49 protein-coding genes, 1 tRNA gene and 2 pseudogenes (1 of these 52 cut by a window edge) are annotated in these 57,241 nt (G+C 70.9%); 33 read left to right on the top strand and 19 right to left on the bottom strand.

The genetic code is table 11. The features are described 5' to 3' along the window. A protein-coding gene (locus AC5WS8_RS34165; protein WP_496107403.1) for a helix-turn-helix transcriptional regulator crosses the window boundary here: on the bottom strand, positions 1-484 show its 5' portion. The gene continues 479 nt to the left of window position 1, outside the view; only the first 484 of its 963 coding nucleotides appear in the window; the start codon lies at positions 482-484; its stop codon lies off the left edge, out of view. Between the two features lie 62 nt (positions 485-546). Between AC5WS8_RS34165 and AC5WS8_RS34160 the strand changes: the two genes are divergently transcribed. The 4 genes from AC5WS8_RS34160 to AC5WS8_RS34145 all read left to right on the top strand — a co-directional run bounded on the left by AC5WS8_RS34160 (position 547) and on the right by AC5WS8_RS34145 (position 6,219). Further along, positions 547-2,112, top strand: coding sequence for an MFS transporter (locus tag AC5WS8_RS34160; protein ID WP_496107402.1), 1,566 nt, complete (start codon positions 547-549; stop codon positions 2,110-2,112). A gap of 138 nt (positions 2,113-2,250) precedes the next feature. After that, positions 2,251-3,012 (top strand): DeoR/GlpR family DNA-binding transcription regulator, encoded by a 762-nt coding sequence (locus AC5WS8_RS34155; RefSeq protein ID WP_496107401.1) that lies wholly within the window; start codon positions 2,251-2,253, stop codon positions 3,010-3,012. Next, the gene (gene pfkB, locus AC5WS8_RS34150) at positions 3,009-3,962 is read left to right on the top strand and encodes a 1-phosphofructokinase (RefSeq protein ID WP_496107400.1); all 954 of its coding nucleotides are present in this window, start codon (positions 3,009-3,011) and stop codon (positions 3,960-3,962) included. The genes AC5WS8_RS34155 and pfkB overlap by 4 nt, the downstream gene beginning before the upstream one ends. A gap of 178 nt (positions 3,963-4,140) precedes the next feature. Further along, positions 4,141-6,219, top strand: a complete 2,079-nt coding sequence (locus tag AC5WS8_RS34145; RefSeq protein WP_496107399.1) for a PTS fructose transporter subunit IIABC — start codon at positions 4,141-4,143, stop codon at positions 6,217-6,219. A gap of 85 nt (positions 6,220-6,304) precedes the next feature. Here the strand turns inward: AC5WS8_RS34145 and AC5WS8_RS34140 are convergent. After that, a pseudogene (locus AC5WS8_RS34140) lies at positions 6,305-6,961 on the bottom strand (transposase); the annotation flags it as partial. A 154-nt stretch (positions 6,962-7,115) separates the two neighbouring features. After that, entirely contained in the window at positions 7,116-7,643 is a 528-nt protein-coding gene (locus tag AC5WS8_RS34135) for a PadR family transcriptional regulator (RefSeq protein WP_496107398.1), read from the bottom strand. A 111-nt stretch (positions 7,644-7,754) separates the two neighbouring features. On the opposite strand from AC5WS8_RS34135, the gene AC5WS8_RS34130 reads away from it, so the two are divergent. The 3 genes from AC5WS8_RS34130 to AC5WS8_RS34120 all read left to right on the top strand — a co-directional run bounded on the left by AC5WS8_RS34130 (position 7,755) and on the right by AC5WS8_RS34120 (position 9,834). Next, positions 7,755-8,306 carry a DUF3159 domain-containing protein gene (locus AC5WS8_RS34130; RefSeq protein WP_496107397.1) on the top strand — a complete coding sequence of 184 codons (552 nt, stop codon included), beginning with the start codon at positions 7,755-7,757 and terminating at the stop codon, positions 8,304-8,306. Next, positions 8,303-8,932 carry a TMEM175 family protein gene (locus AC5WS8_RS34125; RefSeq protein ID WP_496107396.1) on the top strand — a complete coding sequence of 210 codons (630 nt, stop codon included), beginning with the start codon at positions 8,303-8,305 and terminating at the stop codon, positions 8,930-8,932. Before AC5WS8_RS34130 ends, AC5WS8_RS34125 begins: the two co-directional genes overlap by 4 nt. A gap of 620 nt (positions 8,933-9,552) precedes the next feature. Next, entirely contained in the window at positions 9,553-9,834 is a 282-nt protein-coding gene (locus tag AC5WS8_RS34120) for a hypothetical protein (protein ID WP_496107395.1), read from the top strand. On the opposite strand, the gene AC5WS8_RS34115 is transcribed toward AC5WS8_RS34120, so the two are convergent. From AC5WS8_RS34115 to AC5WS8_RS34105, 3 genes are all read right to left on the bottom strand, one after another. Next, on the bottom strand, positions 9,831-10,598 hold the full coding sequence (locus AC5WS8_RS34115; RefSeq protein ID WP_496107394.1) for a DUF6227 family protein: 768 nt from the start codon (positions 10,596-10,598) through the stop codon (positions 9,831-9,833). The genes AC5WS8_RS34120 and AC5WS8_RS34115 overlap by 4 nt on opposite strands. 203 nt (positions 10,599-10,801) lie before the next feature. After that, complete coding sequence (locus tag AC5WS8_RS34110; protein ID WP_496107393.1) at positions 10,802-12,025, bottom strand: L,D-transpeptidase; 1,224 nt, start codon at positions 12,023-12,025, stop codon at positions 10,802-10,804. Between the two features lie 174 nt (positions 12,026-12,199). Then, a complete protein-coding gene (locus AC5WS8_RS34105) occupies positions 12,200-13,237 on the bottom strand; it encodes a P1 family peptidase (RefSeq protein ID WP_496107392.1) in 1,038 nt (345 codons plus the stop codon). A 139-nt stretch (positions 13,238-13,376) separates the two neighbouring features. On the opposite strand from AC5WS8_RS34105, the gene AC5WS8_RS34100 reads away from it, so the two are divergent. After that, positions 13,377-13,583, top strand: a complete 207-nt coding sequence (locus AC5WS8_RS34100) for a hypothetical protein (protein WP_496107391.1) — start codon at positions 13,377-13,379, stop codon at positions 13,581-13,583. 84 nt (positions 13,584-13,667) lie between these two features. Here AC5WS8_RS34100 and mscL read toward each other — a convergent pair whose 3' ends face one another. The 6 genes from mscL to AC5WS8_RS34070 form a co-directional block, all read right to left on the bottom strand. After that, positions 13,668-14,138, bottom strand: a complete 471-nt coding sequence (gene mscL / locus AC5WS8_RS34095; protein ID WP_496107390.1) for a large conductance mechanosensitive channel protein MscL — start codon at positions 14,136-14,138, stop codon at positions 13,668-13,670. Between the two features lie 111 nt (positions 14,139-14,249). Then, entirely contained in the window at positions 14,250-14,774 is a 525-nt protein-coding gene (locus tag AC5WS8_RS34090) for a hypothetical protein (protein WP_496107432.1), read from the bottom strand. 393 nt (positions 14,775-15,167) lie between these two features. Continuing rightward, a complete protein-coding gene (locus tag AC5WS8_RS34085; protein WP_496107389.1) occupies positions 15,168-16,001 on the bottom strand; it encodes an S-methyl-5'-thioadenosine phosphorylase in 834 nt (277 codons plus the stop codon). Positions 16,002-16,130: 129 nt separating this feature from the next. Further along, on the bottom strand, positions 16,131-16,451 hold the full coding sequence (locus AC5WS8_RS34080; RefSeq protein WP_496107388.1) for an FmdB family zinc ribbon protein: 321 nt from the start codon (positions 16,449-16,451) through the stop codon (positions 16,131-16,133). Positions 16,452-16,519: 68 nt separating this feature from the next. Continuing rightward, the gene (locus AC5WS8_RS34075; RefSeq protein WP_496107387.1) at positions 16,520-17,791 is read right to left on the bottom strand and encodes an MFS transporter; all 1,272 of its coding nucleotides are present in this window, start codon (positions 17,789-17,791) and stop codon (positions 16,520-16,522) included. A gap of 276 nt (positions 17,792-18,067) precedes the next feature. After that, positions 18,068-19,594, bottom strand: coding sequence for a potassium/proton antiporter (locus AC5WS8_RS34070; protein ID WP_496107386.1), 1,527 nt, complete (start codon positions 19,592-19,594; stop codon positions 18,068-18,070). A 256-nt stretch (positions 19,595-19,850) separates the two neighbouring features. Here AC5WS8_RS34070 and AC5WS8_RS34065 point away from each other — a divergent pair, with 256 nt between their 5' ends. Beyond that, complete coding sequence (locus AC5WS8_RS34065) at positions 19,851-22,664, top strand: penicillin acylase family protein (protein ID WP_496107385.1); 2,814 nt, start codon at positions 19,851-19,853, stop codon at positions 22,662-22,664. Between the two features lie 156 nt (positions 22,665-22,820). Here AC5WS8_RS34065 and AC5WS8_RS34060 read toward each other — a convergent pair whose 3' ends face one another. Continuing rightward, positions 22,821-23,405, bottom strand: coding sequence for a 5-formyltetrahydrofolate cyclo-ligase (locus tag AC5WS8_RS34060; RefSeq protein ID WP_496107384.1), 585 nt, complete (start codon positions 23,403-23,405; stop codon positions 22,821-22,823). 134 nt (positions 23,406-23,539) lie between these two features. Here AC5WS8_RS34060 and galU point away from each other — a divergent pair, with 134 nt between their 5' ends. From galU to AC5WS8_RS34025, 7 genes are all read left to right on the top strand, one after another. Continuing rightward, on the top strand, positions 23,540-24,442 hold the full coding sequence (gene galU / locus AC5WS8_RS34055) for a UTP--glucose-1-phosphate uridylyltransferase GalU (protein ID WP_496107383.1): 903 nt from the start codon (positions 23,540-23,542) through the stop codon (positions 24,440-24,442). A gap of 4 nt (positions 24,443-24,446) precedes the next feature. Further along, positions 24,447-25,769, top strand: a complete 1,323-nt coding sequence (glp, locus tag AC5WS8_RS34050; RefSeq protein WP_496107382.1) for a molybdotransferase-like divisome protein Glp — start codon at positions 24,447-24,449, stop codon at positions 25,767-25,769. A gap of 112 nt (positions 25,770-25,881) precedes the next feature. Then, complete coding sequence (moaC, locus tag AC5WS8_RS34045) at positions 25,882-26,361, top strand: cyclic pyranopterin monophosphate synthase MoaC (protein WP_496107381.1); 480 nt, start codon at positions 25,882-25,884, stop codon at positions 26,359-26,361. After that, positions 26,358-26,939, top strand: a complete 582-nt coding sequence (locus AC5WS8_RS34040; RefSeq protein ID WP_496107380.1) for a MogA/MoaB family molybdenum cofactor biosynthesis protein — start codon at positions 26,358-26,360, stop codon at positions 26,937-26,939. The genes moaC and AC5WS8_RS34040 overlap by 4 nt, the downstream gene beginning before the upstream one ends. A 26-nt stretch (positions 26,940-26,965) precedes the next feature. Further along, entirely contained in the window at positions 26,966-27,568 is a 603-nt protein-coding gene (locus AC5WS8_RS34035; protein ID WP_496107379.1) for a GNAT family N-acetyltransferase, read from the top strand. 184 nt (positions 27,569-27,752) lie between these two features. After that, positions 27,753-28,937 carry a divisome protein SepX/GlpR gene (gene sepX, locus AC5WS8_RS34030; RefSeq protein WP_496107378.1) on the top strand — a complete coding sequence of 395 codons (1,185 nt, stop codon included), beginning with the start codon at positions 27,753-27,755 and terminating at the stop codon, positions 28,935-28,937. A 297-nt stretch (positions 28,938-29,234) separates the two neighbouring features. Next, positions 29,235-29,308: transfer RNA gene (locus AC5WS8_RS34025), tRNA-Ala, on the top strand. 88 nt (positions 29,309-29,396) lie between these two features. Here AC5WS8_RS34025 and AC5WS8_RS34020 read toward each other — a convergent pair. Together AC5WS8_RS34020 and AC5WS8_RS34015 are read right to left on the bottom strand one after the other, a co-directional pair. Beyond that, entirely contained in the window at positions 29,397-30,326 is a 930-nt protein-coding gene (locus tag AC5WS8_RS34020) for an NAD-dependent epimerase/dehydratase family protein (RefSeq protein WP_496107377.1), read from the bottom strand. A gap of 37 nt (positions 30,327-30,363) precedes the next feature. Beyond that, the gene (locus AC5WS8_RS34015; RefSeq protein ID WP_496107376.1) at positions 30,364-31,326 is read right to left on the bottom strand and encodes a ScbA/BarX family gamma-butyrolactone biosynthesis protein; all 963 of its coding nucleotides are present in this window, start codon (positions 31,324-31,326) and stop codon (positions 30,364-30,366) included. Positions 31,327-31,727: 401 nt separating this feature from the next. On the opposite strand from AC5WS8_RS34015, the gene AC5WS8_RS34010 reads away from it, so the two are divergent. Together AC5WS8_RS34010 and AC5WS8_RS34005 are read left to right on the top strand one after the other, a co-directional pair. Then, entirely contained in the window at positions 31,728-32,522 is a 795-nt protein-coding gene (locus AC5WS8_RS34010) for a response regulator transcription factor (RefSeq protein ID WP_496107375.1), read from the top strand. 94 nt (positions 32,523-32,616) lie between these two features. Then, positions 32,617-33,264 (top strand): ScbR family autoregulator-binding transcription factor, encoded by a 648-nt coding sequence (locus tag AC5WS8_RS34005; RefSeq protein WP_496107374.1) that lies wholly within the window; start codon positions 32,617-32,619, stop codon positions 33,262-33,264. 214 nt (positions 33,265-33,478) lie between these two features. Here the strand turns inward: AC5WS8_RS34005 and AC5WS8_RS34000 are convergent, their stop codons facing one another. Then, positions 33,479-33,853 (bottom strand): ArsR/SmtB family transcription factor, encoded by a 375-nt coding sequence (locus AC5WS8_RS34000; RefSeq protein WP_496107373.1) that lies wholly within the window; start codon positions 33,851-33,853, stop codon positions 33,479-33,481. A 205-nt stretch (positions 33,854-34,058) separates the two neighbouring features. On the opposite strand from AC5WS8_RS34000, the gene AC5WS8_RS33995 reads away from it, so the two are divergent. The 3 genes from AC5WS8_RS33995 (at position 34,059) to AC5WS8_RS33985 (ending at position 41,000) form a co-directional block, all read left to right on the top strand. After that, positions 34,059-35,264 carry an MFS transporter gene (locus tag AC5WS8_RS33995; protein WP_496107372.1) on the top strand — a complete coding sequence of 402 codons (1,206 nt, stop codon included), beginning with the start codon at positions 34,059-34,061 and terminating at the stop codon, positions 35,262-35,264. Between the two features lie 480 nt (positions 35,265-35,744). After that, the gene (locus tag AC5WS8_RS33990; RefSeq protein WP_496107371.1) at positions 35,745-39,434 is read left to right on the top strand and encodes an ACP S-malonyltransferase; all 3,690 of its coding nucleotides are present in this window, start codon (positions 35,745-35,747) and stop codon (positions 39,432-39,434) included. A gap of 63 nt (positions 39,435-39,497) precedes the next feature. Beyond that, positions 39,498-41,000: a hypothetical protein gene (locus tag AC5WS8_RS33985; RefSeq protein ID WP_496107370.1), complete on the top strand. Its 1,503-nt coding sequence runs from the start codon at positions 39,498-39,500 to the stop codon at positions 40,998-41,000. Positions 41,001-41,015: 15 nt separating this feature from the next. Here AC5WS8_RS33985 and AC5WS8_RS33980 read toward each other — a convergent pair whose 3' ends face one another. Continuing rightward, on the bottom strand, positions 41,016-41,492 hold the full coding sequence (locus AC5WS8_RS33980; protein ID WP_496107369.1) for a GNAT family N-acetyltransferase: 477 nt from the start codon (positions 41,490-41,492) through the stop codon (positions 41,016-41,018). 68 nt (positions 41,493-41,560) lie between these two features. Here AC5WS8_RS33980 and AC5WS8_RS33975 point away from each other — a divergent pair, with 68 nt between their 5' ends. Further along, a complete protein-coding gene (locus tag AC5WS8_RS33975) occupies positions 41,561-42,364 on the top strand; it encodes an exodeoxyribonuclease III (protein ID WP_496107368.1) in 804 nt (267 codons plus the stop codon). Here AC5WS8_RS33975 and AC5WS8_RS33970 read toward each other — a convergent pair. Next, positions 42,352-42,981: a MerR family transcriptional regulator gene (locus AC5WS8_RS33970; RefSeq protein ID WP_496107431.1), complete on the bottom strand. Its 630-nt coding sequence runs from the start codon at positions 42,979-42,981 to the stop codon at positions 42,352-42,354. The genes AC5WS8_RS33975 and AC5WS8_RS33970 overlap by 13 nt on opposite strands. A 164-nt stretch (positions 42,982-43,145) precedes the next feature. Between AC5WS8_RS33970 and AC5WS8_RS33965 the strand changes: the two genes are divergently transcribed. The 4 genes from AC5WS8_RS33965 (at position 43,146) to AC5WS8_RS33950 (ending at position 46,747) form a co-directional block, all read left to right on the top strand. Next, complete coding sequence (locus tag AC5WS8_RS33965) at positions 43,146-44,663, top strand: flavin-containing monooxygenase (RefSeq protein ID WP_496107367.1); 1,518 nt, start codon at positions 43,146-43,148, stop codon at positions 44,661-44,663. Beyond that, positions 44,660-45,595, top strand: coding sequence for an alpha/beta fold hydrolase (locus AC5WS8_RS33960; protein ID WP_496107366.1), 936 nt, complete (start codon positions 44,660-44,662; stop codon positions 45,593-45,595). Before AC5WS8_RS33965 ends, AC5WS8_RS33960 begins: the two co-directional genes overlap by 4 nt. Continuing rightward, positions 45,592-46,476, top strand: a complete 885-nt coding sequence (locus AC5WS8_RS33955) for an SDR family oxidoreductase (RefSeq protein ID WP_496107365.1) — start codon at positions 45,592-45,594, stop codon at positions 46,474-46,476. The genes AC5WS8_RS33960 and AC5WS8_RS33955 overlap by 4 nt, the downstream gene beginning before the upstream one ends. Before the next feature lie 76 nt (positions 46,477-46,552). Further along, complete coding sequence (locus AC5WS8_RS33950) at positions 46,553-46,747, top strand: hypothetical protein (protein WP_496107364.1); 195 nt, start codon at positions 46,553-46,555, stop codon at positions 46,745-46,747. A gap of 76 nt (positions 46,748-46,823) precedes the next feature. Here AC5WS8_RS33950 and AC5WS8_RS33945 read toward each other — a convergent pair whose 3' ends face one another. Beyond that, entirely contained in the window at positions 46,824-50,309 is a 3,486-nt protein-coding gene (locus AC5WS8_RS33945) for a S41 family peptidase (RefSeq protein WP_496107430.1), read from the bottom strand. Between the two features lie 239 nt (positions 50,310-50,548). Here AC5WS8_RS33945 and AC5WS8_RS33940 point away from each other — a divergent pair, with 239 nt between their 5' ends. The 7 genes and pseudogenes from AC5WS8_RS33940 (at position 50,549) to AC5WS8_RS33910 (ending at position 57,224) form a co-directional block, all read left to right on the top strand. Next, entirely contained in the window at positions 50,549-51,148 is a 600-nt protein-coding gene (locus AC5WS8_RS33940) for a TetR/AcrR family transcriptional regulator (protein WP_496107363.1), read from the top strand. 99 nt (positions 51,149-51,247) lie between these two features. Continuing rightward, positions 51,248-53,524, top strand: a complete 2,277-nt coding sequence (locus AC5WS8_RS33935) for an MMPL family transporter (RefSeq protein WP_496107362.1) — start codon at positions 51,248-51,250, stop codon at positions 53,522-53,524. A 305-nt stretch (positions 53,525-53,829) separates the two neighbouring features. Then, positions 53,830-54,345, top strand: coding sequence for a YbaK/EbsC family protein (locus AC5WS8_RS33930; RefSeq protein ID WP_496107361.1), 516 nt, complete (start codon positions 53,830-53,832; stop codon positions 54,343-54,345). After that, positions 54,342-55,187, top strand: coding sequence for an EamA family transporter (locus AC5WS8_RS33925; RefSeq protein WP_496107360.1), 846 nt, complete (start codon positions 54,342-54,344; stop codon positions 55,185-55,187). Before AC5WS8_RS33930 ends, AC5WS8_RS33925 begins: the two co-directional genes overlap by 4 nt. A gap of 116 nt (positions 55,188-55,303) precedes the next feature. Next, on the top strand, positions 55,304-55,807 hold the full coding sequence (locus AC5WS8_RS33920; RefSeq protein WP_496107359.1) for a hypothetical protein: 504 nt from the start codon (positions 55,304-55,306) through the stop codon (positions 55,805-55,807). A gap of 261 nt (positions 55,808-56,068) precedes the next feature. After that, a pseudogene (locus AC5WS8_RS33915) lies at positions 56,069-56,790 on the top strand (transposase); the annotation flags it as partial. 128 nt (positions 56,791-56,918) lie between these two features. After that, on the top strand, positions 56,919-57,224 hold the full coding sequence (locus AC5WS8_RS33910; RefSeq protein ID WP_496107358.1) for a hypothetical protein: 306 nt from the start codon (positions 56,919-56,921) through the stop codon (positions 57,222-57,224). Positions 57,225-57,241 lie beyond the last annotated feature (17 nt).

Raw genomic sequence — 57,241 nt, 5'->3', positions numbered from 1 at the left:
GGTACACGAACCGCAGCCGCTCCCGGCCCGCGATCGCCGAGGCGATGACGGTCAGTGTCTCCGGCGCGATGCTCGCCCCGTCCCCGCTGGTCAGAGGTGTGGTGGCGGCCTGCAGCGTGGCGACGCGGTGGCGCAGCCGACTCGGCAGCACCTGTTCGAGCTTGGCCAGCGCCCGTACGGACGCCTCCTCCACGCCCTCGACCGCGTGCCCGGCGCCCGCGCGCAGCCCGACGGCGATGGCCACGGCCTCCTCGTCATCGAGGACCAGCGGCGGCATGGCCGTCCCGGCGACCAGCCGGTACCCGCCGTCGGCCCCCTTGGTCGCCTGTACCGGGTAGCCCAGCTCGCGCAGCCGGTCGATGTCCCGCCGGACGGTGCGCCGCGACACCCCGAGCCGGTCGGCCAGCTCGCCGCCGGGCCACTCGCGCGGGGTCTGGAGCAGGGAGAGCAACTGCAGGATCCGGGCCGGAGCGTCCGTCGTCATGGGATCGAGGATGCCGCGGAAATAGGACGGGATCCGGCCTAATGGCCCCCTAGCCTCGGGGCATGACCTCCCCGGAGAACACCCTCGGCTCTGCCACGCCGGTCGCGGGCGTGAGCGGCGACCGCCGTCGCTGGTTCGCGCTCGCGATCGTGATGACCGCGGCCTTCATGGACCTCGTCGACGTCACGATCGTCAACATCGCCATCCCCTCCATCCAGCGGGACGCGGGCGCTTCCTTCAGCCAGATCCAGTGGATCACCGCCGGATACGCGCTCGCCTTCGCCGCCGGACTCATCACCGGCGGCCGCCTGGGCGACATCCACGGCCGCAAACGGCTCTTCCTGATCGGCATCGGCGGCTTCACGCTCGCCTCGGCGCTGTGCGGCTTCGCCGCGAACCCGGAGATGCTCGTCGCCTCCCGCATCCTGCAGGGCGCGATGGCCGCGATGATGGTGCCGCAGGTGCTGTCGATCGTGCACGCCACCTTCCCGGCGCACGAGCGGGGCAAGGTCTTCGGCCTGTTCGGCGCGATCGTGGGGCTGGGTGCCGTCTCCGGGCCGCTGCTCGGAGCGCTGCTGACCGAGTGGAACCTGTTCGGGCTTCAGTGGCGGCCCATCTTCCTGATCAACCTGCCGGTCGGCGTCGCCGCGTACCTCCTGGGCCGGCGTTTCATCACCGAGTCCAGGGCTCCGCGGGCCCTGCGCCTCGACCTCGTCGGCGTCGCCCTCGTCACGCTGGGCCTGCTGATGCTGCTCTACCCGCTCACCCGCGGCCGGGAGCTGGGCTGGCCGCTGTGGGGGTATGCGTCGATGGCGGGCGCCCTCGTCGTCTTCGGGGCGCTGGTGGCGTACGAGAGGCGGAAGGCCGCGCGCGACGGTTCCCCGCTGGTCGAGCTGTCCCTGTTCCGGGTGAAGAGCTTCGCGGCGGGTATCGCGGTGCAGACGGTGCTCGGGGTCGGGCTCGGCATCTTCTTCCTGGTCTGGACGCTGTACATGCAGGTCGGTCTCGGCTGGAGCGCGCTGCGGGCGGGACTGACGGGCGTGCCGTTCTCGGTCGCGGTCTCCATGGCGGCCGGGATGTCGGTGCAGAAGCTGGTCCCGCGCTTCGGCCGCAGGGTGCTGCAGGCGGGCGCGCTGGTGCTGGCGGTGGGCGTGCTCCTCTACGTGGCGGAGGCCCACCGGTACGGCCAGTCGATCGCCTCCTGGCAGATGGCGCTGCCGCTGGTGGTCATGGGGGCGGGTATGGGGCTGGTCGTCGCCCCGCTGACGGACGCCATCCTGTCCGAGGTGCCCCGCGAGCACGCCGGTTCGGCGTCCGGCCTGATCAACACCGTCCAGCAGATGGGCAACGCGCTGGGACTCGGGCTCGTGTCGGTGGTCTTCTTCGGCGAGATCGACGACCGGCTGTCCCCTGCCCAGGTGGGCCCGGCCTTCGTCCACGCCTTCCAGCACGCCCTCGGCTGGGTGGCGGCGGTGATGCTGGTGATCTTCCTGCTGATGTTCGCCCTGCCCAAGCGGCCGGCACAGCACGTGGAGGGTGCGGAGCTCCCCGGGAGCGGCACCGGGAACGGCGCGGGCGATCAGCTGCTTTCCGCGGACGAGGTACGACCGGCCGGGGCGACCCGGTAGCCGAACCGGGGCGCCGCTCAGCCTCACCGATGCCCGGTCGTGTCCGTTCCGTAGCTCCAAGCTGTTTACTTTCCGGACATTCGGACGTAGTCTGCGACTGAAACCACACGTTCGGGCATGAGGCGGGGGTAATCGGGCATGTACGCTCCGGAGCGGCAGCAGGAGATCCTGCGGCTCGCCCGTGACGGCGGCCGGGTCGATGTCGTCTCGCTGGCCGAGGAGTTCCAGGTCACGGCCGAGACGATCCGCCGCGACCTCAAGGCCCTCGACCGCGCGGGCCTGCTACGCCGGGTGCACGGCGGCGCCATCCCCGCCGGGCGCCTGGACTTCGAGCCGGATCTCGCCGAGCGGGAGTCCACGGCGGCCGACGAGAAGGACCGGATCGCCAAGGCGGCCCTCGCGGAGCTGCCGAGCGAGGGCACGATGATCCTCGACGCCGGTTCGACGGTCGCCCGGCTGGCGGGGGCGATCCCGCTGGACGCGCGGCTCACCGTCGTCACCCACAGCCTGCCCACCGCCGCGCGCCTCGCGGACCACCCCGGCATCCAGCTCCATCTGGTCGGCGGGCGCGTCCGGCACCGTACGCGTGCCGCCGTGGACGCCTGGGCGCTGCGCGCCTACGCGGAGATACGCGCCGACGTCCTGTTCGTCGCCGCCAACGGCTTCTCCGCCGACCACGGACTGACCACGCCCGACCTCGCCGAGGCCGCCGTCAAGCGGGCGGCGATCCGCGCCGCGCGCCGGGTGGTGCTGCTCGCCGACTCCTCCAAGCACGGCCAGGAGCACTTCGCCCGGTTCGGCGACCTCGGCGATGTGGACCTGCTGATCACCGACAGCGGGTTGAGCCCCGAGGACGCCACCGCCATCGAGCGCGGCGGCACGGAAGTAGTACGCGCATGATTCTCACGGTCACCCCGAACCCTTCCCTCGACCGCACCTACGAGGTCCGCTCCCTGGATCGCGGCGAGGTCATCCGGGCCACCGGCGAACAGGTGGATCCGGGCGGCAAGGGCGTGAACGTCTCACGCGCGGCCGCGGCGGCCGGACAGCGCACGGTGGCCGTCCTGCCGCTCGGCGGTGCGCCGGGCGCACTCGTCGCCGACCTGCTGCACACCCAGGGCATCGACGTCGCACCGGTCCCGATCGCCGGAGCCACCCGCTCCAACATCGCGGTGGCCGAACCCGACGGCACCCTCACCAAGATCAACGCACCAGGGCCGGAGCTGTCCCCCGCCGAGGCCGAACTCCTCCTGGAGACGGTCCGCGCGCAGTACCGGGCGAACGACACCACCTGGATCACCTGCTGCGGCAGCCTCCCGCGCGGCCTGGCCCCGTCCTGGTACGCCGACCTGGTCGCCCGTGCCCACGCCGCGGGCGCCCGGATCGCGCTCGACACCTCCGGCCCCGCGCTGCTCGCGGCCCTCCGCGAGCACCCGGACGTGGTGAAGCCGAACGCCGAGGAACTCGCGGAGGCCGTCGGGCGCCCCCTCGCCACCGTGGGCGACGCGGCCAAGGCGGCCGAGGAACTGCGTGCGATGGGCGCGGGTGCCGTGCTGGCGAGCCTCGGCGCGGCCGGTCAGCTGCTCGTGGACGCCGCCGGCACATGGTTCGGCAGCGCCCGCGTCGATGCCGTACGCTCCGACGTCGGAGCCGGTGACTCCTCCCTCGCCGGATTCCTGATCGCGGGCGGCAGCGGCCCGGAGGCCCTGGCCTCGGCCGTCGCCCATGGCGCCGCGGCGGTGCAGCTGCCCGGCAGTGTGATGCCGACCCCCGCCGACCTCGACCTCTCCGCTGTGACCGTCATGTCGGAGGTACCCGTGGACCGCGCGCTGACGGAGCCCGGCTCATGAGCGCACACCCGAACCGGCAGAAGGCGACCGATTCCGCCGCGGCCGCCGGGAAGCGGGGTTTCCCCGGCCCAGAAGCCGCTCAAGCCGCTCCCTGTCTGCCTGGAGCACCTCACCTCACCCCCGTCCCCACCCGCGCCCACGACAACCCCCGGGCGATATGCGCGCGAAGGAGCCCGCGATGAGCGAGATGATCACCGCGGACCTGGTCGACCTCGACCTGTCCGCCGACACCAAGGAAGCGGCGGCCCGTGCCCTCGCCCGGCGAATGGTGGCCCAGGGCCGGGTGACGGACCTGGAGGGCTACCTGGCCGACGTGGCGGCCCGCGAGGCACAGATGCCGACCGGCCTCGACGGCGGCATCGGCATCCCGCACTGTCGCAGCGAGCACGTCACCGAGCCGACCCTCGCCTTCGGGCGCAGCGCCCGGGGCATCGACTTCGGTGCCGCGGACGGCCCTGCCGACCTGGTCTTCCTGATCGCCGCCCCGGCGGGCGCGGACGACGCGCACCTGACCATCCTGTCCTCGCTGGCCCGTCAGCTGATGAACACCGAGTTCACGTCCGCGCTGCGGTCCGTGAAGGACGCGGCGGCCGCGGCCGCCCTCATCCGCGGCGACGAGGCCCCGGCGGCGGACCGGGCCGCGGCGGCGGACCGGGCCCCGGCGGCGGACGAGGCCCCGGCGGCGGACGAGGCCCCCGCGGCGGCCGGGGAGCCCGCTTCCGGGGCCTCTGCCGAGGCGGCCGACGAGGCGGCGGCCGAGCGCCCGTTCCGTGTCGTCGCCGTCACCTCCTGCCCGACCGGTATCGCACACACGTACATGGCCGCCGAGTCGCTGGAGACCGCGGGCCGCGAGGCGGGGGTCGAACTCGTCGTCGAGACGCAGGGCTCGGCCGGCTTCACCCGGCTCGACCCGGCCGTCATCGCGGCGGCGGACGCCGTGATCTTCGCCCATGACGTGCCCGTGCGCGAGAAGGACCGCTTCGCCGGCAAGCCGACCGTCGATGTCGGCGTGAAGGCGGGCATCAACCGGCCCGCCGAGCTGATCGCCGAGGTGCGCGCGAAGGCGGCACGCGGTGAGGTGACGTCCGGTTCCGCGCCGACTCCGGTGGAGCGGACCGGTGACTCGAGTGAGGGGTACGGCACCAAGCTCCGCAAGTGGCTGATGTCCGGCGTGAGCTACATGGTCCCGTTCGTCGCCGCGGGCGGTCTGCTGATCGCCCTCGGCTTCGCGATCGGCGGCTACAAGATAAACAAGGCGCCGTCGGTCATGGACCACTTCGTGTGGACCCAGGGTGACAGCTGGGCCGCGCTGCTCTTCCAGATCGGTGCCGTGTCCTTCGGCTTCCTCGTCCCGGTCCTGGCCGGCTACATCGCCTACGGCATGGCGGACCGCCCCGGTCTGGTGCCCGGCTTCGTCGGCGGCTCGATCGCCCTCACCATCAACGCCGGCTTCCTCGGCGGCCTGGTGGCCGGTCTCCTCGCCGGCGGCGTGGTGATGGCGATCCAGAGGATCGACATCCCTCAGGCGCTGCGCGGCATCATGCCGGTGGTGGTGATACCGCTCATCTCCTCGGCGATCGTCGGATTCCTGATGTTCGTCGTCATCGGCAAGCCCATCGCCGCCGCGCAGAAGGGCCTCACCGGCTGGCTGAACGGCCTGTCCGGCACCAACGCCATCGTGCTCGGCGCGCTGCTCGGCCTGATGATGTGCTTCGACCTCGGCGGTCCGGTCAACAAGGTCGCGTACACCTTCGCCACCGCCGGTATCGCGGTCTCCAACCCGAGCGACTCCGCGATGAAGATCATGGCCGCGGTGATGGCCGCCGGTATGGTCCCGCCCCTGGCGATGGCGCTGGCCACTACTCTGCGGGGCAAGCTCTTCACGCAGGCCGAGCGCGAGAACGGCAAGGCCGCCTGGGTGCTCGGCGCCTCCTTCATCTCCGAGGGCGCCATCCCGTTCGCGGCGGCCGACCCGCTGCGCGTCATCCCCTCCTCCATGATCGGCGGTGCGATCACCGGCGGTCTGTCGATGGGCTTCGGCGCCACGCTGCGCGCCCCGCACGGCGGCATCTTCGTGGTCCCGCTGATCGGCAACCCGTTCCTCTACCTGATCGCCCTCGTGGCCGGTGTCTGTGTCTCCACGGCCCTGGTGGTGATCCTGAAGGGCATGCGCAAGCAGAGCTCCGAGGGCTCCGCCAAGGAGGCCGCGGGAGCGTCGGCACCGGCCCGTGACTCCAAGCAGCCCGTCGCCGCCTGAGCTTAAGCTCAGAGGTCGTTTTCTCTCGATGTTTCATCCCGGAATGAGTGTTTGATCCCCCAGATGTTGGGTCGCGCGAGGAGAGGGTGGCTTCACCGGTGACGCGGTGGGCCATCAGATCGGTCATGACGAGGGGGATCATGGTTTCGGAGCGGGCTGGGAGGGTCTCGTAGGCGCGGGCCAGGCGGCGGTGGAACATCAGCCACCCGTAGGTGCGCTCCACGGTCCAGCGCTTGGGCAGCGGGGTGAACCCCCCTGGCCCCGGGGTGCGTTGGACGATTTCCATGTCGATGCCGAGGGCGGCGGCGTGCTCGACGAGGTGCCGGCGGTGGCCGCCGTCCACTTTGCGGATCGAGGGATGGGCGGCAGCAACCTGGTCGATTCTTCACGCTCTGCGCTCGATCACGCACGCGGACGGCTCCGCGTGCTTGCCCTCCTGCTGCCGTGACAGCCTGCGCAGCACGCCGGTGAGCTGGGCGAAGACACCGTCCTTCTGCCACTTGGCGAAGCAGCCGTACACCGTCTCCCAGGGCGGAAAATCGTGCGGCAGGTAGCGCCACTGCACCCCGGTGCGGTCCACGTGCAAGATCGCATTCATGACTTCGCGCAGGTCGTGCTCGGGCGGGCAGCCGATGTTCAGCGCATACCTGCGCCGCTCGGCCTGCCAGGCACTCCGGACCGGCTCGACCAACTCCCAGCGGGCATCTGACAGATCACTCGGATACGCACGACGTTCGCCCATGGCCTGGACGTACCGCGGGGAACGGCTGAGGCTGGGAGCCCGGCCCGGGGCGGAATTCTGTGATCGCCGCTCTCGACGCGGCAGCCAGCGACCCCGGCCACGTCGGCGCCCTGTCCTACAACCCGCTCCGGTGTGGAGCCATGCGGGGTGCGTGTCAGGCTTTCAGGTGCTCGGTGAGCTGTTCGGCGGCCCAGTGGGCCCACTGCTCGGCGGTCTCGGAACCCCGTAGGCCGTATTCGAGCATGAGCCAGCCGCAGATTTGAACGGGGTCCCCCACCCACTCCGCGTTGTCGCGGATGGCCTCCAGCGCCGCGAGTCGCTCACGGTTGTGGCCGGCGAACTTCTCCAGGTACGCGGTGCCTTCGCTGCGGGTGAGGGTCCACAGGAAGAAGACGCGAAGCAGCGCGGCGCTGCGGAAGGCGAGGTCGATGTCGGGCTCGGTGAGCCAGCGTCGCAGTTCCGCGCGCCCGGCGTCGGTGATGCCGTACTCGCGGCGTTGGCGGGCGCCGGTCCCGGTGATCTCGATCAGACCGTTCTTGTTGAGCTTGGCCAGCTCGCCGTAGACCTGGCTCTTCTGTGCGGGCCACACGATCGACAGCCCCGCTTCGAACCGCTTGAGCAGGTCGTATCCGCTGGCGGGCTGTTCGGAGAGGAGCCCGAGGAGGGCGTGGGGCAGGCTCATGGCCTCACCCTACCGTTCCGGAATTCACCCGTCACAGCTAGACAGTTCAAGATTGACTGGTCATACTTCGACCGTCCAATATTGGACTCTCGATTCACGGAGGAGACACCGGTGAACTACATCCGCGGTTTCGCGCCCTGGCTGTGTTACGCGGCCCTGAGCCCGGTCGGCTGGCGACTGGGTACGGGCGCCGCCGCACTGGCCGCGCTGTGTCTTCTCGCCGGGCAGCTCCGCGCTCGTAGTGTCGACCTGCTGGGCGCTGCCACCTGCGCCTTCTTCGTGGCCATGGCTATGGTCGCACTGGCGGACCCGGCCTCGGGGCTGCGGCACTGGATCTGCGCGCTGGCCAACGGCACCCTGGCGGCCACGGCCCTGGCCTCCATCGCCGTACGCCGCCCGTTCACCCTGACCTTCGCCCGCGCCGAGGTGCCCCCAGAGTTCTGGAACGCGCCCAGGTTCATCAGGGTCAACATGGTCCTGACGACCATCTGGGCAACCGCGTTCACCCTAGGCGCGCTCGCCTGTGCCTTCGTGATCCAGTACGAGCACGCCGCGACCGTGCCGCTGGTCACGGTCCAGATCCTGGCGTTCGTCGTCCCGTTCGTCCTCTCCGGCCGCTACGCCGACCGAGCCAAGGCTGCTGCCGGACGGGCCATGGCATGACCACTCACACGGAGACGCACGAGCAGGCCGACCAGACCGAGCCGGCGAGTCCTGAGCGGCTGACTTATTTCTCGGACGCGGTGGTGGCCATCGCCATCACACTGCTGGCCCTGGAACTGCCGGTCCCGGGCGCAGACGTCCACGGCAATACGGGCGTTCTGCACTTCCTGCGCGAGCACCTGACGGAGTACTTCGCGTTCCTCGTCAGCTTCAGCACCATCGCCGTGCAGTGGATGCTCCATCAGCGCCTCTTCCGGTACGCGACCGGACTGTCGGGCGGCGCCATCCGCTGGAACCTGCTGTGGCTGCTGATGATCGTCATCATGCCGTTCACGACGAAACTGCTGACCAGTGAGGCCGACGCCTTCCAGGTCCAGTTCATCATGTACGCGACCAACCAGGCCCTCACCGGCCTGCTCTTCAGACTGGCCTTCGCGGACCTGCGCAGGTCCGGGATGCTGCACCCCGACGCACCGCGCGGGGTTGTCGCGGACACCCTGACATGGGTAGACGCGATGATCCTGACGTTCGTGGTCTCGATCCCTGTCGCACTGATCACGCACTGGGCATCCCTGTGCTGGGCGCTACTGCCGGTGACGCGCAGGGCTCTGCGTCTCGTCAAATGACAAGGAGGGGCCGCCCGGCAACCCCAGTGATCAGAGCACGATCGTCGACACCTGGTACTGGGAACGGGCACTGAGCAGGGCCGGGGGACTGGCGCGGTGGCTGACGCTCCGTTTCCAGTCCCCGACCCTACTGAGCTTGAGCATGGTGGCAGGCCCCGCCGCCGATACCGATGACGATCTAGACCTTCCGGTCTGCGGTCTTCTCGATCAGGCGGCGGCAGGGAGCGGATCCGCTCCGACAGGCCTTGCTGGTCCAGTTCCGCGCGACGTACTGAGGCTGATGCCAGGGCACTGAGCAGCGCCGCAAGCGCAGACGGCCTCCCTCGGGGAGCGCGGTGAACGACCGGAGGTCGAGCACGGCCACACCACGACACCACGGCCCAAGTCACTGCATCGGGGAGGGATCAAAAACACGCACTGATCCGGCGGCGGTACCGACGCGGTTGGGCCGCGCCCCTCAACGGGGGTGCGGCCCAACCGCGTTGGTGGTGCCCTTACCTCGTCCTTTGCCCGTCTTTTCCGCGACTCGTCGTACTCGTCGTACTCATCACAGTGGTCGCACCTGCGACATCGGTCACGGTCCGCGGCCTGAAGCCCGGTTGGTGGTGTCTACTGGAGGCATGCCCGCGCACGAGTCGATCCTCCTGTTGGTCACCGTGGCCGTCGCAGCCCTGGCGACCGGCCTGTGGGTGATCGGCCTGCTGCAGATCCTGCGCCGCCACCGAGGGGACAACGCGAACCGGCGTCACCGCGGAACGCTTCGGGGCCTGCCCCGGCAGGGCCGGGCCGCTCCCCACTGGGACTCCGTCGAACTCACCGCGGCCGAACGGGACGCCTTCGCCGGTCTGGTACGGCGTTTCCGTGACGGGCACCCCAAGGGCCGGGGACTCTCCGGGAACTAGACGCTGTCCGCCGGCTGTCCCAGCGCCGCCGCGCGGCGCTCCATCGCCTCCCGGGCCGCCTCCTCGGACGGGTACACCTCGCACATGTGCCGGCCGTCCGGGGTCGCCGTGTGCTCGACCTCCCACAGGGACAGCTCCCGGCCGTCCCGCAGCAGGAACGCGTGCTCGTACAGGGAGAAGCACAGCCCTGCCCGTCCGGCCCGGCACGGCTGTCCGAACGCCTGGGTGATCTCGTGGGCGCAGGCCGATCCCAGCAGTAACGTCGCCAGGTCCGAGTCCGGTCGGTCCGGGTTCTCCGCCCGGCGCAGCAGCCGGCGCGCGTGGTCCGCCGAGTCGTCCGGCAGATACGCGTGACGGGGCTCGGGAACCGGGGACGACTGCGGCAGGGCCGGCAGTTCGAAGTCGGGCGTGTCCGGCGGTAGCGGGAGCCGGGCCGTGGCGGTGCGCAGCTCCTCGTCGTCCACGTACACCTCGTGCTCCAGACGGCCGCCGGGCGCCGTGTTGTGAACGAGCTCCCACAGGGTGACCGCCGAGCCGTCCGGAAGCAGCCAGGTGTGCCGGTACGTCTCGCGGTGCAGCCCCGCGCTGTGGTGCGCGGAGTGCAGCGAACTGTCGTGCGCCAGCGCGCAGTCCAGGCGCCCGATCGCCGCGTCGGGCAGCTCGAAGGAGTTCAGGGCACGGCCGAGGAGTCGCGCGAGGTGCTCCTCAGGGGACTCCGGCGACCCGGCCGGCTCGTACGCTGCCGTCTGGTACGGAACGCTCAAGGTTTCTCCCGGCATTGCTGCATGTCACCTTGTGGATGCATACCGTAGCCCCTTGCTCGGACATCGTGTCCGAGAACCCGGAAATTTGCGGTGGGAAATCGGACGGGCCGCGCGGCAGGTTCCCGCGCGGCCCGATCCGCTGTCGTACGCCCCCCGGTGGTACGGCAGCTCGCCGGCTGGTCATGCGGCCGTCACGGGGCCGGTCACGCGGTGCTTCCGGCGGTCCACTCGCTCCACGGCATGTTCCAGCCGTTGAGACCGTTGTCCGGCGCGACCGCCGTGTCGGGGGAGTTCCTGACGATCACCACGTCACCGATCAGCGAGTTGTCGTAGAACCACTTGGCGGTCGTGTCGCCCCGCGCGCCCTGTGTGTCCTCCATGCCTACGCAGCCGTGGCTGGTGCCCTCACGGCCGAAGGGCGGATTGCCCTGGTTGTACCAGTAGTTGCCGTGGATGAAGGTCCCGGAGGTCGTCAGCCGCATCGCGTGCGGCACGTCCGGGATGTCGTACTCGCCGCCGAGGCCGACCGTCTGGCTGTTCATGCGCGTCTGCGTGAACTTCTCGGAGATCACCATCTGCCCGTTGTACGTGGTGTGCTGCGGACTGCCGGTCGACACCGGAACCGTCCTGAGGGTCCGGCCGTCCCGCACGACCGTCATGGTCTGGGACCTCACGTCGACCGTGGAGACCTGGGAGCGGCCGATGGTGAACGTGACGGTCTTCCTCTGCACGCCGCGGACCCCGTTCGCGCCCGCCACACCGTCCAGGTCGATCTTCATCGTGACCTTGGAGCCCGCCTTCCAGTAGTCCCGGGGCCGGAAGTCCAGGCGCTGCGCGCCGAACCAGTGCCCCACCACCTGCTGGCCGCTGCTGGACGTCACCGTGATGTGCGACTGCACGGTCCTTCTGTCGGTGATCGCCTTGTCGAACGTGAAGGACACCGGCATGCCGACACCGACCGTCGCCCCGTCGTCGGGCGTGTACGTGCCGATGAAGCTGCCCGCCTGGGTGACCGTGGTGAAAATGGAGTTGGCGGCGGCGACCCGGTCGTCGGCGTCCTTCGCGGTGGCCGAGATCTGGTACTTCGTCCCGCGCTCCAGCCGCTCCTTCGGCTTCCAGGCCGTCCCGTCCGAAAAGACCTCCCCCGGCACCGCCGCGCCGGTCCCCGCGACCGTCATCTTGACCTCGGTCAGCTTCCCGCCGCTGACCCTCACTCCGGTGGTGTTGATCGACGCCGCGGTCGAACCGTCCTTGGCGGAGATGGTGATCCTGGCGGTGGACACCTTGCCGGACTCCTTGGAGTCCTTACCGCCCTTGTCGTTGTCGGCGTTGGCGCTGCCGACACACGCGGTGAGGGTCAGGGCGCCGACCACCAGGGCGGCACAGGCCCCCAGTGCGCGCCGCGCTCGCATGTCCGGCGTTGTCACAGGCTTCTCCAGGTCGTCGGGGGTGCGTTCGGTTGCGTGATCCGCTCGAGTACGTGGAGAGAGAGCGAACGCCGCGCTGAAGGGTTCCCGCCCGCCACGCCGCACGCCCTTACGTGACAGAACCGGGACAATCACCCGTCCCCCCGGGGTCTTTCGGCCTCTCGTGCCCTCCCGTCATATCGCCGCCGCCGCGCCGTACAACTCCTCGTACGACGGCCAGGCTCCGCCCGGCCCCTCCACCGGCTGCGCGGCACGCACCGCCCGTACGATCGCGCGCGTCACGAGGTCCGCGCCCGCCGCAAGCACCGCATTCAGCGCGAGGGGGCCGGTGGCGGCGAGCGGACGGGCGCCGGTCGCCAGCGCGAACACCGTGTCCCCGTCGTGCAGCAGATGCGCCGGCCGCACGGCGCGCGCCAGACCGTCGTGCGCGACGCCGGCGAACTTCTGCGCCTGCGCCTTGGTGAGGTCGGCGTCGGTCGCGACCACGGCGAGGGTCGTGTTCAGCGGCGGGCGCGGCAGCCGCGCGGCGGTCTCGGCGAGCCGTCGCCGCGCGGCCTCGTGCACCTCCCGCGCCGGACGGTCGACCCGTCCCTGGAGCAACTCGCCGTACAGCGCGCCCGTCTCCGGGTCCATCGCCGAGCCCACCGCGTTGCACACCACCAGGGCACCCACCGTGATCCCCGAGTCCAGCACCGTGCTCGCCGTGCCGACGCCGCCCTTGAGCGGTCCGGCCGTCGCGCCGGTGCCCGCCCCCACGCAGCCCTCCGCCACGGGCGCGCCCGGCTCGCTCGCGGCGGCCGCCTCGACCGCGGCCCGGCCCATGGCCGCGTCCGGGCGGGCCTTGAAGTCGCCGCCGCGTCCCAGGTCGAAGACGCAGGCGGCGGGCACCACCGGCACCACGTGCAACGGATCGGGACCCACCCGCACCCCGCGGCCGTGCTCCTCCAGCCAGGCCATGACGCCCGACGCCGCGTCGAGTCCGTAGGCGCTCCCCCCGGTCAGGACGACCGCCTCGACCTTCTGCACCAGGTTGCGTGGATCGAGCGCGTCGGTCTCCTTGGTGCCGGGCCCGCCCCCACGCACGTCCACCGCCGCGACCGCGCCGCTCTCCGGGGCGAGGACGACCGTGGTCCCGGTGAGCCAGCCGTCCCCGATCCGGGTGGCGTGACCCACACGCAGACCGGCGACATCTGTCAGAGCGTCACATCTCATGCACCCATGATCCGTCGCCCTGCGCCGGTCATGACGCCATACCGCGCAATCCGCGCCGTCGGTGTCACCGCCGGGGCGAGCGGCCCTCCCGCTGAGGCCGCGCCGCCTCGTCCCGGTGCCGCGCACGTACGCTGGAGGTATGAGCGCCACCTCGACGTCCACCCCCGGCCGCGAACCGCGGGATGCGAAGCCCGAGCCCAGGGACGCCCTGGTCTTCGACGACCCGCTGAGCGCGCAGTCGTCGGACGACACGGACCTGGGCTGGGGCGAGCGGCCCCGCTGGAGCGGCGACAGCGCCGCCGATCTGGCACGCTTCCTGGACGAGAAGCCGCCCCACCACCTGTGAGAGAAGCCCCCCGCCACCTGTGAGGGCCGTCACAGGGTCGGTTGTGGGCCCTGTTCCGCGTCCTGCGATGCGTCCCGGCGCATGTCAGACCTCGGTCCGGTTCGAGCCGCGCTGCGCGAGGAGGGCGTCGCGGATCTCCTCGAGCACCTCCAGTTCGGTCACCTCGGGCACCTCCCTGTTGCCGTGCTTCGCCTTGCGGCGGGCCTCCTGCCGGGCCAGGAACTTGGACATGGGCAGGACCATGAGGAAGTAGACGACGGCAGCGGTGATCAAGAAGTTGAGCGTCGCGCCGAGGACCGAACCCCAGAGTATGCGGACGCCCGTCGCGCCCGCTCCGGTCCCTGTGCACGGTGCCTTCAGGCAGGAGCTGTAGCTGTCCAGGCTCTTGGTGCCGAGCGCACCGACGACCGGGCTGATGATCCCCTTCACCACGGAGTTCACGATGCCGGTGAAGGCGGCGCCGATGACCACCGCGACCGCCAGGTCGACGACGTTCCCCCGCATCAGGAAGGCCTTGAAGCCCTGCAGGACACCCGGCATCTTCATCTCGCTCACCACTGGGACCCTTCTCGACTGCGCACGCTTTCGAACGAACAGCTCCGCAACCTACGGCAGGGCGTACCAGGGCTGTCCACCCGCATGCCGTCAGGAGCCGGACCGCCGGGCTCAGCACAGCGTCACCGCCAGCCGTGAGGCGGCTCCGGCGCCGGCGAGGCGTGCGGCCGTGGGGCGTGGTACGGAGAGCAGCAGCAGCGCGCCGTTCTCCGTCGGGTCGGAATCGGGCACCTGTATCACCCGGGCCCTGGCCGCGACGACCCTGGCCTGGCCGCCGCCGTCGGCCGCGATCACGTCGACCCGGTCGCCGGGCCGCAGCAGCCGGACGGTCGCCGCGTCCGCGATCCGTACCGGCGCCGTCACCGTCTCCACCGGTTGCGGCTCCCGTACGGCCGCGGTGGCGGGGCGGGCGCCGGCGTCCGGACGCCCGTGCGCGCCTTCCGAGTCACCGGGGCCCGCCGCCACGAGCGCGGCGGCGGTGACGGCCAGTCCCGCGGCCACGGCCCGCCTCCGGCACCGCAGCATCCGCCGTAGCCGCTGCCGCCCTCCCCGCACGCGTAGGGGAGCGAAGTGGGGCACGGCACACGTGGGAGGCGTGTCGGAACGGGGGGAGGGGCCGGCGGCGGGCGGGCACATGGGCGCGGGAACCGCCGTGCAGGGCGGAGGGGCGGAGGGGGAGATGCGGGGCATGCTGGTCACCACCTGCGTCGTGGGTGAGATCGGGTCGCGATCCACGATGACGCTTCGCGGTGGAGGCCGCCGACGGCTGTGGGCCAGCTCGCGGTTGTGGACAACTCGCTCACCCGAACGGGGCGTTCCGCACGGCCGCCCCCGCCCGCCCCCTTCGCGGCCGGTGGTGGCCCGGTTCGGACCCGTCCCTTCGCGGCCGGTGGTGGCCCGGTTCGGACCCGTCCCGTCGCGGCCGGTGGTGGCCCGGTTCGGACCCGTCCCGTCACGGCCGGTAGTTACCCGGTTCCGCCCCCCCCGTCACGGCTGACGCCACACCCCGTCAAGGCAGCCCCAGTCCGGTCACGGCAGCTCGAACCCGGGGTCCATCCCGCCGAGTGCGTTCACGCACAGGCACTCCCGCTCCCCGGTGGCCGGCAGTGCGGCCACCGCGTCGAACAGCACGCCCCGCAACCGGTCCACGTTCGCCGCGAACACCTCCAGCACCTCGTCGTGCGAGACGCCCTCCCCCGTCTCCGCCCCCGCGTCCAGATCCGTGACCAGGGTCAAGGACGTGTAGCACAGCTGGAGTTCACGGGCGAGTGCGGCCTCGGGATGGCCGGTCATGCCCACCACGGACCAGCCCTGCGCCCGGTGCCACAACGATTCGGCGCGAGTGGAGAACCGCGGCCCCTCGACCACGACCAGCGTGCCGCCGTCCACCGGCTCCCAGTCCCGCCCGCGCGCGGCCTTCAGCGCGGCGGCCCGCCCGACCGGGCAGTAGGGGTCGGCGAGGGAGACGTGCACCACGTTCGGAACGGTGCCGTCCGGCAGCGGCAGCCCGTCGAAGTACGTCTGCACCCGGGTCTTCGTACGGTCCACCAGCTGGTCGGGTATCAGCAGCGTGCCCGGCCCGTACTCGGGGCGCAGTCCGCCCACCGCGCACGGGCCGAGGACCTGACGCACGCCGACGGAGCGCAGCGCCCACAGGTTGGCGCGGTAGTTGATCCGGTGCGGCGGCAGATGGTGGCCGCGGCCGTGGCGGGGGAGGAACGCGACCCGCCGGCCGGCGACCTCGCCGAGGAAGAGGGAGTCGCTGGGAGCCCCGTACGGGGTGTCGACCCGGACCTCGGTCACCTCGTCGAGGAAGGAGTAGAAGCCAGAGCCGCCGATGACACCGATCTCCGCGTTCGTCATGGCGAGCACACTAGCTTCCCCGGCCGGGCGTGCGAGTCGGCGGGAGAGAACTCCGCAGCCGTCGCCCGCGGCGGCCCGGAAGCCCGAGGACCCCGCCGTCGCACGACGGCGGGGTCCCGCGGCACGGACCTATGCGGCGGAGGAGGTGGTGCTCGACGACGAGGACGACGAGCCGGAGTCGGACGACGAACCGGAGCCGGACGACGAGCCGGAGTCGGAGGACGAGGTGGAACTCGACGACTTCGACGACGCCGGGCTGCTGCTCGACGACGAGCCGCGGCTGTCGTTGCGGTAGAAGCCGGAGCCCTTGAAGACGATGCCGACCGCGGAGAACACCTTCTTCAGGCGGCCACCGCAGTTGGGGCACTCGGTCAGGGCGTCGTCGGTGAACTTCTGCACCGCCTCGAGGCCCTCGCCGCACTCGGTGCACTGGTACTGGTAGGTCGGCACTTGTCTTCCTCCTGGCACTCTCACTCAATGAGTGCTAACGACCATCCATAGTGACCTATTCCGCGGGATCAGTCCACCGTCACCGGCGCGCGGTGACCGACGCCACGTGCCACGGTGCGACCGGACGGCCGCGTGACCAGTCGCGACCGCAGGGACAGCAGAGTCAGCAGAGCCAGCACCGTACCGGCCATCGGGACGAGGAAGCCGGCGCCGGTCCACAGCCGGTCCTCCAGCTGCCCGGCGACCGTGACCGCCGCCGCCTGGCCGAGCGCGACGGCGCCGGTCAGCCAGGTGAAGGCCTCGGTGCGGGCGCCGTCCGGGACCAGGGCCTCGACGAGGGTGTAGCCGGTGATCAGGGACGGCGCGATGCACATGCCGACCAGGAGACCGAGTGCGGCCAGCGCGGGGACGGAGTGCGCGGTCCACAGGGCGCAGGCGGCCAGCGCGAGGGCCGTGTAGCCGATCACGAGGCGGCGCTGCGGGGCGGCCTTCCAGGCGACGGCGCCGCACACGACGCCGGACAGCATGTTGCCGGCGGCGAAGACGCCGTACAGGACGCCGTTCAGGCCCGGCTCGCCGATCGACTGGCTGAAGGCGGAGAGCGAGACCTGCATGCCGCCGAAGACGGACCCGATGCCCAGGAAGGTCATGATCAGAACCCGCACCCCGGGGACGCGCAGGGCGGACGCGTGCTCCACGCGCGCGTGCGTCACGGCGGCGACGGCCGGCTGCGTACGCTTCTGCGCCGCGAACAGCACACCGCCCACCAGTGTCAGCGCCGCCTCCGTGAGCAGACCCGCCGCAGGGGCCACGACGGTGCACAGGGCCGTCGCCAGCAGTGGACCGAGCACGAAGGTCAGCTCGTCGGTGACCGACTCGAAGGCCGCCGCCGTCGACATCAGGGGCGAGTCCTCCAGCTTCACACCCCAGCGGGCGCGGACCATGGGGCCGATCTGCGGCACCGAGGCGCCGGTCGGGACTGCCGCCGCGAACAGGGCCCACAGCGGGGCGTGGGCGAGTGCGAGCGCGGTCAGCGAGGCGCCTGCCAGGGCGTGCGCCAGCACGCCGGGCAGCAGCACCGCCCGCTGTCCGTGGCGGTCGGCGAGACGGCCGCTGTACGGCGCGAAAAGGGCCATGGACACACCGGTGGCCGCCGCGACGGCGCCCGCGGCCCCGTAGGAGCCGGTGGTGTGCCGTACGAGCAGAACGATGGAGAGGGTGAGCATCGCGAACGGCTGACGCGCCGCGAAGCCGGGGAGCAGAAACGTCCAGGCGCCAGGGGTGCGCAGCAGCTGCCCGTAGCCGGGGCGGGACGCCTTGGAGGTGACCGTGGATGCCACGGCCCGTGCCTTTCCGCTGCCTGGTAGCGCGGATGCGCGCCGAGAGCTGTCCTCTTGCGCGGACTGCGGTAGATGCCGGCCCCTGCGATGAGGAAGGGCGCCCGGCCGCCATACGGTCGCGCCAGCTCTGCGTCAGGCAGAGTTGGTTCGATCAGGGTGCGCCTGGATTGTACAGGGACAGTGCGCTGAGCGCCTGTGAAATGGAGCACCGTCGGGCCCTGGGCCTGGGATTCCCGGCGGTGTGAACGGTACGAAACGCGCCGTTCACCAAGGAGCTCAACGCCCCGGCGTCCCGTTCCCGGTCGTTCCCAGCCAGCCCGCCAGCTTGCCGCCCTGCCCGACCGCCCGCAGTCGCCTCTCCGCCGCGTCGCGGACCTGGTCCGTGGCGACCACGAGCAGTTCGTCCCCGCGCCGCAGCACCGTCGTCGGCAGCGGAACGAACGATTTTCCTTCCCGGACGACGAGGGTGACCGCGGCCCCGGCCGGCAACCGCAGCTCGTTGATCTCGACGCCGTGCATCCGCGACCCGTCGGGGATCGTGACGGACAGCAGATGGCCGCGCAGCCGCTCCAGGGGTGCCGATTCGATGCCGAGGTCCGCGGCCTCGGGGCCCTGACCGAGGCGCAGTGTGCGGGCCAGCCAGGGCAGGGTCGGCCCCTGGACGAGGGTGTAGACGACGACCAGGACGAAGACGATGTTGAAGATGCGGCGGCTGCCGGTGACGCCGTTCACCATGGGGATCGTCGCCAGGATGATGGGCACCGCACCGCGCAGCCCGGCCCACGACAGCAGCGTCTGCTCCTGCCACGGCAGCCGGAACGGCACAAGGCTCGTCACGACGCTCAGCGGACGCGCCACCATGGTCAGCACCATGCCGATGACCAGGGCGGGCAGCACGTCGTCGGCCAGTTCGTGCGGGGTCACCAGCAGACCGAGCAGGACGAACATGCCGATCTGGGCGATCCAGCCGAGCCCTTCGGCGAAGCCCCGGGTCGCGGGCCAGTGCGGCAGCTTGGCGTTGCCGAGCATCATCGAGGCGAGGTACACCGCGAGGAAGCCGCTGCCGTGGGCCAGTGAGCCGGCCGCGTACGCCATCACCGCGATGGCCATGACCGCGATCGGGTAGAGGCCGGAGGCGGGGAGGGCCACGTGCTTCAGGCCCCAGGAGCCGACCCAGCCCACCGCGAGGCCGATGGCCGCGCCGATGGCCAGCTCCAGAAGTATCGTGCCCAGCAGCGTGTACCAGTGCTCGACCGGTCCGGCCGCGCAGAACGCGACGACGAGGATGACGACGGGGGCGTCGTTGAAGCCGGACTCGGCTTCCAGTACGCCCGTCACGCGCGCGGGGAGAGGCACTTTCCGCAGGACCGAGAAGACCGCCGCCGCGTCGGTCGACGACACCACCGCCCCGATGATGAGCGCCTGCCGCCACTGCAGACCGCTGAGGTAGTGCGCGCCCGCGGCGGTCACGCCGACGCTCACCGCGACGCCGACCAGCGCCAGCGCGGAGGCCGCCGGGAGGGCCGGCTTGATCTGCTTCCACTTCGTGCCGAGACCGCCCTCGGCCAGGATCACGACCAGGGCCGCGTATCCCATGACCTGGGTGAGCTCGGCGTTGTTGAAGCGGATGCCGAACCCGTCCTGGCCCATGGCGATACCGATGCCCAGGTAGATGAGCAGGCTGGGCAGGCCGCTGCGCGACGAGATCCGAACCGCTGCCACCGCGACGAGCAGGACGAGCGAGCAGAGGAGCAGGAGCTGGTTGAGGTGGTGGACAGTCAGCGGCCGTTCCCTTCTCGCCAATCCGCGGGCCGCGATGCGACGCCACGATCCGAGGACGCGAAGCCCGGTACTGGGGGGACTTCACTCCGACTAGTTCATTAGCTTACCTAACTCTTGACGCTTTCTTGACGCTTCGGGTCGCGTGATCGAACTCCGGTCCGGGCTGGTTCCCGACTCCGCGTCAAGGCGATCCAGGCCCTGCGCCTATGGTTGCTCCAGCGCTCAGTAGAAAGCACAGCCCGCCCTGCCGCTCGTGTTTAGGACAGCAAGGACAGCGATGCCCTCCAACACCACCGCCTCTTCCGGCCAGAAGCCCGGCAAGTCCGGCAGGAAGAAGGGACGCAGAGCCCGACTGCTCTTGATTGTCCTGGTTGTGGCCCTTGTGGGAGGTTTCGGATTCGGCGGTTACTGGTCCGTCAGCACCGTACGCGCCTCCTTCCCGCAGACCACGGGGACGATCACCCTCCAAGGCCTGTCGGGCCCCGTCGACGTCAAGCGGGACGGCTACGGGATCCCGCAGATCTACGCGTCGTCCGACGAGGACCTGTTCATGGCGCAGGGGTACGTCCAGGCCCAGGACCGGTTCTACGAGATGGACGTGCGCCGCCACATGACGTCCGGACGCCTGTCCGAGATGTTCGGCAAGAGCCAGGTCGCGAACGACGCGTTCCTGCGGACCCTGGGCTGGGACCGGGTGGCGCGGAAGGAGTACGACACCAAGCTGTCGGCCGCCACGAAGAGGTACCTCCAGGCGTACGCCAAGGGAGTCAACGCCTACCTCAAGGGCAAGGACGGCAAGGAGATCTCCCTGGAGTACGCGGCCCTGGGCCTGACCAACGACTACAGGCCCGAGCCGTGGACCCCCGTCGACTCGGTCTCCTGGCTCAAGGCGATGGCCTGGGACCTGCGCGACAACATGCAGGACGAGATCGACCGCTCTCTGATGACCACCCGCCTGGGCCCCAAGCAGATCGCGGACCTCTACCCGGAGTACCCGTACAGCCGCAACAAGCCGATCGTCCAGGAGGGCGAGTACAACGCCCTCACGAAGGCGTTCGAGCAGGGCGGCTCGACGGGGGCCGCGGGAACCACGGGAACGGCGGGCTCGACGGGCACCACGGGCACGACCCGTACGGCAGGCACGGGGTCGACGACCGGACGGCCGGCCTCCACCTCGGCCGCCTCCTCTTCGTCCCTGCGCGGCCAGCTGGCGCGCCTCACGAACGTCCTGGCCGACGTCCCGACCGCCGTGGGCGTGAACGGCCACGGCATCGGCTCCAACTCCTGGGTCGTCGCCGGCAGCCACACCATCACCGGCAAGCCGCTGCTGGCCAACGACCCGCACCTGTCGGCCTCACTGCCGTCGGTCTGGTACCAGATGGGGCTGCACTGCACGACCGTCTCCAGCAAGTGCGGGTACGACGTCACCGGCTACACCTTCGCAGGCATGCCCGGCGTGGTCATCGGCCACAACCAGAACATCGCCTGGGGGATGACCAACTCGGGCGTGGACGTGACCGACCTGTACCTGGAGAAGCTCTCCGGCAACGGCTACCTGAGGGACGGCAAGACCGTGCCGTTCACCAGCCGCACCGAGACGATCAAGGTGGCGGGCGGCGACTCGAAGAAGATCGTCGTCCGTGAGACGAACAACGGCCCGCTGCTGTCCGACCGCGACGACGAACTCGTCAAGGTCGGCAAGAAGGCCACCGTCGACACCGCGGCCCCCGACCGCGCCGACGGCTACGGTGTCGCCCTGCGCTGGACCGCGCTGGACCCCGGCACCACCATGGACGCCGTCTTCGCGATCGACAAGGCGTCGAACTGGACCGAGTTCCGCCAGGCGGCCCGCTCCTTCGACGTGCCCTCGCAGAACCTGATCTACGCCGACACCCGGGGGAACATCGGCTACCAGCTGCCGGGCAGGATCCCCACGCGCACCCAGGGCGACGACGGTTCGATCCCGGCGCCCGGCTGGAACTCGAAGTACGACTGGACCGGCTACATCCCGCAGTCCGCGCTGCCCTACGAGTTCAATCCCAGGCGCGGGTACATCGTCACCGCCAACCAGGCCGTGATCGACAAGGACAGGTACCCCTACACGCTCATCACGGACTGGGGCTACGGCTCACGCAGCCAGCGGATCACCGACCTGATCGAGTCGAAGATCAAGGGCGGCGGCAAGATCTCGACCGACGACATGCGGCAGATGCAGCTCGACAACAGCAGCGAGATCGCCAAGCTGCTGGTGCCCAAGCTGCTCAAGATCGACGTCTCGGACAAGCACGTCCGCGCGGCGCAGAAGCTGCTGGAGGGCTGGGACTACACCCAGGACTCCGACTCGGCGGCGACCGCGTACTTCAACGCCGTGTGGCGCAACATCCTCAAGCTGGCCTTCGGCAACAAGCTTCCCAAGGAGCTGAGGGTCAAGGGCCAGTGCCTGTGGGTGGAGCCCGCCGACTCCACCGGGCCGGCCGACGAGGACCGCAAGGTGCGCGAGTGCGGCCAGCGCGAGGCCGACCAGGCGCAGCCGGACGGCGGGGACCGCTGGTTCGAGGTGGTGCGCAACATCGTCGACGACGAGAAGAACGACTGGTGGCAGACGCCCGCGACGCGCACCGACCCGGCCGCGACGACGCGTGACGAGCTGTTCGGGCGCGCCATGAAGGACGCGACCTGGGAACTGGTCGCCAAGCTCGGCAAGGACATGGACACCTGGAGCTGGGGCCGGCTGCACCGCCTGTTCCTGAAGAACCAGACCCTGGGCACCGACGGCCCGCGCATACTGCAGTACATGCTCAACCGCGGCCCCTGGAAGCTGGACGGCGGCGAGGCCACCGTGAACGCCACCGGCTGGAACGCGGCGGGCGGCTACAACGCCCTGTGGGTGCCGTCGATGCGGATGGTGGTCAACCTGGACGACCTCGACAAGTCCAGGTGGATCAACCTCAGCGGTGCCTCGGGCCACGCCTACAGCGCCCACTACACCGACCAGACGGAGAAGTGGGTGGAGGGCGAGCTGCTGCCGTGGGACTTCTCGAAGAACGCGGTGGACAAGAGCACGACCGACACGTTGGAGCTCAAGCCCTGACGGGCCCGCACGCTCCGTGAAAACGGTCCTCCACGCGCGTGTGGAGGACCGTTTTTCTCTCGAGGGCGCATTTCCCCTCGGTGGCGTCGAACGTCGTCGGGGGCCGCCTTTCTCGTCGAGGGTCGCTTTCACACGAATACGGCTCTCATACGGCTCTCACGACCGGCGGCGGAACCGGCGTACTCCCGAGGGGGTCACCACGGCGTGCACCGGCCGGTCGTGCGCCTCCTCGGGGACGCGCTCGACGACCTCCGCGTCGTACAGGAGCACCACCAGGGCGGGGTCGGCGCCCGCGCGTTCCAGACGGGCCAGCACCCGGTCGTAGGAGCCGCCGCCACGCCCGAGGCGCATACCGCGGGCGTCCACGGCCAGCCCCGGCAGCAGCATGGCGTCGGCCTCCCGGACGGCCTCGGGGCCCAGGCGTTCGCCCGCGGGTTCCAGCAGGGCCATCCGACCGCCGTGCCGCACGCTCACCAGGGAACCCGGCCCGGCATACGTCCCCCAGTCGAGGTCGTTGTCCGGCAGGAGCACCGGGAGCAGTACGCGCACGCCACGGGCGTGAAGTGCGTCCAGGAGCGCGAGCGTGCCGGGTTCGCTCCCCACGGAGACGTACGCCGCCACCGTGCGCGCGTCCGCCAGCTCGGGCAGCTCCAGGGCCCGCTCGGCCAGAGCCGTCGCCGACTCCCGCACGTCATCGGCGGTCAATCCGCTCCTCACAGAGAGGAAGCCTCGCCGCAACATTCGCTTGCCAGAATCCGTCCGGCGTTCCATGGGACCCACGGGTCGGTGGCCTCCTCATTCATAATGCGCTCATAGGAGAGCGGACTGACCGGAGCCACAGTTTCCGCACATATCCACCGGATATCGTTGCGGACATGACTCAGTCGCACCCCAGGATCACCAAGGCTGTCATTCCCGCTGCCGGCCTCGGTACCCGGTTCCTGCCGGCCACCAAGGCCACGCCCAAGGAAATGCTGCCGGTCGTCGACAAGCCCGCGATCCAGTACGTGGTCGAGGAAGCCGTGTCCGCGGGGCTCGACGACGTCCTGATGGTCACCGGACGCAACAAGCGCCCTCTGGAGGACCACTTCGACCGCAACTACGAGCTCGAGTCGGCCCTGGAGAAGAAGGGCGACGCCGAGCGGCTCGCGAAGGTCCGGGAGTCCAGTGACCTCGCCACCATGCACTACGTCCGCCAGGGCGACCCCAAGGGCCTCGGCCACGCCGTCCTGTGCGCCGCCCCGCACGTCGGCCGGGAGCCCTTCGCGGTCCTCCTCGGCGACGACCTGATCGATCCGCGCGACCCGCTGCTCAAGCGGATGATCGAGGTCCAGGAGCAGTACGGCGGCAGCGTGATCGCGCTCATGGAGGTCTCGCCCGAGCAGATCCACCTCTACGGCTGCGCGGCCGTGGACACCACCGAGGACAGCGACGTCGTCCAGGTGACCGGCCTGGTGGAGAAGCCGGACCCGGCGGACGCCCCGTCGAACTACGCCGTCATCGGCCGCTACGTCCTCGACCCGCACATCTTCGACATCCTGCGCAAGACCGAACCGGGCCGCAGCAACGAGATCCAGCTGACCGACGCCCTCCAGCAGCTCGCCGCGGACGAGAAGGTCGGCGGCCCGGTGCACGGCGTGGTCTTCAAGGGCCGCCGCTATGACACCGGCGACCGTGGCGACTATCTGCGTGCCATTGTCAGACTCGCATGCGAACGTGAGGACCTGGGCCGGGACTTCCGGACCTGGCTTCGCAGCTTCGTAGCCGAGGAGATGTAGCGACTTGAGCGCCGCCGCGACCCGCACCACCGGCCAGGACCGCCTGTGGTCGGTGGACGAACACCTGGAGGACGTCCTCGCCACCGTCCGCCCCCTGGAGCCGATCGAGCTGAACCTGCTCGACGCCCAGGACTGCGTCCTGGTCGACGACGTCACGGTGCCCCTGTCCCTGCCGCCGTTCGACAACAGCTCCATGGACGGGTACGCGGTGCGGGTCGCGGACGTCGCGGGGGCGAGCGAGGAGTTCCCGGCCGTCCTCACGGTGATCGGCGACGTCGCGGCGGGCGCGGCCGACCTGCTGCACGTCGGGCCCGGCCAGGCCGCGCGCATCATGACCGGCGCCCCGCTGCCGCCCGGCGCCGAGGCCGTCGTCCCCGTGGAGTGGACCGACGGCGGGCTGGGCGGGGGCCCCGTCTCCGGGATGTCTGCCCGCAGCCTCGCGCCCGACGGGGCCACCGGACAGGTGCGGGTCCACCGTCCGGCCGAGGCACGGGCGCACGTGCGCGCCGAGGGCAGCGACGTCCGGGCCGGTGACCTCGCCCTGGCGGCCGGCACCGTCCTCGGGCCACCGCAGATCGCCTTGCTCGCCGCGATCGGCCGCGGCACGGTACGTGTGCGCCCGCGCCCGCGCGTGGTCGTCCTGTCCACCGGAAGCGAACTCGTGCAGCCCGGCGAGGAACTGGCGGCCGGCCAGATCTACGACTCCAACAGCTTCGCCCTCACCGCCGCCGCCCGGGACGCGGGCGCCATCGCCTACCGGGTCGGCGCGGTCGCCGACGACGCGGACACGCTGCGCTCCACCATCGAGGACCAGCTCGTCAGGGCCGACCTCATGGTCACCACCGGTGGGGTGAGCGTGGGCGCGTACGACGTCGTCAAGGAGGCGCTGTCCGCCGCGGGCGACGCGGACGAGGCGGGCGGCGGCGTCGAGTTCCGCAGGCTCGCCATGCAACCCGGCAAGCCCCAGGGCTTCGGCTCCATCGGCCCCGACCACACGCCGCTGCTGGCGCTGCCGGGCAACCCGGTGTCGTCGTACGTCTCCTTCGAGCTGTTCGTACGCCCGGCGATCCGCGCCCTGATGGGCCTGCCGGACGTGCACCGCCCCCGGACCAGAGCCGTTCTCCAGGCGGACAAGGCCCTGACATCGCCCGCGGGCCGCCGGCAGTTCCTGCGCGGCACGTATGCCGACGGCACGGTGACCCCGGTGGGCGGCGCCGGCTCCCATCTGATCGCGGCCCTCGCCCAGGCGGACGCCCTGATCGTGGTCCCGGAGGACGACACATCCGTCGAGCCGGGCACGGAGGTCGAGGTGGTCCTGCTCGGCTGACCGCGGAACCTGTCCGGACCCCGGACCTCGGCCGGATACCCGGGCGACTTGGCGGTACGGTGTCGCGCACAGCAGCCCGCGTGCCGGGCCCGGACCGGGAGTGCCGCAGCACATGAGTTCGCAGGACAGACTGACCCATATCGACGACGCGGGCGCGGCCCGCATGGTCGACGTCTCCGGGAAGGACGTCACCGAGCGCACCGCCCGCGCCAGCGGCCGTGTGCTGGTCTCGCCGCGCGTAATCGACCTGCTGCGCGGTGAGGGGGTGCCCAAGGGCGACGCGCTGGCCACCGCGCGCATCGCGGGCATCATGGGCGCCAAGCGCACCCCCGACCTCATCCCTCTGTGTCACCCGCTCGCGGTCTCCGGTGTGAAGCTGGATCTGTCGGTCGCGGACGACGCCGTGGAGATCACGGCCACCGTGAAGACCACCGACCGCACGGGTGTCGAGATGGAGGCGCTCACCGCGGTCAGTGTCGCGGCGCTCACCGTGATCGACATGGTCAAGGCGGTCGACAAGGCGGCGGTGATCACGGACGTGCGCGTGGAGGAGAAGACGGGCGGGAAGTCGGGCGACTGGAGCCGGGCATGAAGGCACCGGCCGAGCCGCCGGTCGGCGGTGCCCTCCCGGCGCCGTACGCGGCCCTGGTGGTGACCGCCTCGAACCGCGCGGCCGCGGGCGTGTACGAGGACAAGGGCGGACCGCTGATCGCCGAGGCGCTCGTCCGCTTCGGCTTCGCGGTCGACGGCCCCTGGGTCGTCCCGGACGGTGACCCGGTTCGGGACGCCCTGCGGACGGGCTCGCGCGCCGGCTACGACGTGATCGTGACCACCGGGGGCACCGGCATGTCCCCGACCGACCGCACCCCGGAGGCGACCCGCGCGGTGATCGACTACGAGGTGCCGGGCATTCCCGAGGCCATCAGAGCGTTCGGAAGGGAGAAGGTGCCCACGGCGGCGCTCTCCCGGGGACTGGCCGGAGTCGCCGACGGGACGCTGATCGTCAATCTGCCGGGGTCCACCGGCGGGGTGAGGGACGGACTGGCCGTCCTGGAGCCCCTTTTGATCCATGCCGTCGACCAGATCCGCGGCGGGGACCACCCCCGGGCCGACGCCGGCGGGTCCGCGGTCCGCGAGGACCGCCCCAGACCGAGTGGGGGTGCGAGCTGAACGGCCCATCCTGGCCCGTCGAGCTGGTGGACGGCGATGTCGTCCTCCGGCCGATACGGCTGCGCGACCAGCGGGCCTGGCGCGAGGTCAACCGGCGCAACCGGGAGTGGCTGCGGCCGTGGGAGGCGACCATTCCGCCGCCCGGGCCCGGCGGCCCGACAGCGCACCGGCCGACCTACCGGCAGATGGTCCGGCATCTGCGCGCCGAGGCCAGGGCCGGCCGGATGCTGCCCTTCGTCATCGAGTACCAGGGGCGCATGGTGGGGCAGTTGACGGTGGCCGGGATCACCTGGGGCTCGATGTGCTCGGGGCACGTCGGCTACTGGGTGGACGAGGCGGTCGCGGGCCGTGGGGTGATGCCGACGGCCGTGGCGCTCGTCGTCGACCACTGCTTCCGCACCGTGGGACTGCATCGCATCGAGGTCTGCATTCGCCCCGAGAACCGTCCGAGCCGCCGGGTCGTGGAGAAACTCGGATTCCGCGAGGAAGGGCTCCGGCCGCGTTATCTGCACATCGACGGGGCCTGGCGGGACCATCTGGTCTTCGCGCTCACCGCGGAAGAGGTGCCCGAGGGACTGCTGGCGCGCTGGCGCCGGGCACGCTCTCAGCAGACCCACCCCGGGAAATAAAAACTGTGTTCGAATTTGATCGAGTGGCGATCGTCTCGCGTCCGTCTCGGGGCAATGAATTAGCGGCCTCGGCGGTCCGCTGATCGCATCGGTCCCAAAAAAAGTTCGAAATATCAGCCAGATCGTGCGACACACCGGCCCAATTGGCAGATGGCCTCACGCAAACCCCTCTACCGTGTGAGGCGTGAGCAGCAGCGGCCTCATCTACGCAGTCATTGTCGGGGCCTGGGCCGCCTACTTGGTGCCGATGTGGCTCCGTAGGCAGGACGAGTTGAACGAGTCTCGTCCGACGGAACGCTTCAGCACCGCCATCCGGTTGCTGTCCGGACGGGCGGGCATGGAGCGCCGATACGCCAAGGACCTGCGGGCGCGCTCCGCCGACGAGGGGGAGCCCGGCGCGCGGCCGGACGGTGTCACCGGATCGGTGGACGTCCGGGCCTTCGCCATGCCCCCGACCGAGCGGCAGCCCCGGGCGCGAGTGGAGGCGGAGCCGGAGCCGGAGGACCGGTCCCGGCAGCAGCAGGAGCGGGCGGAGCCGAGGGAGCCGCGAGCGGCCGAGCCGGGCGCCCCCGGACGTGTGCCCCGGGCGCGGAAGGCCACCTCGGCGGAGGCCATGGCGCGCGCTCGGCGCTCGAAGGTGCTCGCGCGCCGGCGGCGTACGACGGTGTTCCTCTTCCTGGCGTTCACGCTCGGCGCGATCGTGGCCGCGGTCGGAGGCCTCGCGTTCCTGTGGGCGCCGGGTGTGCCGGCTGTGCTGCTGAGCGGGTACATCGCGTATCTGCGGGCGCAGGAGCGCAAGCGGTTCACGTACACGATGGACCGGCGGCGGGCCGAGGCGGCGGCGCAGCGGTTGCGGGAGCGGCAGCCGAGGCGGCGGCCGCCGGGCGGCTCCGATGCCGACGAGGTGGAGGACGGCCCCGAGCCGGAGTACGACCCCGGGCCGTCCGCACTGGCCGCCGACCGGCGCGCACTCGTGGAGCAGACGGACCACGCGGAGTGGGTGGACCAGCAGCGGGAGCGGCAGCGCAGGCCCGGGCACGGGGAGAGCTGGGACCCGGTGCCGGTGCCGCTGCCGACGTATGTGACCGCGCCGGTCGCCCCGCGGGCGACGCCGAGCGTCGATCTCGGGGCGCCGGACGCGTGGAGCTCGGCGCGGTCGAGTGCGGCGGAGGCGGCGCCCTCGGCGGGCGGCGCTGAACCGGGGGCCGGGGCGGAGCCGGGGGAGCGGGCGGAGGCTGCCGACGCGGATGCCTCCGACCGGAGCGATGCCCGACGTGCGGCGTCGGCTCGGCGGTCGCGGGAGCGGGGGCGGACGCCGCTGTTCGACCAGTACGAGGAGGGGAACCGGCCTCGGGCCGCCAACGAGTAGGGGACGGCCCCGGGTGCGGCCCCGGGTGCGGGTGCCCGGTGTCCGTGCGATGCCCGGCAGCTGCGGTCACCCGGGGGGACCGCGGCAGCCGGCGCTCACGGGGCGCCTCTCCGGAGCGGGCGCCCCGGCGCCCGCCCGTGCCGCCCATGGGGGGTCCCCGGGCCGTCAGGGCACCGGAGGCGGCACGATCGCCCGCAGCGGGGGCGGCTTCGGCGGCACGATCGCCCGCAGGTGGGGAGGCCGGGGAACGGATTTCCTGACCAGGCGAGGGGGATGCTAGAGTTTCACTCGTTGCAAGGGCCTGTGGCGCAGTCCGGTAGCGCACCTCGTTCGCATCGAGGGGGCCAGGGGTTCAAATCCCCTCAGGTCCACGCAGCATGGAGGCCCGTCCCCTCGGGGGCGGGCCTCTTGCCGTGTGTCCGGCGCGCGGCGGTGAGGCGGGTCAACTCCTCGTACGCGTCAGGCGGGAAGCAGCGTGCGGCGGTACCACCGCGCCGACTCGGGGAAGTCGGCGGCGAATTCCGGGCCCGGGACCAGACGCAGATCGCGCCACAGCGGCACGCCGTCGAACCAGTGGTCGGTCCTCAGCATGTCGAGCGCACGCGACGACTGACTGTCCGCCGCGAGAAGCTCCCGGGCCTGTGGCACCGAGAGCCGCCGCTGCGGCCAGGTGAGCGAGGCGCACCCGGCCGCAGCGCGGAGCAGGGTTTCCGCGGTGACCCGCACCGGGTGGGTCGCGTGGTACGTGAGCGACGTCAGGTCGGCAGCGGGCGCGAGACCGGAACCGACCACGAGGCGGGCCAGGTCCCGTACGGAGATGACGGACATCCGGGCGGTCCAGCCCTCGACGGTACCGGGCAGGGCACGCAGAAGACGGACCAGGCCAGGTACCACCCAGGTGTCCCCTGGGCCGTAGACGAGATGCGGACGCAGGACCACCCCGCCCGCCTCGAGGACGGCGTCCTCGGCCGCGGCGCGGGACAGCGAGGTGGGCGATCCCGGATTCCGTACCAGCTGTGCGGGGTCGGCGCCCCGAAAGGTGCCGCGCCCGTAGACGGAGGCCGTGCTCACGTACACGATGCGGGACACGCCGGCGCGGTGGGCCTCGGCAAGGAGGTTCCGTGTTCCCTGGGCGTTGACGGACTCGTTGGCCTCCGGCGTGGTGCCGACGTACGAGGCGCAGTGCAGCAGAACGTCCACGCCCTCGCACATACCGTGCAGTGAGTCGGGATCGGTGAGGTCGGCCGGCACGACGCGACGACCGGACCCCGCGGCGTGCACGGGCCGGCGGTGCGACATCAGGGTCAGGGCCGCGCCCCGCCGCTCGGCTTCCTGGGCGACATGACCGCCGAGGAAGCCCGCGGCGCCGGTGATCAGAACGGTGCGCATGACACGGCTCTCCAGGTCCTTCAGGCGGTACGACAGGTCAGGGGGCCGGACGCAGTACCAACTCGGCGGCGAAGACCTGCTCGCCCTGCTGGGTGCCCCGCACCTGGACGCGAAGATCCCCGCCCGCGTCGCGGCGTGGTACGCGGGCCTCCATCCAGCAGGGGGCGTCGAGCTCGGCATAGCGCGTGAACTTGCTGTCCAGGGCCAGGAGGAGAGCGCCGGGCTGCCGGGTCGCCGCACGGGCCGTCTGCCGGGCGGCCTCGATCAGCAGCATGCCGGGCACGTGGTCGACCGGGTGGTCGAAGAAGATCGGGTGACCGGTGTCGACGCGAAGCTCCCACCGGTTCCCCCCGGCTGCCACCGGAGCGGCGAGCAGGACGTGCTGCGGGTTGGTGTGACCCACCCGGGCCGGGTCCACCGGCGCGGGCAGGGGGCGGTCGGTCGTGGTGGGGCGTCCGCCGCGCAGCCGCCGGTGCGCGGCGGGGCTCGTGCAGCTGAATCCGGCGCTGCCGGTCGCCACGGGGACCCCGTCGCGCCGGACGGAGACGTCGTAGCGCATCCCCGCCAGGGTCCTGCCGCGTCGGACGATGTCGTGGCAGACGGTCCGCAGCTCGACATCCGTCGGGCTGGAGCCGACGGCGAACGCCGAGGCGCCGGCGGCGAAGGAGAGGTCCCACATCAGGAACTGATGGCCGAACGGAACGCCGTACTCGGCGTGGGACAGCAGCATTCCGGCCTGGCGTATCGACTCCAGCAGCAGCAGCGGGTCCTGGTGGTCGCCGACCGGTGCGAACACCGCGTGACTCCGGGGCCACTGCGCTCGGACCGTATAGGAGTCGGGCAGATGACCGGTCCCGTGGCTCGGGGCCTCCTCCCATCCGGTGAGGAACACCTCGGCCACGGAGGCCCGATGGACGTATTCACGGGGAACCGTCGTGGTGAGCGGCGCTCCGGTCACCGAAGCGCTGCCGATCCCGGGAGTTTCGACCGACGTCAGCATCCGCGGCACTCCTGTCTGTGTGCGGACAGGGCGGACCAGACCGCGCGCCCGGACCTCCCCCGTCACTGGTTGAACGCGTGTAGCAACCAACATACAGGCAGGCCGGTCTGTTTTGCGAGTAAAGCGAGTGCAAAATTGGGTCAATCTGCTTGGTTTAAGGCCTGGTTACGTTCACTTCTCACACCCGTGAATTGAGGAGGGGTAGTCCCCGGAAGGGGACGGTGATGCGAAATGCCATGGTTTCTCCCCTGGTGGGGTGCATGTTCGGAGTCGCTGCTGTCGGGTTCGTGAACGTGCTGCCTGCCGGGTGCCGGTTGACAATCAGACAACCTTGCCTGGTAACTTCCCAAGGGAGTGAACGCTCAACAGTTCGATCTGTCGTACCCGGGGGAGGGCGTTGGATGAACGGGCAGGTCATGGATTCGGTCCGAGCGCGTGCGACGGAGCGCGGTCGGCGGTCCGGCGGAGGGCCGCCCGACGGCACACCGCCGCAGGCCGAGGCGGAGGCGGAGCCCGTGAAGTCCGATGGCGGGCAGGCGCTGCAGGTATTGGTCGTCGAGGACACCCAGGCCGCCGGCACCCTGGTGCAGGAACTGCGCCGGCACGGCTACGCGGCCAGGAGTGTGGCCACGGGGGCCCAGGCGCTGGAGGCTCACCACGGTGTCGACCTGGTGCTGCTCGACCTCGACCTCCCTGACCTGGACGGACTGGAGGTGTGCCGGCGGATACGGGAGGTCGGCGACGTTCCGATCATCACCGTGACCGCGCGGGGAGCCGAACTCGACTGCGTGCTCGGGTTGCAGGCGGGGTCGGACGACTACGTCGTGAAGCCGTACGGCCTGCGGGAACTGCTGGCCCGGATGGAGGCGGTGATGCGCCGGGCCCGTCCTCGGAGACCGGGGGGCCGGGTCGTGACGTACGGGCCGCTGCGCATGGACGCGGACACCCGTGAGCTGCTGGTGGAGGGCCGGCGCGTGGAGCTCACCCCCAAGGAGTTCGACCTGCTGCACCTGCTCGTCTCGGAGCCGGGCGCCACCCACTCCCGCCGCCGGCTGATGAGCCAGGTGTGGGGGGACGACTGGTCCCACCGGGGACGCACGATCGACACGCACGTCAGCAGCCTGCGCAGCAAGCTCGGATCGAGCAGCTGGATCATCGCGGTGCGCGGAGTCGGCTTCCGTCTCGGACGGCCGTGACGCGATGTGCTTCCCAAGGGTGGCGCCCATGTCCGGGTCCCATACAATGCAGACAGGTTTGTATGTTTCCTGGCGTGAGATGCGAGGTCTGGGGATGGCTCGACAGGAGCGAGGGATCAGGTCGAGACACTCGATCCTGGAAGCCGCCGCAGACGTGTTCGGCGAGCGGGGATACGACGCGGCGAGCACCAACGAGATCCTGGCCAGGGCCGGTCTCACGCGCGGGGCCCTGTACCACCACTTCCCCTCGAAAGAGGCGATCGCCATGGCGCTGGTGGAGGCCCAGGGCGAGGCTCTCGTGGTACCGGACCAGGCGGTGAAGCTCCAGGCGGCCATTGATCTCACGCTGGGCTTCGCCCGCCGGCTGCAGACCGACACGGTGCTCAGGGCCAGCGTGCGGCTGGCCGTCGAGCAGTCGTCCTTCTCGTTCCCGGCCCAGGCGCCGTACAACCAGTCGGTCTCCGTGGTGGAGGACCTTCTCCGGCAGGCGGAGAAGCAGGGTGAACTGCTGCCGGGGATGGACCTGGCAGAGGTGGCCTCGACCGTGGTCGGGGCCTTCACCGGCCTGCAAGTGATGTCGCAGGCCTACAGCAACCGGCGGGACCTGCCCGCCCGGATCTCCGCGCTGTGGCGGCTCCTCCTGCCGGGGATCGCCGTCCCGGGCATACTCCCGCGACTGCGGACGACCCCGCCGGCGGACGCCGAGGGGTCGTCGGCAAGGAAGGTGTCCGGATCGTTCTGAGGGGGCGCGGCGTCCGCGCCGCCGACGGCGCACGGACCCCGGTGCCGCCGAACACCGCGTCGACCCAAGGGCGTCGGGCCGGCGCGCGTCGCCGTCAGGGTCGGTGCGGCCGCGGTGTCGGCGGCACGGGACCTCTGCCGTCCGGGCGGTGCGGAGGAGGCGGTTGAGGCCGTGAACGTCCCGGGCCGCACGTCACGAGGCGGGCAGTGGCACGTCAGGAGGTGAGGAGCTGAGCCACGTGGACATCCCCGACGCTTCGCCCGAGTTCCTCGATGAGCCAGGTGATGTGCTCTTCGTCGCGCCGGTAGTGGGTCCACTTGCCGACGCGTGTGGAGCGGACGAGACCCGCGCGTTCGAGTACGGCCATGTAGGCGGAGACCGTGGACTGGGCGAGTCCGGTCTTGGCCTGGATGTGGCTGACGCAGACGCCGACCGCGCGCGGGTCGGTGACGGCCGGGTTGACCGGGAAGTGGTCTTCCGGTTCGCGCAGCCACTGGAGCACTTGGAGTCGCACGGGGTTGGCGAGTGCCTTGAGCGGTTCGAGCAGGGGCGCGAGCTCCTCTGCCGCAGGCGTGTCGTGTGTCGTCATGAGCCTTCCGGGGCGGACGCGGGGCCGACTGTGATGTATCGATGATAGGCGATACGTTACGGCTTCGTAAGCTGCCGGCCGCCCGGCCGGGTCCCACCCGTACCCCCTTGACATCACATATCGATGTTCTGCGATACTTCGATGCGTCAGCGTTCCGCAACGGCACGCCCCGTACCGCATGCCACTGCAACGGAGGGTTTTTCTCATGCCTATCGGGCTCATCGCCCTGGCGCTGGGGGGCTTCGGCATCGGCCTCACAGAGTTCGGGATCGTAGGCCTGCTGCCGGAGGTAGCAGGCGACTTCGACGTCTCGGAATCGGTCGCCGGGTACCTGGTCTCCGGTTACGCGCTCAGTGTCGCGATCGGCGCCCTCGCGCTGACCGCCGCCCTCTCCCGCTTCGACCGCAAGAAGGTCCTGGTCGGCCTGATGGTGCTGTTCATCGCGGGCAACCTGATCTCCGCGATCGCTCCCACCTACGCGCTGCTGATGGTCGGCCGGGTGGTCGCGGCCCTGTGCCACGGAGCGTTCTTCAGTGTCGGCGCGGTCGTCGCCTCGGACATGGTCGCCGAGAACAAGAAGGCCAGCGCGATCGCGCTCATGTTCGGCGGACTGACCGCCGCGAACGTGCTCGGGGTGCCGCTGGGCACCTTCCTCGGCCAGCAGCTCGGCTGGCGCTCCACCTTCTGGGCCATCACGGTCATCGGCGTGGTCACGCTGGTCGGCATCCAGGCCCTGGTCCCGCAGACCACGGCGGCCACGCCGACCAACCTGCGCAACGAACTGGCCGTCTTCCGCCGCGGTCAGGTGTGGGTGTCCATCGCGCTCAGCATCCTCGCCTTCGGCGGCGTCATCGGCGGCTACACCTACATCGCCTTCACGCTCACCAAGGTCAGCGGGTTCTCCAACAGCACCGTGCCCTGGCTGCTGGTCCTGTTCGGTGTGGGCACCTTCATCGGCAACTTCATCGGCGGCAAGGCCGCCGACAAGTCCCTCAACGCCGCTCTGATCGGCAACATGGCCGTCCTCGCGGTGGTCATGGCCGTCTTCGCCCTCGCGGCGGAGAACAAGGTGGCCACGGTCCTGTCGCTGCTGCTGATGGGCACCATCGGCCTCGCGACGGCGCCCGGCCTGCAGGTGCGGACCATGAAGTACGCCGCCGACGCGCCCACCATGGCCTCCGGCGCCAACATCGCGGCCTTCAACGTCGGCAACGCGATCGGCGCCTGGCTCGGCGGGCTGGCCCTCGCTGCCGGGTACGGGTACGTCTCCCCGCTGTGGGTCGGAGCCGGTCTCGCCCTCGCCGGGCTCGTCGTGGTGGCGGGAGGATCCCTGGGTGGCGCCCCCGCCGCCTCCAGGACCGCGCCGGCCGCCGCCCGTCGGGCGGACCAACTGGAAGCCGGCGCGCAATAGGGCCGCCCACTGCGGGGGTAAACGTCTCGAACAAGGGTCTCGAAAAGCGGATCCGAGGAACCTTCAGGTTCCTCGGATCCGCTTTTCTATTTTTCGTTCAGCAGGTGTGGATAGTTGTTTTTCGTCGGGGTGGCGGCAGGTGGTCCGTCGACTTGCCTGAACCGTCTTGACCAGCACTTTTGATATTTCTCTGACATTTTCTTGAGTATTCTTGATGTGTGTCTTGCGCGGCTTGAAGAGGTCTGACAAACCCTGTATCGGTGTCTGTTGAAATAGGTCGGGCGGGTGGAAAGAATTTCCATGGGAGCCCGATGTGATGCGTCGGTCGAATTCCCGAAGTGCGTTCCTCGGGAACGCCCCCTCCCGCGCCCGAAGGCGAGCGCGTGACGCACCTCGACGGAACGAAGGTGCCTTCCGTTTCCGCCCAGAACACCCGAGAAGGGGATGCCTGTGTCCCGCTCTCTTTCCCATGCCGATCCGATGCCGGACACCCTTGGACGGCCCGCCCTCGTGGAGGACGTCCTCAGTACCAGGGACCGCGTCCGCGTGGCCGGGTTCTTCCCCGGTCTCGGCAGCCGGGCCTTCTACCAGGGTCTCGGCCGGTCCCTCTTCGACTCCGGGATCCCGGAGATCACCGACCTCTACCGGGAGGCCGCCCGCGCCCTCGGTTTCGCCGCCCGGCCCGACCTCCTCCTCATGGCCCCCGAGAACCTTCCGGAGGGCACGATGGAGCGCCAGGGCTTCATCGGGGCAGCCCTGCTGGTGCACAGCCTGGCCCTGGACGCCTGTCTGCGGCACCGGATCGCCGAAACCGGAACCCGCGCCGGTTTCATCGCCTACACCGGCGAGAGTTTCGGCATCCTGACGGCCGCGGTGGCGAGCGGATCCCTTTCGGTCTCCGACGGTGCGCGGATCGCCCAGGCCTTCACGCCGCTGATGCTCCTGGCCGCCGGCGCCCGGAGCACCGACGAGGCGTTCGCCCGGAACATCGCCTCGTATCTGGACGACTCCGTCCGGCGGACACCCCTGGTTCCCGAGCCCTTCCACGTGGTCGCCGTGAAGGCGCGGACCCCTGAGGGCCTCGCGGACGTTCTCGACGCGACAGGCGCCGCGTACCCGGTCGCGGATGTCGAACTGCACAAGACGTACTCGCCGACACAGGCGAACCTCTACGTGCGTTCCGGTCTCAAGTCCGAGTTCGACCGGTTCGTCGCCGCCTTCCCGGAGGTGGTCACCCGGGAACTGAAGGATCCCACCGTGTTCCTGGCCCACTCGGCGCGGATGCGGCCGGCCCGCGACGCTCTGGAGCGGTTCCTCACCACCCACCGGATCCGCTTCGAAGAGCCACGCGTCCCCGTGGTGTCCAACCACGACATGTCGCTGCTCACCACAGCGTCCGCCGTCCGCCAGGGGGTCCTGGCGATGACGGACCAGGTCATGGCATCCCGGGACACCTGCGAGACGCTCGGCGGCCTCGACGCGGACATGGTGCTGGAGCTGGGCCTGGGCGCCAAGTCCGTTCAACTGCTGAGGGACAACGCCATCGCCGCACCGGTCATGGCGTACACCGGGAGTCCCGGGGACACCGAGAGGTTCCTGCGCTCCGTCGACGTGACGGACGCCCTGATGGAGAACCTGGAGAGGCTCTACACCGCCGACGAAGAGCTGACACACCGTCACTACGACGTGGTCCGGGAGCTGTTCCGGGTGGCCGCCGAGAGCGACTTCTGCGACGCCTACGTCTCCCGGGCGCTGGGGCGCGTCATCACGGCGGAGATGCTGCGGCCCCACCGCGAAGGCTCCCCCGCCTTCCACCGGTTCCTCGAAGTCTTCCAGCACACGCGCAACCACCGGGACCACATCGCCGTCGACCGGGGCGAACTCGTCGTCAGGGCGCGGCTGAAGAAGAGGCTCACCGGTGATGACCCCACGTCACTGGGCAGGGCCCAGGTCGAACTCAGGGTCCTCGACGGCGCCGGCGGCATGACGACGAGGACGGTCGACACCCGCCGTCCGGAGGTCGTCGTCTTCCACTTCGACCGACTCGCAGACGTCGACGACGCATGTCTGGCCCGCCGGACCGGGCTGCTGCTGGACACCCAGCCGACAGCCGGGCAGATCCACCGGCAGACGCTCGACGGCCCGCACGCCGGCGGCGCCTCCCCGGCAGGCCGCCGCATCGTCCACCAGTACCTGCTGTTCCACACCCTCGCCCAGCACCGGCCCGCGCTGTTCGCGCAGAGCGACCACTACCTCGAAGGCGGCGACACCCCCGGCTGGCTGGCGGCTCTGGCCGTCTCCGGCGCGGTCTCGCTGAACGACGCGGTCGCCCTGTCGGACGCGCGCCCGCACGGCGACGCCGTGGAGCGGATACTGGGCCGCGTCACCGAGGCGGAGATCCCGCTGGTGTCGCCCGAGGGCGTGCCGGTTCAGTCCCGCAGGGACCTGCAGGACGCCACCCGAGCCGTGCTCGTGGGCGGGGCCCTCGGTGCCGACGCTCCACGGCGGATCCATCTCAACGGCAACTGCCAGATCATCGCCCTCGGTGGGGGTCTCGGCGCCACCGGAGTGGACGCCGGCCCCTGTGACACGCATGTGATCCGTGTGGTGGAGCCGGCCGAGGCGTGGAAGCGGCGTCTCAACCCCGCCCTGGACGAGTTCGAGTACGCCTGCGTCCTGGGCCTGACGGAGGAGAACGAGCGGGTCCTTCAGAACGCACGCAGCCGCAGGATCCTCTCCAGCACGGTGTACGCCTACATCGACAGCGACGAATCGGTCGTCAGCTTCGGCAAGGGCGGCAGCGAGTCCATGACGATCTTCGTCAGGAAGGAGGGCGAGGAGGGCATCACGGTCCGGAAGATCCTCAGCGAGGCACTCACGACCGCGCGGTGGAACCCGGACGGGGACGGCGTGATGCTGCCGCCGTTCGCGAAGGCACGGAAGCAGGCGGAGTTCCTGCAGGCCCTGCCCGCGTCGGTGCGCGGCTACTTCCCCGAGGTGTACACCGTCCTGGAGCGAGAGGTCCCCGTCCCCGCCCATCTTCGCCGCGACGGCCGTACGGTCGACCGGGAGGTCATCTACGAGATGAGCTACGTGGAGGGGGACGAGGTCAGCCGGTTCGTCGAGCGGCACACCCCGCCGCCGGCGGTGGTCGCCCGCCTCTACGAACAGATCATCCGGGTGCTGAGCGACCACGTGCACAGCGTGGGCCGGGTACCGGCCCCGGGCGAGACGCTGGACGTGTCCTACTTCAGGAAGATCGAGGACCGCCTGGAGCTGTGCCGCCGCACGGCGCCGCGCACCTTCAACGAGCACCTTCTCGACACAGAGCGGATCGTGGTCAACGGGATCTCCTACCTCAACTCGGCGGCACTGCTCAAGAGGTTCCGGGAGTCCCCCGAGTTCGCCGAGGTCCTGGAACCGGTCCATCACTCGCTCGTGATGGGCGACACCAACACCGAGAACATCAAGATCGCCGACAGCGGGCCGCTGCTGCGCGCCCAACGCGTCATCGAGTCCGGGGCGCCGCAGGAGGACGTCGACGCGGCGCTGGCCGCCATCACCCCCGCCTCACTGGGCATCAAGTTCCTCGACCCGAGAGCCATCGGCTTCAAGAGCGAGGGCAAGGACACCCGCGACGACGCGATGTACGACAACAAGCCGTGGCACAACTCCATCGGCCACTACGACGAGATCCACTTCGAGTGGTTCACCCTGGGCGTCGATGTCGGCGAGGGGAGGACGCCCCGAGTCGACATCGCGTTCCTGGACGGCAACCCGTACCAGAGGTCGTACCGGGTGCGGGACGTGGTCGCCACCCAAGGCGCGGTGGACCCGGCGGCGCCCGAAGGCATGGAGGACCACTTCGCCCCGGTGATGACGGCGGCCCTCGGACTGGACGACCCCGACTCGACCTACCTCAGGGACGACCCCTACTGGCTGGTCCGTTTCGTGTTCATGATGGGGCAGCACTTCACGGCCATGCCGCCGTTCCACTTCCAGCAGGAGCTGGACGGCACGCTCATGGACACCTACCAGACCCAGCGCCGCCCGGTCGCCATCTACTGCGAGGGCATCAAGTGGCTCAACTGGGCGCTGCAGATGCTGGAGGGCACCAGGACCGAATTCCTCGGCCTCACGGTGCCCCGCCTGCCCCATCTGGGCGGCTGACGGCCGCCGGCCCGCCTCCCGCAGCACGTCACGCACTCCCGCACCGCACAGAAGGAGCCCCCTGTGACCTCCCTGTCGTTCTCGGCACCGGTGGACGGCCTGCACCACCTGTCGAACGAGACCCGCGTGATCGCCACCCCGTGGAGCCGCATGGTGCGTGGCACAGGCCTCGGCCAGCACCCCGTCCCCTACGACGCCGAAGCCGCCGCGAGGATCCGCCACACGTTCGAGCTGCTGGCCGCCAAGGGCGCCGAAAGCAGCGCCTACACCCGTTTCTCCCGTCTGCTCGCCCACTTCGTCCTCGACGTCGCGGATCCCGACCGCCACCTGCGCCGCTCCGACCTCGAGCAGGGCCTCGTCCCGATCCTGGACGCCGTCCGCGCCGAGACGAACCCCTACTTCCGGGTGATGGCCGGCTGCATCCTGATGGACGCCTTCGCCAAGCTGGGCCTGGACCGGGCCCTGCTGGTCAATGCGGAGACGGATTTCCCGGCGGAGATCCTGGCCGTCGCCGACACCATCGAGCCGGACCGGATCAAGGACGAGAACGCCGGTCGGCACGGCCACTACGAGAAGCTGTCCGCCTACTCCGCCCTCTTCCTCGCGTTCGGTCAACTGGGTCTGAGGGACCGGCTGGTGGTCGGCCGGCGCAACCACGTCCGCGAGGCGCTGGGCCTGCTGGAGAAGATCCCCGCACCGTTCTTCCGCGGTCGCGGCGGCTCCATGCTGCTGTCGGTGATCTCGCTGCTCGGCTACGAGCGGTTCGTCTCCGGCGAGGGCCGGGACCACAGGAAGGAAGTCCTCTCCTACCTCGACCGCGCGGACGAGCTGAGCCTGCCCCCCGCGTTCCCGCAACCGATGTCGGAGAGTTTTCCGAAGGTCTATCCGCTCCTGACCATGCTGAACGCCATCGCCATGAGCGAGCGGCCCGAGGAGTACCTGACCCACGGCCGGGACCGGCTGGCCGAGGCCAGGGAGCTGATGGGCCGCATCACCCCCGTCGAACGCACCCACATGGGCCTCTACTACATCATCGCCCTGCACAACCTCGGCCGGCTGCACGAGCAGGTGCCGGACCTGGACGCCCTCGTCGAGGACGTCGTCGGCCAGTGGGTGCACATCGATCCCGGAGCGAACTACTTCCTCCACGGGATCTCCTACGCCTACATCGTCCAGACCGCCCTGCTCACCGGTCGGCTGGACCTGATCAACGACAAGACGCTGGACCGGCTGGTGGACGGGTTCCCGGACCTGGACCGCACCGACGACGACCGGGTCAACCGCCCCTATCCGTTCGCGTACGCGCTGAACGTCCTGGGTGAGGTGGGCTGCTCGCACCTCCTGTTCGAGCCCAGGGACGCCTACGGCGGCGCCACGCCCATGGCCTGGGTCATCGACCGGCTCTCCGAGGGGGGCCGAGAGGAGCACCGTCTGTACATGCTGAACCACGCCCTCGTCAGCTACGCCCTGCGTCTGCGGGGGCCGAGGTGGGGGGAGACCCCCCTGTTCAAGAACTTCCGCTTCCCCCGCCCGGGCGACAGGGGGGCGCACCGGCACAGCCGGTGAACCCGCGGCGGCGGTTCACAGCGCCTTCGCGAAGCACAGGCTCTCTTCATGGAAGCGGTAGTAGCCGAACTTCACGCACGGCTCGTAGCCGCTGGAGGTGTACAGGGCCACCGCCTCGGGCTGCTTGGTGCCCGTCTCCAGGACCATGCGGGCGCGGCCGGCCGCGCGGGCGTCCTCCTCCAGGGCGGCGAGGATGCGGCGCGCCAGGCCCCGGCCGCGCATCTCCTGGATGACGAACATCCGCTTGAGCTCGGCGTCCCCGTCCGCGTATCCCTCGTCGTTCTTCTCCTGGGAGCGCCAGCCGCCCGTGGCCACGGGGAGGTCCTGCCCGTCGTAGGCGATCAGGAAGAGGCCGGCCGGCGGTACGAACATCGCCGGGTCCAGGTGGGTGGCGTCGCCGCCGTCGCCGTAGCGGACGTGGTACTCGGCCTGGACGAGGTCGTTGAGCTTGACGGCGTCGGGGTGGTCGAAGGAGACAGGGCGAATATGCACGCCGGAAAGCGTACATCTATGCGAATACTGTCGACCGGGGCTCCGTCGTCTGCCGGTATCGTTCCCGGGTGCTCACTGTGACCTCCGTGAACGTCAACGGGATCCGTGCCGCCGCGAAGAAGGGCTTCGTGGAGTGGCTCGACGGTACCTCCGCCGATGTGCTGTGCCTGCAGGAGGTGCGCGCCGAGCCCGAACAGATCCCCGAAGGAGTACGGTCGCCCGACGGCTGGCACGTCGTGCACGCCCCCGCCGCCGCCAAGGGGCGCGCGGGGGTGGCGCTCTACACGCGGCGGGAGCCCGACCGGGTGCGGATCGGGTTCGGCTCGGCCGAGTTCGACGGCAGCGGGCGGTACGTCGAGGCCGACCTGCCCGGTGTCACCGTCGCCAGTCTGTACCTGCCCTCCGGTGAGGTCGGGACCGAACGGCAGGACGAGAAGGTCCGGTTCATGGCCGAGTTCCTCGGCTACCTCAAGGAGTTGCGGGAGCGGGCCGCCGCCGACGGGCGCGAGGTCGTCGTCTGCGGCGACTGGAACATCGCCCATCGCGAGGCCGACCTGAAGAACTGGCGCGGCAACCGGAAGAACTCCGGCTTCCTGCCGGAGGAACGCGAGTGGCTCTGGCGTGTGTTCGACCCGGCGGACGGCGGGTACGTCGACGTCGTACGGTCGCTGCATCCCGATGCGGAGGGGCCGTACACGTGGTGGTCGTACCGGGGGCGGGCGTTCGACAACGATTCGGGGTGGAGAATCGACCTCGCGGTGGCGACGCCCGGACTCGCGGTACGGGCCGTCAAGGCAGTGGTGGAGCGAGCGGCCGCCCACGAGGAGCGGTGGTCGGACCACGCCCCGGTGACGGTGGTCTACGACCTCTGATCCGGCCGTAGTCGTCGGTCCAGCGCCAGTGACAGTTCCGCCTCCACCACGCTCTTCGCCAGCGGGCGCAGGCGCCGGACCTCCTCCGGGGAGCGGTCCTCCGCGGCCACCAGGTCGTTGAAGACCCCCGCCAGGGCCTCGGCGTGTTCGCGGACGCGGCGGCCGGCGGCCAGGACGTCCGCCAGCGGGATGCCCTCACGCACCAGGGCCGCCGAGACGTCCAGCAGCCGACGGCTGACGTGCACGATCTCGCCGCCGTCCGTGCCGAGGTAGCCCAGTTCGAGCGCGGCGGAGAGGTTCTCCGGCGTGGCCTGGTCGCCGAAGACGTCGGCCAGCGCCTCCGGGGTGAGCCGGACCGGGGTCTCCTCGCCGGGCGCGCCCAGGCCGAGCAGCTCGCCGACGTTGCGGCCGTGGTCGAAGGCCTCCGCGAGTTCCGCGATGCCGCTGAGGGTGTGGCCGCGTTCCAGGAGCGCGGAGATCGTCCGCAGCCGGGCCAGGTGGGTGTCGTCGTACCAGGCGATACGGCCCTCGCGGCGCGGCGGGTGGATCAGCCTGCGCTCGCGGTAGAACCGCAGGGTGCGCACCGTGATGCCGGCCTTCCCGGCCAGCTCCTCCATGCGGTACTCGCGCCGCTCCCCGTTGCCTGCCACGCCCGCACCCTATGTCGTACCGCCGGTAACTTCCTTGTTCCGACCCCTACCCATCGGTACGCCGCTGCCCTACGCTCCCATTGCGCCAGTGATTACTGGCGGATTCATGCGGAGCGGCGGGAGGCTGCGGGATGGCCGAGCACGAGCATGTACGGGTGGCGGTGATCGGGTCGGGGTTCGGCGGGCTCGGTGCCGCCGTACGACTGCGCCGGGAAGGGGTCACCGACTTCGTGGTCCTGGAACGGGCGGACTCGGTGGGCGGCACCTGGCGGGACAACACCTATCCGGGCTGCGCCTGCGACGTCCCCTCCCACCTCTACTCCTTCTCGTTCGCCCCCCACCCCGACTGGCCGCGCACCTTCTCCGGGCAGGAGCACATCCGCGCCTACCTGGAGCATGTGGCGGACGTCTTCGGGCTGCGGCCGCACCTCCGCTTCCGCAGCGAGGTGAAACTGATGACCTGGAACGCCGCGAAGCTGCGCTGGGACATCGAGACCAGCAGCGGACCGCTCAGCGCGGACGTCGTCGTCTCCGCCACCGGCCCGCTCTCCGACCCGAAGATCCCGGACGTCCCCGGCCTGGACTCCTTCCCCGGCGCCGTCTTCCACTCCGCCCGCTGGGACCACGACCAGGACCTGCGCGGGAAGCGGGTCGCCATGGTCGGCACCGGGGCCTCCGCGATCCAGATCGTGCCCGCCCTCCAGCCCGACGTCGCGCGGCTCGTGCTCTTCCAGCGCACCCCGCCGTGGGTGCTGCCCCGCGTCGACCGCGCCATCACCGGCCCGGAGCGGGCACTGCACCGCGCGCTGCCCGTCACCGCCCGGCTGCGCCGCGGGCTGCTGTGGGGGATACGGGAGTTGCAGGTCCAGGCGTTCACCAAGCACCCGGACGAGCTGGGCTTCGTCGAGAAGCTGGCCAGGGCCAACATGGCCCGCGCCATCAAGGACCCGGTCCTGCGCGCCAGGCTGACCCCCGACTACCGCATCGGCTGCAAGCGCATCCTGCTCTCCAGCGACTACTACCCGGCCCTCGCGCAGCCGAATGTGGACGTCGTCGCGAGCGGGCTCGCCGAGGTCCGCGGCCGGACGGTCGTCGCGGCGGACGGCACCGAGGCGGAGGCCGACGTGATCGTCTTCGGCACGGGCTTCCACGTGACGGACATGCCGATCACCGAGCGGGTCGTCGGCGCCGACGGCCGTACGCTCGCGGAGACCTGGAAGGGCGGGATGCAGGCCCTGCGCGGGGCCTCGGCCACCGGATTCCCCAACTGGATGACGATCATCGGGCCCAACACCGGGCTCGGGAACTCCTCGATGATCCTGATGATCGAGTCCCAGCTGAACTACATGGCCGACTTCCTGCGGCAGTTGCGGGTCCTCGGCGGCCGGGTCGCGCTCGACGCCCGCCCGGGCGCCGTCGGCGCCTGGAACCACAAGGTGCAGGAGCGTATGAGGCGCACGGTGTGGAACACCGGTGGCTGTACCAGTTGGTACCTTGACGCGAGCGGCCGCAACACCACCGTCTGGCCCGGTACGACGACGGAGTTCCGGGCGGCGACGCGGCGTGTGAACCTCGCGGAGTACGACGTGCTGCGGGCGCCGGCCCAGCGGGGCGTGGAGGCCGAGGAGCGCGTGGAGGCAGGCGCATGAGGCGGCCGACGTCGGTGGCCACCGGCCCCTACGCGCCCCCGCACCCGGACCGTGAGCTGACGGTCCTCTCCTCCGACGGCGCCCGGTTGCACGTCGAGGTGCACGGCCCCGAGGGCGCGCTCCCGGTGGTCCTCGTGCACGGCTGGACCTGCTCGACCGCCTTCTGGGCGGCACAGATCCGGGCGCTGGCCGCCGACCACCGGGTGATCGCCTACGACCTGCGCGGACACGGGCGCAGCCCCGCGAGCCCCACCTGCTCCACCGAGGCGCTCGCCGACGATCTGGAGGCGGTGCTCGCCGCCACGCTCGCGCCGGGCGAGAGAGCCGTGGTCGTGGGGCACTCCATGGGCGGGATGACGGTGCTGGCCGCCGCCGCGCGCCCTCGCTTCCGGGCGCACGCGGCGGCCGTCCTGCTGTGCAGCACGGGCAGCGCGCGCCTGGTGGCCGAGTCGCTCGTGGTGCCCCTGCGCGCCGGGCGCCTGCGCACCCGGCTCACGGCGCGCGTCCTCGGCTCGCGCGCCCCGCTCGGGCCGGTCACACCGGTGGCCCGGCGCATCCTCAAGTACGCCACCATGGGCGCCGCCGCGACGCCGGCCATGGTGGAGGCGTGCGCACGAGTGGTGCACGCCTGCCCGCGCGAGGTGCGTCATGCCTGGTCACGCGTGCTGGAAGGGCTCGATCTCGAGGACGCCGTAAGGGAGTTGACCGTACCGACGGCCGTCGTCGTCGGTACCGCCGACCGGCTCACCCCGCCGGTGCACGCGCGGGCGCTGGTCGCCGAGCTGCCGCACTGCGTGGGCGGCACGGAGCTGCCGGGGCTCGGCCATATGACACCCGTGGAGGCGCCGGAACTGGTCACCGGGAAGATCCGCGAACTCGTCACCACATATGCGGCGCACACGCCGAACGAGCCGGTCAAGGAGGGCGCATGAGCAGGACGAGCCTGAAGGGGCAGGTCGCGGTCGTCACCGGCGCCGCACGCGGGGTCGGCGAACTGCTGGCCCGCAAGCTGTCGGCACGCGGCGCGACGGTCGCGCTGGTCGGCCTGGAGGCGGACGCCCTGAAGGGGGTCGCGGAGCAGCTGTACGGGGACGGCGGCCACTGGTACGCCGACGTCACCGACCACGAGGCGATGACGCGGGTCGCGCGGGAGGTCCGGCAGCGGTTCGGGAAGGTCGACATCGTGGTCGCCAACGCCGGTGTGGCGAACGGAGGGCCGTTCACCGAGTCCGACCCCGAGGCGTGGCGGCGGGTGATCGAGGTCAATCTGATCGGCTCGGCGGTGACGGCCCGCGCCTTCCTGCCGGAGCTGATCGCGAGCCGGGGCTACCTCCTGCAGATCGCCTCGCTCGCGGCCATCACACCGGCGCCGATGATGACGGCGTACTGCGCCTCCAAGTCGGGTGTGGAGGCGTACGCGCACAGTCTGCGTGCCGAGGTGGCGCACAAGGGCGTACGCGTCGGGGTCGGGTACCTGTCGTGGACCGACACGGACATGGTGCGGGGCGCCGACCGGGAGGAGGTGATGCGGGAGCTGCGGCAGCGGCTGCCGTGGCCGTCCGGCAAGACGTATCCGCCGGGGCCCGCGGTGGACCGGCTCGTGGCCGGCATCGAGCGACGGTCGAGCCATGTGTACGGGCAGGCGTGGCTGCGCGGGATGCAGGCCGTGCGCGGGTGTCTGCCGGGGATCGTCGCGACCGTGGGGCAACGGGAGATGCGGCGGTTCGAGCCGCGGCTCAAGGGGATGCGCACGGGGCTCGTCGGGGCTGGTGGCCAGGCCGATGAGCAGCAGCGCAGTACGCTGCGTAACTGATCGAAATGCGTGCCGTGTTCCTGCGTGTCAGTCTGGTCGAGCCCGATCCCCTCACCCACTTCGGGAGTGAATCCACATGGGCATGAAGGACAAGTCCGAGCAGATCAAGCAGCAGGCCAAGCAGAAGATGGAACAGGCCAAGCAGCAGGCGCAGCAGCGCGGCCAGCAGACCCAGCAGCAGGGTCAGCAGCGCGGCCGGCAGTCGCGGGAAGAGGCGCAGCGGATGCAGGAGGAAGCGGAGGACCGCTTCGACCGGGACCGCGAGCGGTAGCCTGCGGGTGACGTCGCCGCCGAAAGTGGGGTGCCCATCGCTTCGAGGGCGCCCCACTTTCGGATGCCCGCGGCGGTCACGGCCTCGGAGGGAGCTTCGGGCGGGTTCTGTCCGGGACCCGGCTGTAGTCCGGCGGGGCTGCCGCCGGCTGGGTCTCGAGGAGGTTCAGCGCCACTTCGACCGCGTCCGACAGCTGCCGGTGGCGGCCCTCCGCCCAGTCGACGGGGGTGCGCTCGATCTCCAGGTCCGGGGTGACGCCCCGGTTCTCCACCGACCACCCGTACGCGTCGAACCACGCCGCGTTCATCGGCACCGTGATCACCGTGCCGTCGCCCAGGCGGTGGCGGCCCGTCATGCCGACCACCCCGCCCCAGGTGCGCTGGCCGACCACCGGGCCGAGCTTCAGCAGTTTGAACGCGGCCGTGATCATGTCGCCGTCGGAGGACGTGGCCTCGTCGGCGAGGGCCACGACCGGTCCGCGCGGGGCGTTGGACGTGTACGACACCGGCTGGGCGTTGCGCGTCAGGTCCCAGCCCAGGATGGTGCGGGTCAGCTTCTCGATGACGAGCTCGCTGATGTGGCCGCCCGCGTTGCCCCGCACGTCCACGATGAGCGCGGGCTGCGAGACCTCCTTCCTGAGGTCCCGGTTGAACTGCGCCCAGCCCGAGCCGCCCATGTCCGGGATGTGCAGGTACCCGCAGCGGCCGCCGCTCAACTCCCGTACCACCGAGCGGCGTTTGGCGACCCAGTCCTGGTAGCGCAGCGGCCGCTCGTCGATCAGCGGCACCACGGCCACCCGCCGGGGTCCGCCCTCCCCGTCGGCGGGCAGGAACGTCAGTTCCACCGTCGTCCCGCCCGCCCCCGCCAGCAGGGGATACGGCCCTGTCACCGGGTCGACCGGCCGCCCGTCCACATGGGTCAGCACGGCGTCCTCGCGGATGCCGGTCCCCGCGAGCGGCGAGCGCGCCTTGGAGTCCGACGACTCCCCCGACAGGATCCGCTTCACGACCCAACGCCCGTCGCGGCGCACGAAGTTGGTGCCCAGCAGGCCCTGGTAGCGGCGGTAGTGCGGCGGGCCCTCGTTGCGCCGGGCCGCCGCCACGTACGCGTGCGAGGTGCCCAGCTCGCCCAGCACCTCGCGCAGCAGGTCAGCGAACTCGTCCGGGGAGGCGACCCGTTCGACCAGCGGGCGGTACTGCTCCAAAATCGCGTCCCAGTCGATCCCGCACATGCCCGGCTCCCAGAAGTAGGCCCGGATCAGCCGGCCCGCCTCCGCGTAGGCCTGCCGCCACTCCGCGCCCGGATCCACCTCGTGCATGATCCGGCGTGCGTCGATCCACACCGTCGTGTCGGAGTCGCCGGACTCGGTCGAGGGAACCGCCCGCAGGTCGCCCTCGTCGACGACCACCAGCCGCGTGCCGTCCCCGCTCACCGCGAACCAGTCCAGATGGGCGACCAGTTCGGACTTCTTCGCCTTGGTGAGGCTGAAGTGCTCCAGGGTGGGCCGGCCGGAGACGTCGTCCGGGTTGACGAAGGTCTCGCCCAGCGCGCCGGAGATCGGCCAGCGCATCCACACCAGGCCGCCGCCCGAGACGGGACGCAGCTCCGAGTACTTCGAGGCCGTCACCGGGAACGGCGTCACCCGGTTCTCCAGCCCCTCCGCCTCCACGGTCACCACGCCGCCGCCCTCCTCCTCGTCCTCCACCGGGTCCAGGCCGCCGGCCGCGGGCCGCCCCTCCGGGTTCAGAGCGAAGGGGGACGGGGTCACGGAGGACAGCGGGACCAGGTAGGGGCGGCAGCCGAGCGGGAAGGACAGGTCGCCGGTGTGCACGTCGTACACCGGGTCGAAGCCGCGCCAGGACAGGAACGCCAGATAGCGGCCGTCCCGCGTGAACACGGGGTTCTCGTCCTCGAAGCGGCCGTCTGTGACGTCGACGATCAGCCGGTCCTTTATACGGGCCATCCTGATCTGCCTCAGCGATCGGCCGATGCCCGGGTGCGACCACGTCAGCCAGGCGCCGTCCGGGGAGAAGGCCAGGTCCCGTACCGGCCCGTTGTCCGAGCGGACCAGCTCGGTGACCGCCCCCTCCGGTTCCTCGCTCCCGGGCTCCTGGCCCCCGGCCTCCCCTGTGCCCGGCTCCTCGCTGCCGGGCTCCTGGCCCCCGGACTCCCCTGTGCCCGGCTCCTCGCTGCCGGGCTCCTCGCCCCCGGACTCCCCTGTGCCCGGCTCCTCGCTGCCGGGCTCCTCGCCCCCGGACTCCCCTGTGCCCGGCTCCGCGCTGCCGGGCTCCTGACCTCCTGGCTCCTCGCCCCCGGACATCTCGTCGGCCACCGTGATGAGCAGCAGCCGTCCGTCGTTCGAGGCGATTGCGAGCCGTTCGCCCTGGGGGTCCGCCACCATCTCCAGGACCCGTCCCAGCTGCCCCGAGGCCAGCCGGCGCGGCCCGCGGTCGCCCGAGGCCCGCGGCAGATACGCGATCTCGACGGCGTCCTCGCCCTCCGCGTCCGTGACGTACGCGATCTGCCCGCCGACCCCCAGCATCTCCGGCAGCCGGATACGGACGCCGGGGGTGTCCGTGATCGTGCGGGCGGGGCCGTCCCGGTGCGTGAGCCAGTACAGGCTGCCGCGGACGACCACGGCGCTGGCCCGCCCGGTCTCGTCCACCGAGACCCCGTCCACGTGCTGTGCCGCCGGCACCTGGTACGGGCGGCGCCCGGCCCGTGGTCCGCCCAGACGCACGTCCAGGCGGCGCGGGGCCGAATCGGGGGACAGGTCGTCGAGGATCCACAGGCCGCCCGCGCACTGGTACACCACCCGCGCGCCGTCGCTCGCGGCGTGGCGGGCGTAGAAGCTGTCGTGGTCGCTGTGGCGGCGCAGGTCGGAGCCGTCGTACGCGCACGAGTACAGGTTGCCGATGCCCTCGTGGTCGGAGAGGAAGGCGATCCGCCCGCCGACGAACATCGGTGAGTCGAGGTGGCCCTCGAGATCGGCGAGCAGCCGCTGTCCGTGCAGCCACAGCCGGCCCATGGCGCCGCCGCGGTAGCGCTTCCAGGAGGCCGGTTCGTGCGGGGGCGTGCCCGTGAGGAGCAGTGTCCTGCGTTCGCCGTCGATGTCCGCCACCGCTATGTCGGAGACCGGACCCCAGGGCAGCTTGCCACCGGGGTCGCCGTCGGCCGGGACCTTGTAGGCGAAGGTGTAGTGGGAGAAGGGCTCGCCGTGCGAGGCGACGGCCAGGAGGTCGCCCTCCGGGGTCCAGCCGCACACCCGTGTGTCCACGCTGCCCCAGTAGGTCAGCCGTCGGCCGGGGCCGCCGTCCACCGGCGTCAGATGGATCTCCGGGAGCAGACTGCGCCAGCTCGTGTACGCGATGGTGCGGCCGTCCGGCGAGAAGCGGGGATGCCCGATCTTCGTGCGGTCCACGGTGAGCCGCCAGGCGCGGCCGGAACCGTCCAGGGGAGCCGTCCACAGATCGTCCTCCGCGGCGAAGCACAGACGGTCGCCGTGCAGGTGCGGGAAGCGGAGGTAGCCGGGCGCGTTCCCGTTCTCGTACTCGTCGCGCACTTCGTTCACCTACCCATGCTTCGTCGGGCGACGGGGCGCGGCAACTCGTACGGGGGTGTGTCGGCACCGGCGTGGCGGGCCCGTGTCCCGCGCCGGCAGGTGCGTGACCCAGGACACGTACGAAACGGTTTCGTTTCGTTAGTCCCCGGGGTATCGTCATGAACGTACGAAACAGTCTCGTTCGGAGCCCTGCCGCTCCGGCGGGAAGCAGGAAGCGCCGAGCGGGAGAGGTGAGTCGTATGACCGATGTCGCCACAGGGCGTCGCAGTCGGATCACCCCCGAGCGCGAGGCCGAGTTGTACGAAGCCGTGCTCGACCTGCTCCGCGAAGTCGGCTACGACGCCCTGACCATGGACGCCGTGGCGGCACGCACCCGGTCCAGCAAGGCGACGCTCTACCGTCAGTGGGGCGGCAAGGCCGAGCTGGTCGCGCGAGCGATCCGGCACGGCAAGCGGAGCCGCTTCGAAGGTGTCGACACCGGGTCGTTGCGCGGCGACTTCCACGCGCTCGTGTCACGCGAGGACGACTGCGCCATGGAGCAGAACAACGCCCTGATGCGGGGCCTGGCCATGGCGACGCACACCAACCCGGACCTCCTCCGGGCGTTCCGGGAGCACCTCATCGGGCCGGAGACGGAGGAGTTCCGGCACGTGCTGCAGCGGGCCGTCGACCGCGGTGAGGTCCGCGCCGACAACCCGGCACTGCAGTACGTGGTGCACATGATGATCGGCGTCTTCGCCACCCGTGCGCTCATCGACGACCAGCCGCCCACGCAGACGTTCCTGCGCTCCTACATCGACGCCGTGGTCCTCCCCGCCCTCGGCGTGCCCACCACCTGACACGTTCCCCGAGCCTGCCCCACCTGACGTCACCGCTCACGTCGTCGGGCTGATCACCTCTGCCCTGAAAACCCCACGACTGACCGGGAGTACGCCCTCGTGGCCACTTTTCTCTACGGACTCGGCCGTCTCGCCTTCCGGCGACGGCACTTCGTCGCCCTGATCTGGGTGGCGTTGCTGACGCTCGCGGGCGTCGGCGCAGCCAGTGCCCCGACGGCGGGCCCGTCCTCCTTCTCGATCCCCGGCACCGAGGCCCAGAAGGCCTTCGACCTGCTCGAACAACGCTTCCCCGGGATGAGCGCCGACGGCGCGACGGCCCGTGTCGTCTTCAAGGCGTCCGGCGGCGAGAAGGTGACGGCCAAGGACAACAAGGCGGTCGTGGACGAGACCGTCAGGGAGCTGCGTTCCGGCTCCGAGGTCGTCTCCGTCGCCGACCCGTTCACCGCGCACGCCGTCAGCAAGAACGGCACGATCGCATACGCGCAGGTGAAGTACAGGGTCTCCGGGATGGAGCTGAAGGACTCCGCCAAGGACGCCCTGAAGCGGGCCGCGCAGCACGCGCGGGACGCCGGGCTGACCGTCGAGGTCGGCGGTGACGCCCTGTCGGCCGCACCGGAGACGGGTGCGAGCGAGGTCATCGGCATCGCGGTCGCCGCGGTCGTCCTCGTCATCACCTTCGGTTCGCTGGTGGCGGCCGGGTTGCCCCTGCTCACGGCCCTGATCGGCGTCGGTATCGGCGTCTCCACGATCACGGCGCTGGCGAACGCGCTGGACCTCGGCACCACGACCTCCACGCTGGCGATGATGATCGGCCTCGCCGTCGGCATCGACTACGCGCTGTTCATCGTCTCCCGCTACCGGGCCGAGCTGGCCGAGGGCCGCGAGCGCGAGGAGGCGACGGGCCGGGCGGTCGGCACGGCGGGCTCGGCGGTGGTCTTCGCGGGCCTGACCGTGGTGATCGCGCTGGTGGGCCTGTCCGTTGTGAACATCCCGATGCTGACGAAGATGGGCGTCGCGGCGGCCGGTACCGTGGCCGTCGCGGTCCTGATCGCGCTGACGATGATCCCGGCGCTGCTCGGCTTCGCGGGCCGCAGGGTCAAGCCGGCGGGTGAGAAGGGCAGGCTGCTCGGCGGCAGCCGGGCCGCAACCGGCGAGAAGGACGAGCCGAACGGGCCGAACAAGCCGAACACGGGCACGCGCAAGCCGAACACGGGCACGCGCTGGGCGAGCTTCGTCGTGCGCCGCCCGCTCGCCGTCCTGCTGCTGGGAGTGATCGGCCTCGGTGCCGCAGCCGTCCCGGCGTCCCAGCTGGAACTGGGCCTGCCGGACGACGGTTCGCAGCCGACGTCCACGACGCAGCGCCGGGCGTACGACCTGCTGTCGGAGGGCTTCGGGCCCGGGTTCAACGGGCCGCTGATGGTCGTGGTCGACGCCGGGAAGAGCCCCGACCCGAAGGCGGCGGTCGCGACGGTGACCGACGACATCAGGGGTCTGAAGGACGTCACGACGGTCACGCCGGCGACGTACAACAAGGCCGGCGACACGGCGATGATCACCGTCGTCCCCGGCTCCAAGCCGTCCTCGACGACCACCGAGAACCTCGTGCACGGCATCCGGGACACCGGCGGCGCGCTGAGGACGAAGACCGATGCGAATCTGCTCGTCACCGGCACGACGGCGATGAACATCGACTTCTCGCAGAAGCTGAACGACGCGCTGATCCCGTACCTGGCGCTGGTGGTCGGCCTGGCCTTCCTCCTCCTGATCGTGGTCTTCCGCTCGATCCTGGTCCCGCTGAAGGCGGCGCTCGGCTTCCTGCTCTCGGTGACGGCGGCGCTCGGCGCGGTGGTCGCGGTGTTCCAGTGGGGCTGGCTGTCCGGCCTGCTGGGCGTCGAGCAGACGGGTCCGATCATGTCGATGATGCCGATCTTCATGGTGGGAGTGGTGTTCGGCCTGGCGATGGACTACGAGGTCTTCCTCGTGACCCGGATGCGCGAGGCGTACGTCCACGGGGAGAGCCCCGGCCAGGCGATCGTTACCGGTTTCCGGCACGGCGCACGGGTGGTGACGGCGGCGGCCGTCATCATGATCGCGGTGTTCTCCGGCTTCATCGGCTCCAGCGAGTCGATGATCAAGATGATCGGCTTCGGCCTCGCGATCGCGGTGTTCTTCGACGCGTTCGTGGTCCGCATGGCGCTGGTCCCGGCGATCCTGGCGATGCTGGGCCGCCGCGCCTGGTGGCTGCCGAAGTGGCTGGACCGGGCGCTGCCGAACGTGGACGTGGAGGGCGAGGGCCTGCGGACGTCCACCGACGCGACCGACCGCCGGGACCCGGACGCGGATCCGGACCAGGACCGGGAGCTGGTAGGGGTCTGAGCGGGGCTGGGCCTGCACGCGAACGGGGCGCCTCACCGGCGGGTGGGGCGCCCCGTCGCTCCCGCGGCGGGCGCTCAGTGCTCCGCGTCGCCCGGTTCGTCGCCCGCGCAGACCTCGGCGGCGGAGGCGGCGGTGATGGTGCGGTCGAACCAGCGGGTGAGTGTGCCGAGGTCCTTGCAGGAGGTGACCTGGTCGCGGTCGGCGTCGGCGAGGGGGTCAAGACCTCGGAAACCCCGTATCTCACCGTCATCCCTCCACCTGGAATTCCTTCGTGACCTTTGTATCCGGCAGCTAACCTGCCGTTCATGACGACGACGCCCACGACGCCGGCAGAAGAGTCCGGAGCCCACCCCCGTTTCGCTGCGGCTCTCGACGAGTTCGGGCTCGGCGACCTCCGCGCACGCATCCGCCGCTTCCCGGACGCGACGCGTACCGCCGCCGAGGCCGCCGCCGCGATCGGGTGCGAACTCGGCCGGATCTGCAAGTCGTTGGTGTTCGAGGCGGACGGGGTACCGGTGCTCGTACTCATGGACGGGGCGTCCAGGGTCGACGCGGAGCGCGTGCGGGAAGAGCTCGGGGCCGCGAAAGTCGGCCGTGCCAAGCCGGATGTCGTGCGGGAGACCACCGGGTACGCGATCGGTGGCGTACCGCCCTTCGGGCACCGCACGAGGATGCGGGTGCTCGCCGACCGTGCGCTGCTCGACCACGGGACCGTGTGGGCCGCAGCCGGCACCCCGCACACCGTGTTCCCGATGGAGCCGACGTCACTGATCTCCCACGCGGGCGGCATCCTGGTGGACGTGCGCGAGCGGACCTCGTGACCCCCGCCGTCACCGCGGCGGTGCTGCTCGCCGCCGTCACGCACGCCAGCTGGAACGCCATCGCCCACCGCATCACCGACAAACTGGTCGGCTTCACGCTGATCTCGGGTGGCGGGGTGCTCATCGGGCTGGCGATGGCCCTGTTCACAGCGTTCCCGACGGCCAGGGCGTGGCCGTACCTCTTCGCCTCCTCCGCCGTCCACATCGCCTACTACGCACTGCTCATGCGCTCCTTCCGGCTCGGCGACTTCGGGCAGGCGTACCCCATCGCGCGCGGCACCGCACCCCTGGTCGTCACCGTGCTGGCGGCGGTGTTCGCCCACGAGACGCCGGACGGCTGGGCGGCGGCGGGCGTCGCCGTGTCGTGCGCGGGGCTGACCGGGGTCGCGCTGTGGGGGCTGCGGGGACGCCGGCCGAACTGGGCGGCCATCGCCGCGGCCCTCGCGACGGGTCTGACGATCGCGGCGTACACCGTGGTGGACGGGCTGGGCGTACGGGCGTCGGGGTCCTCCTTCGGCTACATCGCCTGGCTGATGGCCGTGCAGGGGGTCGTCATCCCCGCGTACGCCCGATACCGGTGGCGGGGCGAATTCGTCGGCCGCCTCCGGCCGTTCGCGGCGCTCGGGCTGCTCGGCGCCGCGCTGTCCGTGACGGCGTACGCCCTCGTGCTGTGGGCCCAGACCCGGGCCGAACTGGCCCCCATCGCCGCCCTGCGCGAGTCCTCGATCATCGTCGGCGCGGCCATCGGTGCCGTCTTCTTCAAGGAGCGGTTCGGCGTTCCGCGGATCGCGGCGGCCGGGCTGGTGGTCGTCGGGATCGGGCTGATGATGCACGCCGGGTAGACGGCGCCGGCACCGACACCCGGGACAAGGGCACCGGTGGTCGGGCAGGAAACACTGGCGAAGTCCTTTGTGCGCCCACCAAGGACGTACGCGTCGCGTTCCCCCTGGGAGATTCAGTGAGCAGCAGCAAACCGTCGTGGTCCGAGCGTGAGCTGCCGGCGTTCTTCAGGCGATGGCGCACCGACTGGAAGGACGAGGAGCTGTCCCCGGGGAACTACCTGGACTTCGAGGGCGGTCTGCGCTTCGTCCTGACCGCGGCCTGGCTGTTCTGCCCTGAGACGGTCGAGTACCGCGGCTGCGTGTTCCTCAAGGAGCGCTTCCGCCAGGACACTGTCGACAACTGGTTCACGAGCCCGGGCGGCGATCGGGAGCGTATCGAAGCGGTCGCCAACCACGTGGAGCTGTGGGCCACTTTCGGCAACACCCCCCTGACGGATGACGATCAGCTGGGGGAGGAACTGCCCCAACTCGCGCTGGCTCTGGGGGAGTGCTGGCAGGGAGTCCTGTCCGCGCGCCATCCGGATCGGGAGATCACCGTCGAGGTGAGTGACGAGGAGGACGGCTCCTACGGGCCGACCGTGACCTTCTGGACATCTCCTTCCATCTCGGACTTCGGCTAGTGCTGTAGGCCACTACCTCCCGAGAGCTGCGCAGCCCGAACACGTGAGCGCGTGCGTGTGTGCGGCATTGACCTGCGGCTCCTTGCTGCCCCCGGCTACCCTCGTGATCCCTCGTCGATGTGGGGGGCCCGGCGCCGTCCTGCCCGTCGCAGATACAAGCGCGGCCTGTGAGTCCCGTCGCGAGCCGGCTTCGTGTCCGTCGCCGCTGGGAGACGCTCAGTCAAGCGTTGCTGATGCTGTAATACAACGCTGTTCAGGGACAGCGTCTCGGGGGCCACTCGGTGGATGCACCGGCTCGGCTTCAGTCCGCAGGTCCCCGCGCGGCGGGTTGCCGAGCGCGACGAGCGGGCCGTCACCGCGTGGAAGGAGGTGACCTGGGCCGAGGTAAAAGTGCCCGGGCGGCCTGCGGGGGCTACATCTGCTTCGAGGACGAGGCAGGTTTCACCCGCCGGCCGCCCAGGGGACGCACCTGGGGCCGACGCGGAGTGACTCCGCAGGTGACGGTGAGCGGTCGGCGCTCGGGACGCCTGTCCGTGGCCGGGCTGATCGCCGTGCGGCCCGACTCCCGGACCCGGTTGTGCCACCGCCTGCGCACCCACCGGGCGGGCAAAGGTAAGCGTCGCAGCATGGACGAGCGGGACTTCATCGCGCTGGTCGACGGCGTCCATCAGCTCGTCAAGGCGCCCATCGTGCTGGTGTGGGACCGCCTGAACACCCACGTCTCCCGCGCCATGGGCGAGCTGATAGCCGAGCGTGAGTGGCTGACGGTGTTCCTCCTGCCCGCCTACTCACCCGACCTCAACCCGGTCGAGTGGGTATGGGCGCATGTCAAACGCAGCCTGGCCAACCTCGTCGTCGTCGCCCTCGACCGGCTCGAAGCACTCGTACGCAACCGGCTCAAGCGCCTTCAGTACCGGCCCGGCACCCTGGACGGCTTCATAGCCGGCACCGGCCTGACCCTCGACGACCCAGCATCACCTTGACGAGCCGAAGTCAGTAACCAAGCTCAACTTTCGCTCAGAACCTTCGCATTTCCTTGACGATCACTCAGGTCCTCCATGATTGTCGTGTCCATGCCGTCTCCGGGAGGGGGGGCGGAGGGGGAATAGCTATGAATGCCACACTGACTCGCACATGCACAGCCGCCGCGCTGACCGCGTTTCTCGTCGTCGGAACCGGGGGAGTGGGTCCTGCTTTCGCGGAGGACACCCCCTCGGCGTCGGACACCTCGTCGGAGGTCAATGCCGACCTGGACGGGAACCCGATCCCGCAGGCACCGGCCGACACCGACGTCTCGGTAGACCAGGGCGGGGACTCGGGCAACGCTAACCACCCGATGAACCCGGACGGCTGCCCGCCCGACGCAGGTTTCTCCTTCTCTAACCTCGCCATTTCACTTGGGTACGGCTGGCTGTAGGGCGAAAACGCGAAAGG

It is taken from the genome of Streptomyces sp. PTL18 (assembly GCF_059510295.1).
Note: the sequence above shows the minus strand (reverse complement) of the source record. Positions and strands in the feature narration are given on the sequence as shown.

Coding starts and splice junctions, on each gene's coding strand:
- AC5WS8_RS34160 (WP_496107402.1), top strand. CDS start 547: ATGACCTCCCCGGAGAACACCCTCGGCTCTGCCACGCCGGTCGCGGGC.
- AC5WS8_RS34155 (WP_496107401.1), top strand. CDS start 2,251: ATGTACGCTCCGGAGCGGCAGCAGGAGATCCTGCGGCTCGCCCGTGAC.
- pfkB (WP_496107400.1), top strand. CDS start 3,009: ATGATTCTCACGGTCACCCCGAACCCTTCCCTCGACCGCACCTACGAG.
- AC5WS8_RS34145 (WP_496107399.1), top strand. CDS start 4,141: ATGAGCGAGATGATCACCGCGGACCTGGTCGACCTCGACCTGTCCGCC.
- AC5WS8_RS34135 (WP_496107398.1), bottom strand. CDS start 7,643: ATGAGCCTGCCCCACGCCCTCCTCGGGCTCCTCTCCGAACAGCCCGCC.
- AC5WS8_RS34125 (WP_496107396.1), top strand. CDS start 8,303: ATGACCACTCACACGGAGACGCACGAGCAGGCCGACCAGACCGAGCCG.
- AC5WS8_RS34120 (WP_496107395.1), top strand. CDS start 9,553: ATGCCCGCGCACGAGTCGATCCTCCTGTTGGTCACCGTGGCCGTCGCA.
- AC5WS8_RS34105 (WP_496107392.1), bottom strand. CDS start 13,237: ATGAGATGTGACGCTCTGACAGATGTCGCCGGTCTGCGTGTGGGTCAC.
- AC5WS8_RS34100 (WP_496107391.1), top strand. CDS start 13,377: ATGAGCGCCACCTCGACGTCCACCCCCGGCCGCGAACCGCGGGATGCG.
- AC5WS8_RS34090 (WP_496107432.1), bottom strand. CDS start 14,774: ATGTGCCCGCCCGCCGCCGGCCCCTCCCCCCGTTCCGACACGCCTCCC.
- AC5WS8_RS34085 (WP_496107389.1), bottom strand. CDS start 16,001: ATGACGAACGCGGAGATCGGTGTCATCGGCGGCTCTGGCTTCTACTCC.
- AC5WS8_RS34065 (WP_496107385.1), top strand. CDS start 19,851: ATGCCCTCCAACACCACCGCCTCTTCCGGCCAGAAGCCCGGCAAGTCC.
- AC5WS8_RS34060 (WP_496107384.1), bottom strand. CDS start 23,405: ATGTTGCGGCGAGGCTTCCTCTCTGTGAGGAGCGGATTGACCGCCGAT.
- galU (WP_496107383.1), top strand. CDS start 23,540: ATGACTCAGTCGCACCCCAGGATCACCAAGGCTGTCATTCCCGCTGCC.
- moaC (WP_496107381.1), top strand. CDS start 25,882: ATGAGTTCGCAGGACAGACTGACCCATATCGACGACGCGGGCGCGGCC.
- AC5WS8_RS34040 (WP_496107380.1), top strand. CDS start 26,358: ATGAAGGCACCGGCCGAGCCGCCGGTCGGCGGTGCCCTCCCGGCGCCG.
- AC5WS8_RS34020 (WP_496107377.1), bottom strand. CDS start 30,326: ATGCGCACCGTTCTGATCACCGGCGCCGCGGGCTTCCTCGGCGGTCAT.
- AC5WS8_RS34015 (WP_496107376.1), bottom strand. CDS start 31,326: ATGCTGACGTCGGTCGAAACTCCCGGGATCGGCAGCGCTTCGGTGACC.
- AC5WS8_RS34010 (WP_496107375.1), top strand. CDS start 31,728: ATGAACGGGCAGGTCATGGATTCGGTCCGAGCGCGTGCGACGGAGCGC.
- AC5WS8_RS34005 (WP_496107374.1), top strand. CDS start 32,617: ATGGCTCGACAGGAGCGAGGGATCAGGTCGAGACACTCGATCCTGGAA.
- AC5WS8_RS34000 (WP_496107373.1), bottom strand. CDS start 33,853: ATGACGACACACGACACGCCTGCGGCAGAGGAGCTCGCGCCCCTGCTC.
- AC5WS8_RS33995 (WP_496107372.1), top strand. CDS start 34,059: ATGCCTATCGGGCTCATCGCCCTGGCGCTGGGGGGCTTCGGCATCGGC.
- AC5WS8_RS33990 (WP_496107371.1), top strand. CDS start 35,745: ATGCCGGACACCCTTGGACGGCCCGCCCTCGTGGAGGACGTCCTCAGT.
- AC5WS8_RS33970 (WP_496107431.1), bottom strand. CDS start 42,981: ATGGAGGAGCTGGCCGGGAAGGCCGGCATCACGGTGCGCACCCTGCGG.
- AC5WS8_RS33965 (WP_496107367.1), top strand. CDS start 43,146: ATGGCCGAGCACGAGCATGTACGGGTGGCGGTGATCGGGTCGGGGTTC.
- AC5WS8_RS33960 (WP_496107366.1), top strand. CDS start 44,660: ATGAGGCGGCCGACGTCGGTGGCCACCGGCCCCTACGCGCCCCCGCAC.
- AC5WS8_RS33955 (WP_496107365.1), top strand. CDS start 45,592: ATGAGCAGGACGAGCCTGAAGGGGCAGGTCGCGGTCGTCACCGGCGCC.
- AC5WS8_RS33950 (WP_496107364.1), top strand. CDS start 46,553: ATGGGCATGAAGGACAAGTCCGAGCAGATCAAGCAGCAGGCCAAGCAG.
- AC5WS8_RS33940 (WP_496107363.1), top strand. CDS start 50,549: ATGACCGATGTCGCCACAGGGCGTCGCAGTCGGATCACCCCCGAGCGC.
- AC5WS8_RS33930 (WP_496107361.1), top strand. CDS start 53,830: ATGACGACGACGCCCACGACGCCGGCAGAAGAGTCCGGAGCCCACCCC.
- AC5WS8_RS33910 (WP_496107358.1), top strand. CDS start 56,919: ATGAATGCCACACTGACTCGCACATGCACAGCCGCCGCGCTGACCGCG.